At 70.2% G+C, this 55840-nt stretch carries 55 protein-coding genes, 1 tRNA gene and 4 pseudogenes; 25 read left to right on the top strand and 35 right to left on the bottom strand.

From position 1 onward, the window contains the following. The first annotated feature begins 47 nt into the window (after positions 1 to 47). Both ACTMSW_RS00300 and ACTMSW_RS00295 read left to right on the top strand, forming a co-directional pair. Positions 48 to 1895 carry a 2-oxoacid:acceptor oxidoreductase subunit alpha gene (locus tag ACTMSW_RS00300; RefSeq protein WP_441178333.1) on the top strand — a complete coding sequence of 616 codons (1848 nt, stop codon included), beginning with the start codon at positions 48 to 50 and terminating at the stop codon, positions 1893 to 1895. Then, a complete protein-coding gene (locus tag ACTMSW_RS00295) occupies positions 1888 to 2922 on the top strand; it encodes a 2-oxoacid:ferredoxin oxidoreductase subunit beta (RefSeq protein ID WP_441178332.1) in 1035 nt (344 codons plus the stop codon). The genes ACTMSW_RS00300 and ACTMSW_RS00295 overlap by 8 nt, the downstream gene beginning before the upstream one ends. A 76-nt stretch (positions 2923 to 2998) precedes the next feature. Here ACTMSW_RS00295 and ACTMSW_RS00290 read toward each other — a convergent pair whose 3' ends face one another. Then, entirely contained in the window at positions 2999 to 3646 is a 648-nt protein-coding gene (locus ACTMSW_RS00290; protein ID WP_441178331.1) for an FMN-dependent NADH-azoreductase, read from the bottom strand. 84 nt (positions 3647 to 3730) lie between these two features. Between ACTMSW_RS00290 and ACTMSW_RS00285 the strand changes: the two genes are divergently transcribed. Next, positions 3731 to 4225 carry a MarR family winged helix-turn-helix transcriptional regulator gene (locus ACTMSW_RS00285; protein ID WP_441178330.1) on the top strand — a complete coding sequence of 165 codons (495 nt, stop codon included), beginning with the start codon at positions 3731 to 3733 and terminating at the stop codon, positions 4223 to 4225. A 115-nt stretch (positions 4226 to 4340) separates the two neighbouring features. Here the strand turns inward: ACTMSW_RS00285 and ACTMSW_RS00280 are convergent, their stop codons facing one another. Next, positions 4341 to 5357 carry a potassium channel family protein gene (locus ACTMSW_RS00280; protein ID WP_441178329.1) on the bottom strand — a complete coding sequence of 339 codons (1017 nt, stop codon included), beginning with the start codon at positions 5355 to 5357 and terminating at the stop codon, positions 4341 to 4343. Positions 5358 to 5521: 164 nt separating this feature from the next. Here ACTMSW_RS00280 and ACTMSW_RS00275 point away from each other — a divergent pair, with 164 nt between their 5' ends. Both ACTMSW_RS00275 and ACTMSW_RS00270 read left to right on the top strand, forming a co-directional pair. Beyond that, the gene (locus ACTMSW_RS00275) at positions 5522 to 6055 is read left to right on the top strand and encodes a helix-turn-helix domain-containing protein (protein ID WP_441178328.1); all 534 of its coding nucleotides are present in this window, start codon (positions 5522 to 5524) and stop codon (positions 6053 to 6055) included. Positions 6056 to 6187: 132 nt separating this feature from the next. Next, entirely contained in the window at positions 6188 to 6787 is a 600-nt protein-coding gene (locus ACTMSW_RS00270; protein ID WP_441178327.1) for an ATP-dependent Clp protease proteolytic subunit, read from the top strand. A 317-nt stretch (positions 6788 to 7104) separates the two neighbouring features. On the opposite strand, the gene ACTMSW_RS00265 is transcribed toward ACTMSW_RS00270, so the two are convergent. Further along, positions 7105 to 7476, bottom strand: coding sequence for a winged helix-turn-helix transcriptional regulator (locus ACTMSW_RS00265; RefSeq protein WP_441178325.1), 372 nt, complete (start codon positions 7474 to 7476; stop codon positions 7105 to 7107). A gap of 149 nt (positions 7477 to 7625) precedes the next feature. Here ACTMSW_RS00265 and ACTMSW_RS00260 point away from each other — a divergent pair, with 149 nt between their 5' ends. After that, positions 7626 to 8474 (top strand): SDR family oxidoreductase, encoded by an 849-nt coding sequence (locus tag ACTMSW_RS00260; RefSeq protein ID WP_441178324.1) that lies wholly within the window; start codon positions 7626 to 7628, stop codon positions 8472 to 8474. A gap of 100 nt (positions 8475 to 8574) precedes the next feature. Next, positions 8575 to 9231, top strand: a complete 657-nt coding sequence (locus tag ACTMSW_RS00255) for a class I SAM-dependent DNA methyltransferase (protein WP_441178323.1) — start codon at positions 8575 to 8577, stop codon at positions 9229 to 9231. A gap of 25 nt (positions 9232 to 9256) precedes the next feature. Here the strand turns inward: ACTMSW_RS00255 and ACTMSW_RS00250 are convergent, their stop codons facing one another. The 8 genes and pseudogenes from ACTMSW_RS00250 to ACTMSW_RS00215 all read right to left on the bottom strand — a co-directional run bounded on the left by ACTMSW_RS00250 (position 9257) and on the right by ACTMSW_RS00215 (position 13719). After that, on the bottom strand, positions 9257 to 10228 hold the full coding sequence (locus tag ACTMSW_RS00250; protein WP_441178322.1) for a zinc-binding dehydrogenase: 972 nt from the start codon (positions 10226 to 10228) through the stop codon (positions 9257 to 9259). Between the two features lie 144 nt (positions 10229 to 10372). After that, positions 10373 to 10591, bottom strand: coding sequence for a hypothetical protein (locus tag ACTMSW_RS00245; RefSeq protein WP_441179058.1), 219 nt, complete (start codon positions 10589 to 10591; stop codon positions 10373 to 10375). Positions 10592 to 10685: 94 nt separating this feature from the next. After that, positions 10686 to 10907 (bottom strand): annotated as a pseudogene (locus ACTMSW_RS00240) (DUF6817 domain-containing protein); the annotation flags it as partial. A 94-nt stretch (positions 10908 to 11001) separates the two neighbouring features. After that, the gene (locus ACTMSW_RS00235) at positions 11002 to 11556 is read right to left on the bottom strand and encodes a GNAT family N-acetyltransferase (RefSeq protein ID WP_441178321.1); all 555 of its coding nucleotides are present in this window, start codon (positions 11554 to 11556) and stop codon (positions 11002 to 11004) included. Between the two features lie 169 nt (positions 11557 to 11725). Beyond that, a tRNA-Arg gene (locus ACTMSW_RS00230) sits at positions 11726 to 11798 on the bottom strand. 427 nt (positions 11799 to 12225) lie between these two features. Continuing rightward, the gene (locus ACTMSW_RS00225) at positions 12226 to 12402 is read right to left on the bottom strand and encodes a hypothetical protein (protein WP_441179057.1); all 177 of its coding nucleotides are present in this window, start codon (positions 12400 to 12402) and stop codon (positions 12226 to 12228) included. A gap of 58 nt (positions 12403 to 12460) precedes the next feature. Further along, positions 12461 to 12688, bottom strand: a pseudogene (locus tag ACTMSW_RS00220) (IS110 family transposase); the annotation flags it as partial. A gap of 518 nt (positions 12689 to 13206) precedes the next feature. Continuing rightward, the gene (locus tag ACTMSW_RS00215) at positions 13207 to 13719 is read right to left on the bottom strand and encodes a MarR family winged helix-turn-helix transcriptional regulator (RefSeq protein ID WP_441178320.1); all 513 of its coding nucleotides are present in this window, start codon (positions 13717 to 13719) and stop codon (positions 13207 to 13209) included. A 73-nt stretch (positions 13720 to 13792) separates the two neighbouring features. Between ACTMSW_RS00215 and ACTMSW_RS00210 the strand changes: the two genes are divergently transcribed. The 4 genes from ACTMSW_RS00210 (at position 13793) to ACTMSW_RS00195 (ending at position 16910) form a co-directional block, all read left to right on the top strand. Continuing rightward, a complete protein-coding gene (locus ACTMSW_RS00210; protein WP_441179030.1) occupies positions 13793 to 14431 on the top strand; it encodes an NAD(P)-dependent oxidoreductase in 639 nt (212 codons plus the stop codon). A 30-nt stretch (positions 14432 to 14461) separates the two neighbouring features. Continuing rightward, a complete protein-coding gene (locus tag ACTMSW_RS00205) occupies positions 14462 to 15139 on the top strand; it encodes a hypothetical protein (protein WP_441178319.1) in 678 nt (225 codons plus the stop codon). 23 nt (positions 15140 to 15162) lie between these two features. Next, a complete protein-coding gene (locus ACTMSW_RS00200) occupies positions 15163 to 15873 on the top strand; it encodes a hypothetical protein (protein WP_441178318.1) in 711 nt (236 codons plus the stop codon). 173 nt (positions 15874 to 16046) lie between these two features. Next, a complete protein-coding gene (locus tag ACTMSW_RS00195; protein ID WP_441178317.1) occupies positions 16047 to 16910 on the top strand; it encodes a site-specific integrase in 864 nt (287 codons plus the stop codon). Positions 16911 to 17204: 294 nt separating this feature from the next. Here ACTMSW_RS00195 and ACTMSW_RS00190 read toward each other — a convergent pair whose 3' ends face one another. Together ACTMSW_RS00190 and ACTMSW_RS00185 are read right to left on the bottom strand one after the other, a co-directional pair. Beyond that, complete coding sequence (locus ACTMSW_RS00190) at positions 17205 to 17507, bottom strand: GNAT family N-acetyltransferase (RefSeq protein ID WP_441178316.1); 303 nt, start codon at positions 17505 to 17507, stop codon at positions 17205 to 17207. A 27-nt stretch (positions 17508 to 17534) separates the two neighbouring features. Next, positions 17535 to 18368 (bottom strand): hypothetical protein, encoded by an 834-nt coding sequence (locus tag ACTMSW_RS00185; protein ID WP_441178315.1) that lies wholly within the window; start codon positions 18366 to 18368, stop codon positions 17535 to 17537. Between the two features lie 204 nt (positions 18369 to 18572). Here ACTMSW_RS00185 and ACTMSW_RS00180 point away from each other — a divergent pair. The 6 genes and pseudogenes from ACTMSW_RS00180 (at position 18573) to ACTMSW_RS00155 (ending at position 23787) form a co-directional block, all read left to right on the top strand. Next, positions 18573 to 19347: pseudogene (locus ACTMSW_RS00180) on the top strand (transposase family protein). 366 nt (positions 19348 to 19713) lie between these two features. Beyond that, positions 19714 to 20055 (top strand): hypothetical protein, encoded by a 342-nt coding sequence (locus ACTMSW_RS00175; RefSeq protein ID WP_441178314.1) that lies wholly within the window; start codon positions 19714 to 19716, stop codon positions 20053 to 20055. Beyond that, complete coding sequence (locus ACTMSW_RS00170; protein ID WP_441179029.1) at positions 20009 to 20269, top strand: excalibur calcium-binding domain-containing protein; 261 nt, start codon at positions 20009 to 20011, stop codon at positions 20267 to 20269. Before ACTMSW_RS00175 ends, ACTMSW_RS00170 begins: the two co-directional genes overlap by 47 nt. A 301-nt stretch (positions 20270 to 20570) precedes the next feature. Next, positions 20571 to 21005 carry a hypothetical protein gene (locus tag ACTMSW_RS00165; protein WP_441178313.1) on the top strand — a complete coding sequence of 145 codons (435 nt, stop codon included), beginning with the start codon at positions 20571 to 20573 and terminating at the stop codon, positions 21003 to 21005. Between the two features lie 1471 nt (positions 21006 to 22476). After that, positions 22477 to 23400 (top strand): hypothetical protein, encoded by a 924-nt coding sequence (locus ACTMSW_RS00160; RefSeq protein WP_441178312.1) that lies wholly within the window; start codon positions 22477 to 22479, stop codon positions 23398 to 23400. 249 nt (positions 23401 to 23649) lie between these two features. Beyond that, positions 23650 to 23787, top strand: a complete 138-nt coding sequence (locus tag ACTMSW_RS00155; protein WP_441178311.1) for an IS3 family transposase — start codon at positions 23650 to 23652, stop codon at positions 23785 to 23787. Between the two features lie 483 nt (positions 23788 to 24270). On the opposite strand, the pseudogene ACTMSW_RS00150 reads toward ACTMSW_RS00155, so the two are convergent. Beyond that, positions 24271 to 25448 (bottom strand): annotated as a pseudogene (locus ACTMSW_RS00150) (IS110 family transposase). A 543-nt stretch (positions 25449 to 25991) separates the two neighbouring features. Between ACTMSW_RS00150 and ACTMSW_RS00145 the strand changes: the two are divergent. Next, entirely contained in the window at positions 25992 to 26552 is a 561-nt protein-coding gene (locus ACTMSW_RS00145; protein WP_441178310.1) for a hypothetical protein, read from the top strand. Positions 26553 to 26593: 41 nt separating this feature from the next. Here ACTMSW_RS00145 and ACTMSW_RS00140 read toward each other — a convergent pair whose 3' ends face one another. The 7 genes from ACTMSW_RS00140 to ACTMSW_RS00110 are packed head-to-tail and all read right to left on the bottom strand — an operon-like array spanning position 26594 to position 32031. Further along, positions 26594 to 27439: a hypothetical protein gene (locus ACTMSW_RS00140; RefSeq protein WP_441178309.1), complete on the bottom strand. Its 846-nt coding sequence runs from the start codon at positions 27437 to 27439 to the stop codon at positions 26594 to 26596. Continuing rightward, positions 27436 to 28017 (bottom strand): RNA polymerase sigma factor, encoded by a 582-nt coding sequence (locus tag ACTMSW_RS00135; protein ID WP_441178308.1) that lies wholly within the window; start codon positions 28015 to 28017, stop codon positions 27436 to 27438. The genes ACTMSW_RS00140 and ACTMSW_RS00135 overlap by 4 nt, the downstream gene beginning before the upstream one ends. Positions 28018 to 28054: 37 nt before the next feature. Next, a complete protein-coding gene (locus ACTMSW_RS00130; protein ID WP_441178307.1) occupies positions 28055 to 28693 on the bottom strand; it encodes a hypothetical protein in 639 nt (212 codons plus the stop codon). After that, positions 28690 to 29964, bottom strand: a complete 1275-nt coding sequence (locus ACTMSW_RS00125; RefSeq protein ID WP_441178306.1) for a hypothetical protein — start codon at positions 29962 to 29964, stop codon at positions 28690 to 28692. Before ACTMSW_RS00125 ends, ACTMSW_RS00130 begins: the two co-directional genes overlap by 4 nt. Then, positions 29961 to 30716, bottom strand: coding sequence for an ABC transporter ATP-binding protein (locus ACTMSW_RS00120; RefSeq protein ID WP_441178304.1), 756 nt, complete (start codon positions 30714 to 30716; stop codon positions 29961 to 29963). The genes ACTMSW_RS00125 and ACTMSW_RS00120 overlap by 4 nt, the downstream gene beginning before the upstream one ends. Then, entirely contained in the window at positions 30713 to 31498 is a 786-nt protein-coding gene (locus ACTMSW_RS00115) for a zf-HC2 domain-containing protein (protein WP_441178303.1), read from the bottom strand. Before ACTMSW_RS00115 ends, ACTMSW_RS00120 begins: the two co-directional genes overlap by 4 nt. Further along, the gene (locus tag ACTMSW_RS00110; protein WP_441178302.1) at positions 31495 to 32031 is read right to left on the bottom strand and encodes an RNA polymerase sigma factor; all 537 of its coding nucleotides are present in this window, start codon (positions 32029 to 32031) and stop codon (positions 31495 to 31497) included. Before ACTMSW_RS00110 ends, ACTMSW_RS00115 begins: the two co-directional genes overlap by 4 nt. 285 nt (positions 32032 to 32316) lie before the next feature. Between ACTMSW_RS00110 and ACTMSW_RS00105 the strand changes: the two genes are divergently transcribed. After that, positions 32317 to 33630 carry a reverse transcriptase family protein gene (locus ACTMSW_RS00105; RefSeq protein WP_441178300.1) on the top strand — a complete coding sequence of 438 codons (1314 nt, stop codon included), beginning with the start codon at positions 32317 to 32319 and terminating at the stop codon, positions 33628 to 33630. Positions 33631 to 34406: 776 nt separating this feature from the next. Here ACTMSW_RS00105 and ACTMSW_RS00100 read toward each other — a convergent pair. The 10 genes from ACTMSW_RS00100 to ACTMSW_RS00055 all read right to left on the bottom strand — a co-directional run bounded on the left by ACTMSW_RS00100 (position 34407) and on the right by ACTMSW_RS00055 (position 49265). Beyond that, positions 34407 to 35975 (bottom strand): PucR family transcriptional regulator, encoded by a 1569-nt coding sequence (locus tag ACTMSW_RS00100; protein WP_441178299.1) that lies wholly within the window; start codon positions 35973 to 35975, stop codon positions 34407 to 34409. Positions 35976 to 36112: 137 nt separating this feature from the next. After that, the gene (gene menC, locus ACTMSW_RS00095; RefSeq protein WP_441178298.1) at positions 36113 to 37219 is read right to left on the bottom strand and encodes an o-succinylbenzoate synthase; all 1107 of its coding nucleotides are present in this window, start codon (positions 37217 to 37219) and stop codon (positions 36113 to 36115) included. Beyond that, a complete protein-coding gene (locus ACTMSW_RS00090; protein WP_441178297.1) occupies positions 37216 to 38106 on the bottom strand; it encodes a GNAT family N-acetyltransferase in 891 nt (296 codons plus the stop codon). Before ACTMSW_RS00090 ends, menC begins: the two co-directional genes overlap by 4 nt. Positions 38107 to 38111: 5 nt before the next feature. Continuing rightward, on the bottom strand, positions 38112 to 39206 hold the full coding sequence (locus tag ACTMSW_RS00085) for a M20/M25/M40 family metallo-hydrolase (RefSeq protein WP_441178296.1): 1095 nt from the start codon (positions 39204 to 39206) through the stop codon (positions 38112 to 38114). A gap of 1 nt (position 39207) precedes the next feature. Next, positions 39208 to 42507: a serine hydrolase gene (locus ACTMSW_RS00080; protein ID WP_441178295.1), complete on the bottom strand. Its 3300-nt coding sequence runs from the start codon at positions 42505 to 42507 to the stop codon at positions 39208 to 39210. After that, entirely contained in the window at positions 42504 to 43253 is a 750-nt protein-coding gene (locus tag ACTMSW_RS00075; RefSeq protein ID WP_441178294.1) for an ABC transporter ATP-binding protein, read from the bottom strand. The genes ACTMSW_RS00080 and ACTMSW_RS00075 overlap by 4 nt, the downstream gene beginning before the upstream one ends. After that, the gene (locus ACTMSW_RS00070) at positions 43250 to 45196 is read right to left on the bottom strand and encodes a dipeptide/oligopeptide/nickel ABC transporter permease/ATP-binding protein (RefSeq protein ID WP_441178292.1); all 1947 of its coding nucleotides are present in this window, start codon (positions 45194 to 45196) and stop codon (positions 43250 to 43252) included. The genes ACTMSW_RS00075 and ACTMSW_RS00070 overlap by 4 nt, the downstream gene beginning before the upstream one ends. A 1-nt stretch (position 45197) precedes the next feature. Beyond that, entirely contained in the window at positions 45198 to 46235 is a 1038-nt protein-coding gene (locus ACTMSW_RS00065) for an ABC transporter permease (protein WP_441178291.1), read from the bottom strand. Further along, positions 46232 to 47791 carry an ABC transporter substrate-binding protein gene (locus ACTMSW_RS00060; protein WP_441178290.1) on the bottom strand — a complete coding sequence of 520 codons (1560 nt, stop codon included), beginning with the start codon at positions 47789 to 47791 and terminating at the stop codon, positions 46232 to 46234. Before ACTMSW_RS00060 ends, ACTMSW_RS00065 begins: the two co-directional genes overlap by 4 nt. Before the next feature lie 70 nt (positions 47792 to 47861). Further along, positions 47862 to 49265, bottom strand: a complete 1404-nt coding sequence (locus tag ACTMSW_RS00055; RefSeq protein ID WP_441178288.1) for a serine hydrolase domain-containing protein — start codon at positions 49263 to 49265, stop codon at positions 47862 to 47864. Between the two features lie 149 nt (positions 49266 to 49414). Here ACTMSW_RS00055 and ACTMSW_RS00050 point away from each other — a divergent pair, with 149 nt between their 5' ends. Together ACTMSW_RS00050 and ACTMSW_RS00045 are read left to right on the top strand one after the other, a co-directional pair. Continuing rightward, complete coding sequence (locus tag ACTMSW_RS00050) at positions 49415 to 49621, top strand: hypothetical protein (RefSeq protein WP_441178287.1); 207 nt, start codon at positions 49415 to 49417, stop codon at positions 49619 to 49621. Between the two features lie 154 nt (positions 49622 to 49775). Then, the gene (locus ACTMSW_RS00045; protein ID WP_441178286.1) at positions 49776 to 50198 is read left to right on the top strand and encodes a hypothetical protein; all 423 of its coding nucleotides are present in this window, start codon (positions 49776 to 49778) and stop codon (positions 50196 to 50198) included. A 166-nt stretch (positions 50199 to 50364) separates the two neighbouring features. Here the strand turns inward: ACTMSW_RS00045 and ACTMSW_RS00040 are convergent, their stop codons facing one another. Further along, the gene (locus ACTMSW_RS00040) at positions 50365 to 50664 is read right to left on the bottom strand and encodes a hypothetical protein (protein WP_441178285.1); all 300 of its coding nucleotides are present in this window, start codon (positions 50662 to 50664) and stop codon (positions 50365 to 50367) included. 443 nt (positions 50665 to 51107) lie between these two features. Between ACTMSW_RS00040 and ACTMSW_RS00035 the strand changes: the two genes are divergently transcribed. The 4 genes from ACTMSW_RS00035 to ACTMSW_RS00020 all read left to right on the top strand — a co-directional run bounded on the left by ACTMSW_RS00035 (position 51108) and on the right by ACTMSW_RS00020 (position 53626). After that, positions 51108 to 52157, top strand: a complete 1050-nt coding sequence (locus tag ACTMSW_RS00035; protein ID WP_441178284.1) for a fatty acid desaturase family protein — start codon at positions 51108 to 51110, stop codon at positions 52155 to 52157. A gap of 210 nt (positions 52158 to 52367) precedes the next feature. Further along, positions 52368 to 52625 carry a hypothetical protein gene (locus ACTMSW_RS00030; protein ID WP_441178283.1) on the top strand — a complete coding sequence of 86 codons (258 nt, stop codon included), beginning with the start codon at positions 52368 to 52370 and terminating at the stop codon, positions 52623 to 52625. A gap of 72 nt (positions 52626 to 52697) precedes the next feature. After that, positions 52698 to 53129, top strand: coding sequence for a phage holin family protein (locus tag ACTMSW_RS00025; RefSeq protein ID WP_441178282.1), 432 nt, complete (start codon positions 52698 to 52700; stop codon positions 53127 to 53129). Next, positions 53126 to 53626 carry a DUF3618 domain-containing protein gene (locus tag ACTMSW_RS00020; RefSeq protein ID WP_441178281.1) on the top strand — a complete coding sequence of 167 codons (501 nt, stop codon included), beginning with the start codon at positions 53126 to 53128 and terminating at the stop codon, positions 53624 to 53626. Before ACTMSW_RS00025 ends, ACTMSW_RS00020 begins: the two co-directional genes overlap by 4 nt. Before the next feature lie 152 nt (positions 53627 to 53778). On the opposite strand, the gene ACTMSW_RS00015 is transcribed toward ACTMSW_RS00020, so the two are convergent. The 3 genes from ACTMSW_RS00015 to ACTMSW_RS00005 form a co-directional block, all read right to left on the bottom strand. Then, positions 53779 to 54639 (bottom strand): alpha/beta fold hydrolase, encoded by an 861-nt coding sequence (locus ACTMSW_RS00015; RefSeq protein ID WP_441178280.1) that lies wholly within the window; start codon positions 54637 to 54639, stop codon positions 53779 to 53781. Between the two features lie 139 nt (positions 54640 to 54778). Next, a complete protein-coding gene (locus ACTMSW_RS00010; RefSeq protein ID WP_441178279.1) occupies positions 54779 to 55036 on the bottom strand; it encodes a hypothetical protein in 258 nt (85 codons plus the stop codon). 112 nt (positions 55037 to 55148) lie between these two features. Further along, the gene (locus tag ACTMSW_RS00005) at positions 55149 to 55559 is read right to left on the bottom strand and encodes an STAS domain-containing protein (protein ID WP_441178278.1); all 411 of its coding nucleotides are present in this window, start codon (positions 55557 to 55559) and stop codon (positions 55149 to 55151) included. Positions 55560 to 55840: the final 281 nt, after the last annotated feature.

The raw sequence follows: 55840 nt of genomic DNA, 5'->3' as shown, positions 1-55840 counted from the left end.
GGATTCGGCCGCCCGTGCGATCGCGCCGGGCGAAGCGAGGTGCAGGCGTGACCAAGCAGATCCGTCAACTCGACCGGGTCGTCATCCGGTTCGCCGGTGACTCCGGCGACGGCATGCAACTGACCGGCGACCGTTTCACCTCCGAGACGGCCCAGCTGGGCAACGACATCTCCACGTTGCCGAACTTCCCGGCGGAGATCCGCGCCCCCGCCGGCACCCTTCCCGGGGTGTCGAGCTTCCAGGTGCACTTCGCCGACTACGACATCCTCACCCCGGGAGACGCACCGAACGTCCTGGTGGCGATGAACCCGGCGGCGTTGAAGGCCAACCTGGCCGACCTGCCGCGGGGCGCGGACATCATCGTCAACACCGACGAGTTCACCAAGCGGAACCTGGCCAAGGTGGGCTACCAGGTCAGCCCCCTCGACGACGACTCCCTCGCCGGGTACGCCGTGCACCCGGTCGCGCTGACCTCGATGACGGTCGGCGCCCTGGCCGCGCAGGAGGTGTCCAAGAAGGACGCCGAGCGGGCGAAGAACATGTTCGCGCTGGGCCTGCTCTCGTGGATGTACTCCCGGCCGTACGAGTCGACGCTGCGCTTCCTGGAGCGCAAGTTCGCCAAGCGCCCCGAGCTGGTGGCGGCGAACGTGGCGGCGTTCAAGGCCGGCTGGAACTTCGGCGAGACCACCGAGGACTTCGCGGTCCGGTACGAGGTCAAGCCGGCCAGGATGCCCGCGGGCACCTACCGCAACATCACCGGCAACGCCGCCCTGTCGCTGGGCCTGGTGGCCGCCGGTGTCCGTTCCGGGCTGCCGGTGTTCCTCGGGGCGTACCCGATCACGCCGGCGTCGGACATCCTGCACGAGCTGAGCAAGCACAAGCGGTTCAACGTGCTCACCATGCAGGCCGAGGACGAGATCGCGGCCGTCGGCGCGGCCCTGGGCGCCTCCTACGGCGGGGCGCTGGGCATCACCACGACCAGCGGTCCGGGCGTGGCCCTGAAGAGCGAGACGATCTCCCTCGCGGTGGCGTTGGAGCTGCCCCTGGTGATCGTGGACGTGCAGCGGGCCGGCCCCTCCACGGGCATGCCGACCAAAACCGAGCAGGCCGACCTGAACATGGCCCTGTTCGGCCGGCACGGCGAGGCACCGGTGGCGGTCATCGCGCCGAAGTCCCCGGCGGACTGCTTCGACGCGGCGCTGGAGGCGGCGCGGATCGCGGTGACCTACCGCACCCCGGTGATCCTGCTGTCGGACAACTACGTCGCCAACGGCTCCGAGCCGTGGCTGCTGCCCGACGTCGAGTCCCTGCCCGACCTGCGGGTGGAGTTCGCGTCCAAGCCCAACGACGAGGACGGCACCACCTTCCTGCCGTACCTGCGGGACCCGGAGACCCTGGCCCGGCCGTGGGCCGTCCCGGGCACCCCCGGGCTGGAGCACCGGATCGGTGGCCTGGAGAAGGCCGACCGGACCGGCGACATCTCGTACGACCCGGCGAACCACGACTTCATGGTCCGCACGCGGGCGGCCCGGATCGAGACCATCCCCGTCCCGGACATCGAGGTCGAGGACCCGGACGGCGACGCCCGGGTGCTCGTCCTGGGCTGGGGGTCCACCTACGGGCCGATCGGCGCGGCGTGCCGGGGCCTGCGCCAGCGCGGGCTCTCCGTCGCCCAGGCGCACCTGCGGCACCTCGCCCCGATGCCGGCGAACCTCGGGCAGGTGCTGGCCGCGTACGACCGGGTGGTCATCCCGGAGATGAACCTCGGCCAGCTCGCCCAGGTGGTCCGCGGGCGGTACCTGGTCGACGCGATCAGCTACAACCAGGTCCGCGGCCTGCCGTTCACGGCCGTCGAGCTGGAGACGATGCTGGAAGAGGTCCTGAAGAATGTCTGAGCCCGTCGCTCTCAAGCTCACCGCCAAGGACTTCAAGTCCGACCAGGAGGTCCGGTGGTGCCCCGGCTGCGGTGACTACGCGATCCTCGCCGCCGTCCAGCAGTTCATGCCGGAGCTGAACATCCCGCGCGAGCGGATCGTGTTCGTCTCCGGGATCGGCTGCTCCTCCCGCTTCCCGTACTACATGAACACCTACGGGATGCACTCCATCCACGGCCGCGCCCCGGCGATCGCGACCGGCCTGTCGAGCACCCGCCCGGACCTGTCCGTGTGGGTGGTCACCGGTGACGGCGACGCGCTGTCGATCGGCGGCAACCACCTCATCCACGCGCTGCGCCGCAACGTCAACCTCAAGATCCTGCTGTTCAACAACCGGATCTACGGCCTGACCAAGGGGCAGTACTCGCCCACCTCCGAGGTCGGCAAGATCACCAAGTCGACGCCGGTCGGCTCGGCGGACGCCCCGTTCAACCCGCTGTCGCTGGCACTGGGCGCGGAGGCCACCTTCGTCGCCCGCACCATCGACTCCGACCGTAAGCACCTCCAGTCGGTGCTGCGGGCGGCGGCCGAGCACCAGGGCTCCGCGTTCGTGGAGATCTACCAGAACTGCAACATCTTCAACGACGGTGCGTTCGACCAGCTCAAGGACCCCGGCATCCGGGATGACCACCTGATCCGCCTGGAGCACGGGCAGCCGATCACGTTCGGCTCCGACGGGCAGTTCTGCGTCGTCCACCCGCCGGGCGGCTTCGGCCTGGAGGTTCGGGAGACCGCCTCCACCCCGGCCGGTGACATCGTCGTGCACGACGCGACGGTCAACGACCCCGCGTACGCCTTCGCGTTGTCCCGCCTGCCCGGCCTCGACCTGCGCAACACCCCGATCGGCGTGTTCCGCTCGGTCGACCGCCCCTCGTACGACAGCGTCGTGCAGGAGCAGTTGGCCACCGCCCGGGCCACGGTCACCGAGACCCCCGAGCAGCAGCTCGCCGGCCTGCTCAACAGCGGCGACACCTGGACGATCGTCTGACCGTTCCGCCCGAGTCGCACGAAGGAGTGGTCGTTCCCCCGGGGGAACGACCACTCCTTCGCGTTTCCGGCGGCCGTCAGGCGGCGGCGGAGGCCGGCGTCCAGAGGCCGTCGATCGCCCGCTCGGCCGCGCTCAGGCTCTCCTCGGCGAGGGGAATCAGCCCCGCCATGGCGGGATTCACCGGGGCGAGAGTCAACTCGGCGGTGATGAAACGCGGTTCGAGACCGGTCATCGACAGGCCGTGCGGCAGCCAGGGCTCGGCGTGGTCCCAGCCCTCGCGTGGGGTGCCCGCGCCGTAGCCGCCGCCCCGGCTGGCCAGCACGATGAACTCCCGACCGCCCAGCAGGCCGGCCCCGGTCGCCGGGTCGTACGCCAGGCCGGGCGCGATCAGGTGGTCGACCCAGGTCTTCACGCTGCTGGGGGCACCGAAGTTGTAGAGCGGCAGGCCGAGCAGAACGGTGTCGGCCCGCTTCACCTCCTGGACCAGCCGCTCGGTCAGGGCCCAGGACTCGCGCTGGGCCGGAGTGTGGTGCTCCGCGGGCACCATCCGGGCAAGTCCGCCGACCTCGTCGAGGTGCGGCAGCGGCTCGGCACCCAGGTTCCGGTAGGTGACCGTTCCGCCGGGGTTGGCGGCGCGCCAGGCGGCGGCGGCCCGCGCGGTGAGCTGTCGGCTGACCGAGCGCTCTCCCTGGATGCTCGAATCGATGTGCAACAGATGTGCCACTTGATTAGCCCTCCATAGATAGTTTGTAAAGCACAAACCATTTATAGCAGGCCTGCCTTCGCGGGCGTCGGTAGACTCGGTCACATGCCTGCCGTGCCGGTCGACCAGTCGGAGCACCGTTCCGGGGCGCTCCTCGACCACCTGGCCCGGCGGATCCGGCTGCGGTCGGAGTCCGTGCTGGCGCCGCTCGGCCTGCGGCCCCGGCACCTCGTGGCGCTCACCGTGCTGCGGGCCGAGGGCGGCATCAGCCAGCAGTCGCTCGCCGGCACGCTGGAGATGGACGGCACGAACGTCGTCGGCCTGCTCAATGAGCTGGAGGCGGAGCGGCTGATCGAGCGACGACGTTCGCCCGAGGATCGCCGCCGGCACGTCGTCGAGCTCACCCCGGCCGGTGCGGAACGGCTCGCCGAGGCGGAATGCGCGCTGACCACCGCCGAGGACGAGGTGCTCGGCGCGCTGGAGCCCGCCGAACGCGAGACGCTCTACGAGCTGCTCCGGCGCGCGGCCACCGGGACGGGGACGCCCAGCTGCACCGAAGCGGCGGCCGAGGCCGAGGCCCGCGCCGACGGCCACTGCTGATCCCGGGGAGAGTCACGCGGACGACAGGCACGGGTCGGACGCCCGGCGCTTCGGAGCCCGGCGTGGGTCAGCGAAGCGCCACCCGGCGGGCGAGCCGCGACACCTGGACGATCGGTCAGGCGACCGAGGTCGTCGCCGACGGGCGGTCGTCGCGCACGTGCACGAGCATGTCGCCGGTCTCGATGACGGCGCCGGCCCGGTCGGCCAGGCTGACCACCTTGCCGCGGCGGACCAGGGCGATCACCAGGGTCTCCAGCTCGCGGGGCGACCTGCCCACCTCGCTGCGCTCCGCCGAGCGCATCGCCAGCGCCATGCCCTGCCCGGGGGTGAGCAGGTCCTCCACGACGTCGATCAGCGGCGGCGCCGACGTGGACAGGCCCAGCAGCCGGCCCGCGGTGGCCGACGAGACGATCACGTGGTGGGCGCCGCTCTGCTTGAGCAGCGGCGCGTTCTCCGCCTCCCGCGCCGCGGCGATGATCCGCACCTGGCCGGCGGTCAACTGGCGGACGGTCAGCGCCACCAGCACCGACGCGTCGTCGCTGTCGGTCGCGATGATGACCGCCTTGGCATTCCGGACGTGCGCCTGGTTGAGCACCGCCGAGCGGGTTGCCGACCCCTCGATCGCCACGAGCCCCGCCGAGGTGGCCCCGCGCAGGGCGGGACCGCTGCGCTCGACCACCACGATCCGGGACTTGTCGAGCCCGTTCTCCAGCAACGCGGAGACCGCGCTGCGGCCCTTGGTGCCGTAGCCGCAGATGATGACGTGATCCTTCACGGACTTCTCCCACCGGTTCAGGCGTCGGCCGGTCCGGTACTGCTCGGTCAGGACTTCGAGGGTGGTACCGACCAGGATGATCAGGAAGAGCACCCGGGCCGGGGTGATGTAGAGGACGTTGACCAGCCGCGCCGTCTCGCTGACCGGGGTGATGTCGCCGTACCCGGTGGTGGAGAGCGACACCACGACGTAGTAGAAGCAGTCGAGGAGGGTCAGCCCGTCCTCGTTGACGTCCCGGTAGCCGTCCCGGTCGAGATACACCACCGCCACGGTGGCGAGCACGAGACCGAGGGCGCCGGCGAGGCGCAGGCTCAGCGCACTCAGCGGACCCCGCCGCTGGGCCGGGAAATGGATCACCGTCGCACCTGCCCGGACTCCGCTGTCGGCTGCACGACCACAAGATAGCCCGTACGCGCCCAACCGCACGTCGGGGCCGCCGGACACCGGAGGCGGGCGGCGCAAGAAGGGGTCAGCGGGCATGATGGGGGTGTCCGTCCGGCGACCGGGGAAGCGAGGCCGGCATGTCGTTGCTGCGACGAGTGATCGGCGGGGTGCTGCGCCGGCTGCGGCAGCGGCAGGGCCGCACGCTGCGTGAGGTGGCCGCGGCCGCCGGGGTGTCGGTGCCGTACCTGTCCGAGGTCGAACGGGGCCGCAAGGAGGCCTCCTCGGAGGTGCTCGCGGCGATCTGCCGGGCGCTCGGCATCCGCCTCTCCGACCTGCTCGAAGAGGCCCGGGACGACCTGCGCCGCGTCGAGCCGCGCATCCCGACCGCGCCCCGCGCCGACCTGGCCCGCGCCGAGTCGGCCCGGGTGCCGGTCGCACGCCGCCCGGCGACCGTACCGACCCGTCATCGCACCGGGCCGCTGCTGCACCGGGGTCCGGGCGGCACCGGTCCGGTCGCCCGCGTCGGCGTGGCGGGCGGCCCGAGCCGCCCCGGCGTCTCCCGCCGCCGGCCGTCCACCTCCCTCCGACTCGGGTACGCCGGTCCGCGTACCTCTGGCGTGCTGGTGGGCGGGGCGGGCGTGGCGGGCGGACGGCGGCCGACCGCGGTCTGAGGCCGGCCGGTTCTGCCGTCGGCGGATCTGCCGCCGGCAGAATCATGGTGGCCGCGCGCCCCGACCGCCGCAGGCTAAAGGGGCCGGTACCGGGGCGCGTCCCGTGTCGCCCGCCGGCACGGGAGGCGAACGATGATCAGCGATGGCGTACGCATGCTGGACAGTGGCCAGCCGACCTTCGGCGACCACGTCTTCGAGCGGCTGCTGAAGGAACGGATCGTCTTCCTCGGCACCGAGGTGACCGACGCGTCGGCCAACCAGATCTGCGCGCAGATCCTGCTGCTCGCCGCCGAGGACCCCGACCGGGACATCTTCCTCTACATCAACTCACCCGGCGGTTCGGTGAGCGCGGGTATGGCCGTCTACGACACCATGCGGTACGTCCGCAACGACGTGGCCACCCTGACGCTCGGGTTCGCGGGCTCGATGGGGCAGTTCCTGCTGTGCGCGGGCGCGGCCGGCAAGCGGTACGCGCTGCCGCACTCGCGGATCATGATGCACCAGCCGTCCGGCGGGATGGGCGGCACGGCCGCCGACATCACCATCCAGGCGGAGAACATGCTGCACGTCAAGCACACCATGCAGGAGCTCATCGCCCAGCACAGTGGACGGACGTTGGAGGAGATCCAGCGGGACTGGGACCGGGACCGGTGGTTCACCGCGGAGCAGGCCCGCGAGTACGGCCTGATCGACCAGGTGATCACGCGAGCCGAGCAGTTGCCGCCGAGCTGACCCACCGGTGGCCGGTACGGGGCCGGCCGGATGACGCGCCACGGCGGCCGGCGATGGTCCCGCCGGCCGCCGTCGCGTCCCGTCCCCCCGACGGCCCGCGACCCCGGGCGGCCGACCGGCGGGACGGGTCGGGGCAGGTCGTCGAACTCTCCAGGACCCCCGGACGCTCGCCCGAACCGGACGCGCCCCCTCGATCGCGTCCGACCCCCGGCACACGACGGCCGGGAATTCCGCCGGCCGTCGATACTTCGGAGCCTATTCCCAACCGGTGGGAGTGCGCGCACGCTGCGGGCGCAGCGCGTTCCGGCCGAAATTCGTTACATCCTCCGGCTCGCACCGCCGGCGTCGTAGCGCGCACGTGCGGCCTCCACCTCGTCCAGGTGGTCGGTCGCCCAGGACCGCAGGCCGGAGAGCAGGTCGAGCAGGCTCCGGCCCAGGTCGGTGAGGGCGTAGTCGACCCGGGGCGGCACGGTGGCGTGCGCGGTGCGCGTGACGAGGCCGTCCCGTTCCAGACCCCGCAGGGTCTGGGTGAGCATCTTCTGGCTCACTCCGTCGATGCGCTGCGACAGCTCGCCGTAGCGCTTGGTGCCGTCTGCCAGGCTGAGCACGACCAGCACGCTCCACCGGTCACCGATGCGGTCCAGGACCTGCCGGCTTCCGCACTTTCGGTCGTAGAGGTCGGGTTCCACGTGTTTACTCTCCCTCAGGTGCCTTACGCACTTCAAGGTGCCTACTCTCCAACGGGAAGTGAGGGCACGGTGTTCCGGTTGGAGCTGTCGTCAGACCCACCCGGGGCCGCGTCGCCGCAGCCCCCACCGCACGCACCGGGAGTTGCGCCATGTCCATCGTCGTCACCGGAGCCACCGGCCACCTGGGCCGCCTCATCGTCGCCTCGCTGCTGGACCGGGGTGTACCCGCCGAGCAGATCGTGGCGCTCGGCCGGGACACGAGCCGCCTCGCCGACCTCGCCGCCCGGGGAGTCACCGTCCGCCAAGCCAACTACAACGACGCCGACTCGCTGCGCGCCGCCTTCTCCGGTGCGGAGAAGCTGATGTTCGTCTCCGGCAACGAGCTGGGTCAGCGGATCGCGCAGGCCCGCACCGTGGTCGCCGCCGCCAGGGAGGCCGGCGTCGGACTGGTCGTCTACACCAGCATCCCGAAGGCCGACACCTCCAGCCTCACCCTCGCCACCGAGCACCGGGCCACCGAGCAGGAGATCGCCGCGTCCGGCCTGCCGTACGTGTTCCTGCGCAACAGCTGGTACTTCGAGAACTACCTGCCGCAGATCCCCACGTACCTGGAGCACGGCGTCGTCGGCGCGGCCGGGGACGGCCGGATCAGCGCCGCCGCCCGCGCCGACTACGCCGAGGCCGCCGCCGCGGTCCTCGCCACCGAGGGCCACGCCGGGAAGGTGTACGAGCTGGGCGGCGCCCCGTTCACCATGGCCGAGCTGGCAGGCGAGCTGTCCCGGCAGACCGGGAAGGACGTCACCTACACCGACCTGCCGGTGGAGAAGTACGTCGAGGTGCTGGTCGGCGTGGGCATGCCGGAGCCGATGGCGGCCGTGCTCGCCGACGGGGACCGGGGCGCCGCCGCCGGAGAGCTGGAGGTGGCCGGCGACGACCTGGAGCGGCTGATCGGCCGGAAGCCGACCACCCTGGCCGAGGCGATCCGAACCGCCCTCTGACGTGAAAGGAAGGGCCCCCGCTTAACGCCTCGTGTTGTAGCGGGGGCCCTTCTTAACACGCGCTGCGGGGACGGCCGGTGCTTCGGTACCGTCCTGTCGCATGACCGACGTGGACTTCCTGCGCGACACCCGGGCCGCCTACGACGCCGTCGCCGAGCCGTACGCGGAGCGGTTCCGCGAGGAGTTGGCGGACAACGTGTGGGACGGCGCGGTCCTCGACGCGTACGCCCGGATCGTCCGGGGACCGGTGCTGGACGTGGGCTGCGGTCCGGGCCGGGTCACCGCGTACCTGCACCGGCGGGGACTGGACGTCTCCGGCGTCGACCTGTCCCCGGGCATGGTGGCCGCCGCCCGACGCGCGTACCCGGACCTGCGGTTCACCGGGGGCTCGATGACCGCCCTCGACGTGCCCGACGCCAGCCTCGGCGGGGTGGTGGCCTGGTATTCGGTGATCCACGTCCCGGACGACGTCCTGCCGGCGGTCCTCGCCGAGTTCCACCGGGTACTGGCCCCGGGCGGTCACCTTGCGCTCGCCTTCCAGGTCGGTGACGAACCGTTGCGTCCGGCGGCGATGCTCGGCGCCCCGGTCGCGCTGACCTTCCACCGGCGTCGCCCCGACGCGGTCGCCGATCTGCTCGCCCGGGCCGGCCTGCCGGTCCGGGTTCGGCTGGTCCGCGAGCCGGAGGTCCACCCGACGCACACCGAGCACACGCCGCAGGCGTACATCCTGGCCCGTAAGCCCACCGACGCGGGCTGAGTCGCCGGACGGTGGTCGGTCGGCGTCACGTCGTGAGCACCACCTTGCCGAGTGCGCGACGGCCTTCCAGGTCGGCGTGGGCGGTCGCTGCGTCGGCCAGGGGGTACGTCGTCACCAGCGGCCGCCACCAGCCACGCCCGGTCAGCTCGACCGAACGGCGGGCGAGACCGGGGATGCCGCCGGGCAGGGCGCGCATCCGCTGCCCCAGCCAGCCGGCCGTGATCCCCCGGGCGACCAGGTCGCCCGTACCGATCGCCGTCGCCTCCCCCGCGGACCAGCCGAACATCATGAACCGGCCACCGGGCCGCAGCAGCTCCAGCGCGGCCCGGCCGACGGTGCCGCCCACGCCATCCCACACCAGGGTCAGCCCACCGGCGTGCTCACGTACCCGGTCAGGCCAGTCCGGCAGCCCGTAGTCCACGACCAGGTCGGCGCCGAGGTCGCGTACCTTCGCGGTGCGGTCGGCGCCGCGCGCCGCCGCCACCACCGTGGCGCCGGCGTGCCGTGCGGCCTGGACCAGCAGCCAGCCCATGCCGCCCGCCGCCGACGGCACGAAGACCACGTCGTCCGGCGTCGGCCGCTCCAGCTCCACGACGCCGAGGGCGGTCCGGCCCGTGCCCACCGCGGCCACCGCCTCGGCGAAGCTCACACCCCCGGGTACGCGGATCAGCGTCCCGACGTCGGTCACCGCCTGCTCGGCGTACCCGCCGGGGACCATGCCGAGGTGTGCCACCACCCGCTCGCCGCGCCAGGACTCGTCGACGCCCGCGCCCAGCTCGTCGACGACACCGGCGACCTCGCGGCCCGGAACGGTCGGCAGCTCCGGCAGCGGGAGCGGGCCGCCCGCCTCACCCCGGCGCAGGGTCGTGTCGAGCAGGTGCACCCCGCTGGCTGCGACCGCGACGCGCACCTGGCCCGGGCCGGGTGCGAGGTCGGGCAGCTCGTCGAGGACCAGGTTGGTGGCGGGGCCGAATTCGTGGAGCCGGATCGCACGCATGCGACCATCCGACAACCTCAACCCTGGTCGAGGTCAACTGCGCGGTCACGTCCGCAGTGCGCGCACCGCCATCGACGACGGCTCGCACCCGTACGCGACCGGAGGTGCGTGCCGTCGAACGTGGCCCTGCCGACGGTTCGGGTGTCACGGCCCCAAGACCCGCTGCGCATCGAGGACGACCTGCTTCGAGGCCAGTGGGGCCCACGAGGCGAACAGTTCCCGGAAGTAGGTACCGTGCCGGTCCACCACGGCAGGATCGTGCTCGATGGCGTCCAGTTCGTTGACGATGCTCAGGTCCACGAGCGACCGGAGTTGAGCCGCGTCCGGCGTTCTCACCCGGCGTACGAAGCGGTCGAATACCATGGCCGGTCTCCGCCAGCTCCCGCCAGCTGTGTCCACGGGCGCAGGCCCCGTACAGATAGACGAGCTCCTCGGCGTCGGCCCCGACGAGATCCCTCAGCACGGCACGATCGGTCCGGTCAAGCAGGGCAAGGTCGAACCCGTCGGTGCCGTAGACGGCGTGGGTGAGGCCGGTGGCCTGCACGTCACTGCCGCAGCCGAGCACCGCGAGTCGTTCGCCGACTCGGCACAGGTGGGCGTACAGGTTGCCGCCGGGATGCGCGATCTGCTCAGCGCCCTGCCGGCGGAGCCAGACCCGCGCGCCGTCGTCGATGCCCATGGCCCGACTGTAGGTATCGGCTGTCGGATCCGCTGACCCCCGGTGTGGGCAATATGTCACAGCGTGGATACGTCCGGCGCCCGCCCGGCGGAGTTCAACCCTTCTCCTGGTGCAGCTCGTCGACGGCCGGTGGCTCGCTCGGAACGAAGGATCGAACTCCGTCGAGTTCAACGACCATGGTGTCAGCGTCGTCGAACGACTGGACCGTGTGGAAGCCTTCACTGGCGTACAGCCTTGCGGCGACGTTCGCCCGCTCCACGCTCAACGACACCGCCCGTAGGCCGCGATCCTGTGCGACGTGCAGAACGGCGCGCAGGAGCGCCCGGCCCACACCGCCGTTGCGCCAGGATCCCACCACGCCGATGGTCAGCTCCGGCACGTCGTCGCTCACGTACCCGTAGCCTGGATCGGCGGCGGTCAGGTATCGGCACCAGGCCGCGCCGACCGGCTGATCAGCGAGGTCCACCGCGACGGCGCCGAAGTCCCCCGGCCGCATCCAACCGGTGACGTAGTGCGCCAGCTCGGGGTTGGTCAGGATCTCCTCGCGGGACCAGTTGCGCTCGGGCAGCCAGTTGATGGCCTCCACGAGCATGTCGACCAGGAAGCCGGTGTCGGCCGAGGTGGCTGTCCGGATGCTGAACTCCGTCACCACCGAAGCCTTCCGCAGGACCGGGGCGGGACGGGATGCGGGCGAGTTCGCAAGATCCGCAACATGCACGGAATGGTCAGGGGCGTCGCCGGCCCGCCGGTGTCCGTCCGTCCTGATGACGGGCGATGTAGGCATTTCCAGCTCAGACCAATCTGGCTGATCATCGAGGTGCCCCCGGCAGGATTCGAACCTGCGACACACGGTTTAGGAAACCGATGCTCTATCCCCTGAGCTACGAGGGCGCGAGTGGTCAGTGTAACGACCTGCGGGTTGACCCGCGTTGGCAGGGAGTGACCCACGTTGACCTGCGTTGACCCGGCCAACCGCCCCGACCGATGACCACACGCCGACCACACCAGGCGCGGCAGCGACCATGATCGTTGACCCCGGTTAACCTCGAGTAGCACGGATTGGCCCCTGGTAGCTTCCGCTGGAGAGCACACGGCGTACACATCAGCAAGATCAATAAGGGCCTACCGGCGGACCTTCACCTCACACCCCACGCCTGCCCCCGTTGAGACCTCGCCACCCACGACGCGGTCGCGAGCAGGGCGCATTGAAGCGCGGCGCCCGGGATGACCGGAGCGATACGGGCAAAATCCGAATCGGACTTCCTGAAGCATCTGATCCGTAGTCAGGGGCTAGATTTGCACACTTCTACAAATAGCACTACTGGTTGGTCTGCGCCGTGCTGACTGCGGTGATGTCCTGGCGCGCGACGAGCAGAATGCGCAGTGCTTCCCGGTCACCGTCAGCACGCGGCGCTGGGAGCCGGTCGGCGTCCATCCGCAGCGCGGCGAGCACCGCCAGATGGGCGTCGATCCGGTAGCGACTTGCCCCTCCCACGGCGCTGCCTACGAGCAGGCTGCTCGCACTCGATCACCAGCAGTCCGGCGGCGACCAGTGCTCGCGCCAGGCCCACGCCATAGCTACGGCTGCCCTCGAGTGACACCGCCACCCGCGGCCCAGGCGCCGCCTCGGCGACCGCAGTCAGTAGCTGGGCAAAACCCGCGCTGTCATTGCCGATCCGCATCGCGGCAATCGGTGTTCCACGCGTGTCCGCGATCTCCACCTCGTGGCTGTCCCGGTGGGTGTCGATACCGATGACGGCATCTACCACCTCTGCCAACATAGGCATACGGCCTCGTGCTCCTTCCAGGGTTAGGGCCGAACGTCGGCACCGGCACCGGCCTGGGTGGAGTCACCGAGCGGCACATCTGTGACGGGTCACGCCATCGGCGGACAGGCTTCTGATCAGGCCAACAAGGTGGGCCAGGCCGGTGCCGGCGACCGGGGACAGGTCAGAAGAAGGGCACGCACACACGGCCAGATCCGTAGCGAGTCACCCGGTACGCCAGCACCGATCCTGGCGGCAGTCCACCCAGAACCGCCACAGTGACATTCATAGATCCGCAGGAGGGCGCGCTGGGTGGACCAGGTTGCCGTACCGCCTGTTTGGCAAGGTCCTGGGGTTCGTCCTGTCGAGGTTATGGCGACGAGTGGGCTTGGCGTTGAGCTGGGCTTCGCCTCACAATGTCCCGCGTCCAACTCACGAGAAGAACCGCGTCCAGCTTCCCTATCCAGCAGCCCCTCGACGAATCCGGAGATGCACTTCTCCACCGCTAGATTGAGATGCTGGGCGATGCCGGGTTAGTCGATACGGTGGCGAGATCGGGCGGCTGGTTGGTGCAGGCCCGGGTGGACGCCGGGCGGGTTGCCGGTGTGCTCGGCGAGTCGTTGCAGGGCAGCGACAAGTCGGGCGCGTTCGCTGGCGTTGAGCGGGGTGAGGATCTCGTTCTCGTGCTGGTCGGCGACCTGGCGAGCGCGGGGTAGCAGGTGGTGGGCGGCTTCGGTCAGGTGGATGGCATGGGCCCGGCGGTCGCTGGGATGCCTTTTGCGTTCGACCAGATCGCGCTGCTCGAGGTCGTCGAGCAGGCTGACCATGACCTTGCGGTGGATGCCCAGTGCGTCGGCGAGCTGTTGCTGGGTGTTGCCTTCGCTGCGCTGCAGGTGCATGAGCAGCCCGAAGTGGTTCGGCGCGATGCCCAGCGGCGCCAACCGCGCGGCGAACGTCTGCGCGACGTGGAAGCCGAGCTGTGACAGCAGGAAGTTGGCCCGGCCGGCCAGCGGCCGGTCCGTGCCTGGTGCGGGATCGTCGAACACCCCAATATTGTACGACCTCGTTATTGTCCGCTACGGTAACAGTTACCGACACTCCACACCTGGGGGGATGCTGATGAGGGTGACCGTTTTCGGGGCGACCGGGGGCATCGGCAGCCACGTCGTGCGCCAGGCGCTCGACCAGGGGTTCACTGTGACCGCGGTCGTCCGCGATCCGGTCCGCCTCGACGTGCGTCATTCGGCGCTGGAGGTCACGACGGTGTCGACGCTCGACGACGTCGATGCGTTGGTCCCCGTGGTGCGCGGCAGCGACGCTGTCCTGTCCGGTGTGGGCCCGCGCGGCCGCCACGACGGACCCGTCGCCTCCACCGCCACGCGCGCGATTCTGAGCGCGATGCACGCCGAAGGTGTCCGCCGCCTCGTCGCGGTCAGCGCCGCTCCGGTCGGCCCGACACCCGACGGGGACAGTTTCCTCAACCGCCGCATCGTTCTACCGGCCATCAGTGCCCTGCTCAAAGATCTGTACGCGGACCTGCGTGCCATGGAGCACGCGATGGCGAACAGCCCAGCGCAATGGACGGTCTTACGGCCACCGAAGCTCGTGAACAAACCGCTGACCGGCCGGTACCGCACCGCCATCGGCAGTAGCGTCCCGCGCGGCTACACGATCTCGCGGGCCGACGTGGCCCACGCCATGCTCGCCGCCGCAGGCGACCCCGCGACCATCCACCGAGCGATCGGCATCGCGTACTGACCCACCACCGACAATCCCGAAGGATGCACAATGCCCTATCCACCACCCCAGTTCGCCGCACCGGAACGGCACGGATTCATCTATCTGGGCTTCCAGGCCGAGCCCGCACAACGGTCACCCGTCTACAACCGCACCCCGCGCCGGCAACGAGCGGCGGCACAACTGGTGCAGGCCGTCCCCGCACTCGTGCGCCGTGAGGACGTCGTGTCCGTCCGCATCTTCCGGGCGGTGTTCATCCCACCACTACCCGGCGCACCGCGGCACGACCTCGCCATGCTGATCCGCACCATGCGCGTGGACCACCTGCAGACGGTGCGTACCTGTGACGAGGTCTCGGCCCTCGCGGGCGAGCACATTCTCGCCGGCGTCAACGTGGCCCGGATCGGCGACACCGAGGCCCGAACCGACGGCGCCTTCCTGTTCAACCACTTCACCGCCGCACCGGACACCGACGCCGAAGCCGTCTGGCGCTCCGTCACCGGCTGGTACACCACCAAGACCGGAGTCGACAACTCCACCGCCCTGCGGCCCATCGGACCCTCGTCGTTCGCGCTCGTCAACTACGCGCGCCTGCCTGCCGGACCGATCCGGTTCCTGGCCGGACAACTCACGCGGCCGAGCTTCCACCGCTTCGTGCGCGCCACCCTCGACGCCCATGGAATGCGCGCCCTGCCGGCCGTCCACCGGCTCGTCCACGCGTCGACGTAGTGCTCGATCGAAGGAAGACAGCCGTGAGCTTCTCTCGCCTTGCCGGCATCGCCGGCATGGGTTTCGTCGTCATCCTCATCGTGGCGAACCTGCTGCTGACCACGGCGGGCTTTCCCACCCCGTCCGAAATCGCGTCCCCCGACGAGATCACCACGGTCATCGCCACCGGAGCCGGGTCACTGCGCCTGGCCTCGGCACTGCTGCCGATGGCCTGGTTGCTGGCCACGATCTTCGCCGTCGGGGTGTGCGTCTGCCTCCGCCGCGACGAGCGGACCCGCACTGACCCGTGGTCCCTTGTCGGTCTCGCCGGAGTGCTCATGCAGTCGGTCGTGTTCACCAGCGTCGAGGCCACCCGCCTCGCACTGACCTCCGCAGCCCAGCACGACAGCGGCGTCGCAGGGCTATGGGGCCTGTACACCGCCCTGTTCGGATTCAACCAGGTCTTCCTGGCGACCGCACTGCTCGGGTTGTCCATGTTCGGCATCCGCACCGGCGCCATAGCCCGATGGCACGCCGGCACCGGCCTCCTCGCCGCAACGCTGCTCTTCGCCACCGCGACGACCAGCCCGTACGGCGTCGGCAGCGTCAACCCCCTAGCCCTACTCGGCCTCGCAGGCTGGCTCCTCTGGCTGATATGGATCGTGGCGTACAGCATCATCCTGATCCGACGTCCACCCGAGCCAGCCGTTACGCCCGGTAGACCCGACACGGCTGCCGCATCAACCAGCACGTAGCAACGCCCAAATTGGGCATCCGCAACTAGCCGCGATCCGAGCGGCGGCGTACTTCAGCAGTCTGGGCTCGCAGCCTACTTCGGGGTGTCGGCGAGGGTTTTGGTGAGTAGCTGCCGCGCGTTAGTGGCCCAGCGGATCGCGGTGCCTCCACTGAAGCCGAAGACCGCTGCCAGGTGCAGCGGGTCCCCGCCGGCTGTGTCCGGCCCACCGGCCCCAACACCCGCCAACGCATCCGCGCCTGCCTACGCAAAGCCATCAACGACGCCCTCGCCGACGAACTCATCGTCGGCACCAACCCCGCCGCGCTGGTCAAGGTCCCCGGCGAAGCCGCCCGCCCCATGATCTGGGAAGACGAACGCGTCCAACAGTGGAAGGCAACCGGCAAGGTCCCCGGACCGGTAATGGTCTGGATCGACGACCAGATCACGGCATTCCTCGACTACGCCGCCATCCACGCACCGGACCTGTTCCCCATGTGGCACTACATGGCCTACCGCGGACCCCGCCGCGGTGAAGCCTGCGGGCTACGCGACAGCGAAGTCCGACTGCACCGCCGAGAAACCACCATCAACAACCAGATCGCCACCCACGGCTACACCCCCGTCCAAAAAGCCCCCAAGAGCCAAGCCGGCAACCGCGACGTCGCCCTCGACGCCGACACCGTCAAGGTCCTCACCGCTTACAGAGCCCTCCGCGCCAAGTGGCGTCTGGCTGCCGGCGACGCGTGGCCCAACACCGGGCTGTTCTTCGTCCGTCCCGACGGCCATCCTTGGCATCCCAACGCCGTGACCCAACGTTTCCGGCGGCTCGTCCGCAAGGCCGGCTTGCCGCCAATCCGGCTGCACGACCTGCGACACAGTGCCGCTACCCTGGCCCTCGACGCCGGCGTCGACATTAAAGTCGTCTCCGAACAACTCGGCCACTCCACCACCACCCTCACCCGCGACACCTACCAAAGCGTCAGCAAACAACTCCACCGCGAAGCCGCCGACGCCGTCGCCAACAAGATCAAGAAGAGGCGTTTCACAGCGGCGTGAAATGCCCATCCGAGCAGTGACCAGCGGTCGGCGGTACAGCACTTACGCACGTCCAGCCACTCGGGACGAGGCACGGGTCCAGATCTGAGAATCAGCTGCCGCCGGCTACCTGCTCGGGAATGAGCATCACGCAGTAGGGCTGACTCGCCCTGATGAGGGGAACCGATCGGGGCGAGCGTTCATCTCACACCAAAATGGTCGCTATTCCGAAGTGTCTGATCCGCGGCCCCTCCGGTGGCCGCCCAGGGAGGCCTCACCCATCCCCGGTGCTGTTGCGCAATCCCCCGGTCAGCATCAGTAGCCCAGCCGCAAGCGCTGCAGGATCTCCAGGACGGGGGCGCCGTAGGGCGACATGTACCTGTCCGACGCCAGCGAGTTCAAGCCGCAGGTGCGGAAGAAGGCGATGTGCTCGCTGACATCGTCCGCGCGGCGCTCCTGAGGCATGAGTACCAGGAACGACAGGCCTGCAGCGTGGGCACCTTCGGCGACGCGGCGCATGAGGGCTCGACCGGCGCCCTTGCGTTGATGCTCGGGCGCCACCGCGATGGCGAAGATGAAGGAGCCTTTTCCATCCTGGTCGTCAGATTTAGCGGGCATCAGGGGGCTAGGTCTGGCTGCACTGACCTACCGCGCGGTCTCGGAGCGCGATAGGTCGGTGCAGTGTGCAACGGTGGCGTCGTCAGGGATCGGAGCATCGGGGCCTTCGGCGGTGGGGGCTTCGGCCTGCCGGACGCGGCGGATGACGTCGGCCGGCCCGTTGGCGTTGAGCAGTTCCAGTAGTCCGGGCCAGTCGGTAAGGCCGTATGGGCTGACGATGCGGCTGGCGCCATTACTGAGGAGCGCGACGCCGTTCAGGTCATGGAGGGGCCGGCTGCCTGTTACCGCTTCCTCCGCCGCGTGGGGATCATCTTTGGCGATCCAGTAGCCGCCCGGTTGGTTCCGGCGAGCGCGCAGTGCTTCGACGCAGGAGTCTCGGATGCGCTCGTACTCCGGCGTTCCCCTTGGAACGCCATCTAATGGCACGGAGCAGACGCGTCTGGTGGTGATTTCACGTTCGTCGGTGATGACCTGGGCGCCGCCGATGACCTGGTCGAGGACGAGGAAGGAGTCCGCGAGCAAGAGATAGTCCAGGGCGCCCCGGTGGGCACGGACAATCACCACGGTCGCCTGTGGGCTGCTGGGGTTCGTGATGTCGCAAGTGCCGCGGTGATCTGCGGCTATCTCGCCGATCGTGGTGGCGAGGATCGCCGCGAGACCTCGCCCGTCGTCACGCGACAGCTGGCCGAGCAGTGCGCCGCCGAGACGGTGCGTATACCAGGCGACACCATGAGAGCAGATCGACTCGGTTCCCGGGATGCCGGCGCCGTCTAGCAGCACAGCAGCGCCGGGAACAGCGCCGATGAAGTCCTCGTTCGACTGGCCGGCCCAACCGACGCTCGTCGCCATGCTGATGCGCATTCACTGGCTCCTAGGGTCAGGGACAGCAGGGATGACGCCTGACGCCCTCTGCGGATCGGCCTTGCAGGTGACGTGCCCGCCTGCTCACGGTGTCCGTCGTGACGGTGCTGGTCCGGTGGCTGTGCAACGGCCGGCGTCGGCGTGAGGTGGGGCTCCGGGTAAGACAGCAGTCGACCACAACCCATGTCCCAACAGGGAGCCTCGATGCTGTCTTACCCTGCGGCGATTCCGCTGTCCACCCGCACCCTGAACCACCTCGCGAACCTGATTCGTAGTCGTCGCGACGAACGTCGCTGCAGGTGGCGGCGACTCGATCCGGGCCGGCAGGCGTTACTGGCCCTGGCGCATCTGCGCAACGGCGACACCTATGCCAGGCTCGCCGCCGGGTTCGAGATCGGCACGAGCACCGCGTGGCGGTACGTACGCGAGGCCGTCGACCTACTCGCCGCGCATGCCGAAAACCTGACCGAGGCCACCCGCCGCGCCGCGCGGCTGGCCTACGCGATCCTCGACGGCACCCTGATCCCGATCGACCGGGTCGCCGACCAGAAGCCCTACTACTCCGGAAAGCACAAACGACACGGTGTGAACGTGCAGGCCATCGCCGACCCGGGGCGGACGTCTCGTTTGGGCCTCATCCGCTCAGCCCGGCGCGACCCACGACCTGACCGCCGCTCGGGCAGCAGGCATCGGCGCGTTGAGCAGCGTGAACGTGCTGACCTTCGCCGATAAGGGCTACCAAGGCGCGGGCGGCGCGGTCCACACCCCGTTCAAACGGCACCGCCACCGACCGCAGCTATCCCAACGTCAGAGAGCGGTGAACCGGTCCCACGCCGGGATCCGTGCCCTCGGCGAACGCGCCATCGCCACCCTCAAAACCTGGAAGAGCCTAACCAAGCTGCGGTGCTGCCCACGCCGCGCCACCGCGATTGTGCAGGCCATCCTCGTGCTGCACCACGTCGACCGCTACCCACAATGAAAAGGGCTCAAGGCGTGGTTGTCACCGTGGCCGGGCGGCACCGTAGACCCGTAATCGCCGTAGCTGAAGTCAGCGATGACACCGCCAATGACTCTGTGGACGCGCTCGACGCCCGACTCCACGGCCACCCAACACCGCAGACCCTCAGGGTCACAGTCAAGTTCTGCAGCGTTCAGGATGTCCGCCAACGCGTCCAGGTCGGCTGGGGTCGGCTGCCGCACCTCGATCACCCGGCCACCGTACCGAATCCCCCCAACTTTGCTCTTCGCCTGAAGCAGCTTCCGAGCGGGACTAGTCACCTTCCTGAGACCCCGGCATCCGGTCGGCCGATCACCGTCGCTGATCAGCCCCGGCACACTCGCATAGGTGAAGCCCCTGACTCCCGCGCAGACGCTCGCACTCACCACCGCCGCAGTCGTCGGCATGGCGATCTGCGGGGCAAACATCGGCGATGACGAGCCGGCCGCCGAGAGTCAGCCTCAACTGTCCGCGTCGGCTCAGGTACAGCGCATCACCACCACAAACGCCAGCCCCAACAGCCCCGTGCCGATGCCGCAGCCCACCGTCGTCGCCGTAGCGCCCACCAGTACGGCACCGGCCCGAGAACCGGCACCCAAGCCGTCGCGCACCAGCAGTCCATCCAAACGCCGTACTACAGAAACTGCGACGCAGTACGAGACGCCGGAGCCGACCCCATTACCCGGGTGAGCCCGGCTTCCGGCCTGAGCTGGACGGGGACGGGGACGGGGAGGCGTGCGAACCGGACGGCGGCAACGGCGACACCGGTTCCGCCCCAGACGGCGACGTGTACTACGCCAACTGCACAGAGGTTCGGGAGGCAGGCGCCGATCCGATCCACAAGGGCGACCCAGGCTACTCGCGGAAACTGGACCGGGACGGCGACGGCGTCGGCTGCGAGTAGCGCCATGGCGCGACCCAAGCCCCCACCTCAAAGATCGTCGAAGCTTCCTTCAGCTACACGCATGGGGTCATGCGCTCGGGCCGGGTTGTTGATTGATACTCCAAGGGGTCAGGCCCGGTAAGCGGCGCTTGGCTCCGTGCTTTCACCGGCACGACTTCGCATTGACGCCGCGGCCGTGCGAGCCCTTCGCTACCGAGACGAAGCGGCCGTCGAGGGTCACCACCGGTGACGAGGCGCTGCTCACCCCACCGACAGTACGGGGATCACCGGCACCGCGCCGAGCTGGTCCGGCGGTGGGTGGGTGGCCTCGTGCCGCAGCGGCAGCGACCAGCAGATTCGAGATTTGCCCGCCGGGACTTACAAGCTGGTGGTATCAGGGCGAGCCGGAACCTACGCCTTCAACAGCATGTGGGAGGTTCCTGCCCCCCAGTCGTTCACCTTAGCGGCCCCCTATTCAATCTCCAACGGCGTGCCGACTACCGGCGCCGGCAACCTCGAGACCGCAGCGTCGATCGACGAATACACCCTCGTCACGACCACAACCAAGACCTGGTACATGGACTGGGGAACATGCCAAAACAGCTTCTACTTCAACTGGGAGCTACGCACCGAGGCCGGCTCGAAGTTCACCAACGGCATGTGCAACGACCAACAGATTAAGGACTTGCCCGCCGGAACATACAAACTGGTCGTATCCGGGCAAGGAGGAACCTACGCTCTCAACAATATCTCCTGACGTGAGATTTTGATCCTGCTGCGTCCCGGGAGGGTGATGGCCGTATGCGACAACGCGGTCATCACCCTCCAACTTAAGCGCTCGACTTGACTGCGAGGTGCGGTATGCCCTCCCCTGCCGAGGCGATGCACGACGAAGTTCGCATAGCTTTGTGCGCAATGGCGGTGGCAAGGGCAAAGCGCCGGACGGTATCTCTGGCCAAGCCGAGGTGTCGCTGACCTCTCGGCTCCTATGTTCCTCGGCGACCAAGGCATGAGCTATTGGTAGCGGCGCCGGCTCGGGCCATCAGCAGGCCCTCCTCCGCCCGGTCGGACCAGGTGTCGCCAACGTTAGGCCAGGTCCTCCGTGACGCCGGCCCGACTGCGACTGCGGGGAGGGTTCAGGCAGTGGTCGTGACGGGCGGTGGTCTGCTCGACGATTTCGACGAGGTCGCGCCACATGTGCCACTAGCCGCCGAGCTCGGCGTGTGCTACGCGCCGATGGGGGCGCCTTCGGCGTAGACGTTGGCGCGATCGCGGCAGATGACCTGCATCGGTGGCGTGTTATCCGCGCCTGGCGACGGACGGCGCGTCGCGCGCGGTAGGACGTCGACCACCGAGCGGTCCTAGACATCGACTAGCACCGTGCACACCGATGCCCGTGAGCGGAGCAAGATCATCCACGCCTAAGGCGTTGCGCGTTCCGACTGGCGCCTTCGCCACAGCCGGTTGCCGAGCCGAGGCCCGTAGCGGCTGTGGACCCTCCGAGCCCGGCAACCACAACCAGCACAAGCCGCCCTCTGAGTAAACGCATGAGCCCAAATCCCGCAGGGCCCAGCCCCTGCCGTTCCACTCGGTCAACCACGACAGGCGCCAAATAAGGCAGAAGCGCCATAAGTTCAGCTGATCGCAGGAGGCCCCACAACGTGCATCCGGACCATCGAACGGGTCGGCCCCAATCACCGAAGGACGGCCAGATCCGAATGTTGAGTCGGCGTTGACAGCCCTCTACTACCGGCAGGTTGACAAGAGAGGTGCCGTTAGAACGACACGCCCGCCCGAAGGGCTATCCGCGCCCATGAACCGAGGAGTGTGTTTAATGCATAGTGGCATGACTTCCGTCGACACACCGTAAGGGTGGCGCGATGCCTGCGCGTTGCGGCTACCCTTCCGAGCTGACCGTTGCCCATCCGGCGCTGATCGAGGCTGTTGCCGGAAGCCAACCCACAGAAGCTGGGCGCGGGGAGCGCCTTCGGCGCAAGATGTCAACGCGGTTCCGTATGTCATACGGTCCGGTTATCTGCAGCGGTACCCGCCGCTGACATGCCGCGTTAGGAGACGATTACTGGCACTTGGCCCGGTGGGACGAAGCCAGCGTAAGAGTGAAGCTCATGGCGACGCCTCAACCGCGATCTATCGTTGTGCGCGAATCGCCGTTTAGATGCCCCAAACAGTGTCGGATTTAGAACCCACCCTCCGGAAGGAGATTCCTGGTGCCCCTCCATCACAACAATAGATTCACCCCACAGAGCCTACTCTCCGCATCTCCGAAGCGAGCCGCCCTAATGCTCCGCCTTCTGACGGATCAAGGGGAAATCGTGGTGTTGCAGGACTCGCACAATAGCGAATTCATGAGGCCGCCGGCGCTGCAACCCAGTCGGGAACGAAACGTTCTTTCTTTGTCTCGGAACGGAAAGCTCGTACTGGGCTCCCAGTACTACTCCGAGCGAGCGACCGTCTGGATCCATGACCTTGCATCTGGCCAAGAAAAGTCATTCGACCTCGACGGCGCGGGGCCGGTTGTGCATGCTGCGGCCACCATCAACGGCCGCCTGATATCAGTGCTGTCAGAACAGGCAGATCCAGACGATCCAGATGTTTCGGTAATATCTGTGCACTTGATTGAGGTAGAACAGGGGCACGAGTCAGTCCTCTTTACTTCACCGGGCGGAGCGAGCGCCGAGACAAGCCTCGGGCTCTCACCCAGTCAGCGCTTTATTGCTGCTACCTACGAAGCGTCACTCGAAGACGAACCGGAAGAGGGAGAATTGCGGCTCGTAATTCTCAGTAGCGAGGGCGAGCGGCTACAAAGCCTTCATGCATGCGCAGTGCCAGGCGGAAACACGGCCTGGGTCAGCGACACTGAAGTTTGCTTCGTAGGGGAGGTATTCAACCACGATGGTAAAGAAGTCTTAAGTGTTCTCGACGTCCTGTCGGGACAATCGAGAGAGCTAGCCGCCGTGGCAGATCGACCTCGTGCCCGAATCGGCGAATGGTTCATAGTCAATGAGCCAGAGCCATCGGGGGGAGGGCCTTCGCTTGCAATATCACAGTTGAGTCAAGACGAACGACAGCCGTTCCTTGAGATCCCTGCGCCGTGCATGATTGTTGCGATTGAGGTTGCCGACATGACGTAACCAATTCATGAATGCTGAAGGCCCCAGTCTTCTTCGGCCGCGAGACGGAGCGGTGAACCGGACTAAGATGTACCGGCTCATCGCTGCGGAGAAGACCAGCTACCCGTCCCTGCGCTCTGCCGGGTTCTCCGCATCGGCTACAGCGCCTTCTATCAGTGGCTGCGGGCACATCGCCCAGCGTGCCGCTGCGGGAACACCACGACCAGGCACGTCTCGAGATCACCAAGCGGGCTTGGTCGGAGCACCGTGGTGTCTACGGCCCCCGGCGACTCACCGCCCGAGCTGCACGAGCGGGGCCACCGGTGGAACCGCAAGGCGGTTGCCCGGCTGATGCGCCTGGCCGGGATCGAGGGCGCCCACCGCCGGCGGCGCGGCAAGCCCCCGTAGCGGCGCCCCCACCGCGACCCCACCGCATGTGATTCATCGGCAGTTCACCGCGACCGCACCCAATCGTTTGTGAGTCGCCGACGTTTCTGACTGCGCACCGCACTGGTCATCGACGCCTGCTCCCGCCGAGTCATCGGGTGGGCGATGGTCGGTCACCTGCGCACAGAGCCAATCCTCGACACGGTCGGCATGGCCACACAGCGCCGCCCACCCGGAGCGTCAGGTTAGAAGGACGCGTCGAGCCGACTGAAGTAGGGCCTGAGCACGACTTTTACGCCTGTTCTGCTGATCTTCGGCAAGCGAGCACAGCAACGCCCGTGTGCTACCCACTAATATGAATACCTAATAGGAACCCGCAGGTAGTGAGCCTCTGGATACAGATAGAGCATCGTCTTAGGAGTCTCCATGTGACTCGCGTTGATCTTGGTGGGCAGGGTGAAGTGGTCGGCGCGATGGGTTTGCGTCGGCGGGGAGCGGTCTGGTTCAGGCTGCGGCGCGGATCGTTGGTGCCGGGCGGATAAAGGTCTTGCGGTCACGGACAAGGGCCCAGAGAACGTCGACGCGTCGTCGGGCGAGGGCGAGAATGGCTTGCCGGTGGTTCTTACCTTCGGCGCGTTTCTTTTCGTAGTAGGCACGCGACGTGGGGCATTCTCGGGCGGCGGTGAAGGCGGCCATCCACAGAATGTGCCGCAGTCTCCGGTGAAAGCGACGAGGCGGGCGATGGTTGCCGGAGACCGTTCCGGAGTCGCGGGAGACAGGTGCCAGGCCGGCGTGGGCGGCGAGTTTCGCGGGGCTGTCGTACTCGGTCATGCCGGTGGTGTGCACCAGCAGTTCGGCGGTGAGCAGGGGTCCCATGCCGGGCAGACTTCCGATGATCGGCGCGAGTGGTTGCTGGTCGAGCTGGTCGGCAATGAGGTCGTCGACGGCAGCGATGCGTTGGTCGAGGGCGAGGATCTCGGTGGCCATCTGCCCGACCACCACGGCGGCGGCGCGTTGCCCGGGCAGATTCACGGTCTGCTGCCGGGCGGCGGCGACCATCGCTTCGGCGACCTGGATGGCGTTCTTGAGGTGGCCGCGGCGGAGCAGGGCGTGATGCGGTCGACGCCGGCGTGCCGGATCGCGGCCGGTGTCTGCCAGCAGGCGAGGACCATCATCGGGGCTTTGCGGTTCAGGTTCACGGCCCGTTCCAGGGCGGGGCTGATGCCGGTGAGGAGTTCCTGCAACCGGAACAGGGTGGCGACGCGTTCGCCGACGAGGTCGGCGCGGTAGCTGGTCAGGACGGTGAGTTCGGCGAGGAGCCGGTCGGAGGGTTCCAGGATCGGAATGTTCGGGCGCATGCGGATGGTCTGAGCGATGACCACCGCGTCGCGGGCGTCGGTCTTGTTCTCTCCGGCGAACGCGGCGGCCATGTGGAACGCGACGGTGCCGGAGACGTAGCGGACCTGGACCTGCCGGCGCCACAGCAGCGCCGACAGGCCGGTGGTGACGTCGACCGCCCAGCAGACCGGCCGACCGTGCGTCGACACCTCCGCCATGACCGTCAGCAGGGCGGTCGCGTCGTTGGCGACCCGGCGGGAGTAGACCACCCGGCCGTCGCCGTCGACGGCCGCGACGTGGTGGTGCGTCTTGCCGATGTCCACACCGATCCACAGCTTCGCCACCGTCGTGCTCTCCTTCGTCGGTCGGTTTGCTTGAATGTGCCTCGTCGGAGTTCGGATTTGCCGGCACCTTCTACGGATGCGAACGCGAGTCGCGGATCTCCATCAGCGGTCTACCGAATCTCGCAGACGACGAAGCGGCGGGTGGCATCTCCTACCGTCAGCCAAACGATCTCGACGAAACACACGAAGCCATACCCACCGCTCCCGGGCATCAGGGTCTACGGCCACCAGGGCCGCGCCCGTTCAACCAGCCCGCCCGCGAGGCGGGAAAGTGGGTGGGCACCTCGAGGCTCAGCCACGATCACGGCGGAACACACACAGCCATCCCCACTCTCCGCCCTGCGGGCGCGGCAACCTCGAGCCTGCCGCCGTCGCCGGCCGGCACCCCGGACACGATGTGCGAGACCTGCCCGGCATGAGCGCTTCCACTGAGCGCGGGGCAGGCGTACGGCAGGGTGGCCCATGACGGCTGGTCGCCGGCCGCCGTTCCGAGACCGGCCTGATTCCTACGCCAACCGTCAAGGCAGCGACTTGAATAGCGGTGTGCAGGTCAACAAGGACGGGCGGGACTGGCACGTCGGCGCCGCCGCCGACGTGGGCTGGATCGCCGGTCACACCACTGCCGGCGTCTCGATCACCACCGCCATCCCGCCGGTCTTCGACGCCTACGCCACCACGTACCAGACCGACGACGTCACCACCGCCGCCTACGAGCACGCCCTCATCGAGCACCTCACCACGCACACGCCCGACCAGCCCTGGTGGCTGGCCTACCTCGACACCGGCGCCCACGACGTCGTCTTCCCCCACGCCCCGAGGGTGTTCCTCTACTGGAACTGGCCCTACGTGCTGGTCCAGGCTGGCCCCGAGCAAGCCCTCACCTGGCGCACCGGTGGGCACATCCGCGACCCGTACGGCGCGCTACCCGACCTGTTCTTCCCCGCCGACCGGTCATGGCTGGTCTCCGCGCTGTGGGACGACACCTGGACCTGCCTCGGCGGCCCGGCACCACTGATCCACACCCTGGAGCGCGACCCCGTGGCCAACGCCCGCCAGGTCCAACCCGGCGAGGACGCGCTGCCACCGGGGCTGACCCGCGAGTGACGACCCCCGCCCCCCGGGCAGCAGTCACCCTACGATCATGGCTAACGCCCCCACTTCTCGGCAGGACGGCAGCCGCTGGTCGGTTTGCCGTAGATCCGCTTCCCGTCCGGGCCCGTATAGCAGTGCTCGAGTTGGTCTTCGGCCTGGAACAGCGGACGCCTGTCGATCTCCGTCCCGTGGGCGTCGTAGCTGACCAGTTCAGGGTCGTTGTCGGCCTTGAGTCGGGAGTCGCTGGTCATCAGGCCGAACGCGCCTTCGGAAAGTCGTGCTGTGGTGGTGTGGCCGTCACCGTGATCGAGCACGAGCCGGTGGACGCGGCTGCTGACCCGGCCGCTGACGCTGACGTCCCCGCCGTCGGCCTCGGTGGAGGTCAGCAGCAGCCGCTGCACCGGCCCGGGCAGCCATTCACCGTGCGGCCACGGCTCGGTGGCGCCTCCGCCGGACTCCCGGGCCGTTCCCGCCCCTTCCACGTCGCAGGTGGCGTAGCCGACGTCGTTCATGAACAACACCAGCGCGCGGTCACCTCGTTCCGTGGCCACCGCGAGGTCGGCCAGGGACACCGGGACGGGTCGCTTTTCCGGGTCTTGGCGGCTCTGCCGTTGCGGGGAGTTCCATTGCAGGCACCGCTCGGCCGCATCCTGCAGCGTCGGCGACAGCTCCCCGGCCCCCATGGCCAATACCTGCACGGCCGAGCGCTCCGGCCGGTCCCACACCACCGCCGCGGCACCAGATGCCACGGCCAGCAGTACCGCCACGGCCACGGCGATCCTCAGTCGGGGAGTACGCGCCGGAGGCGGGGTCGCGAAGCCGAGGATCCGGGCCCGCATCGCGAGCGCCGCCTCCGGCGGCAGGTCCCGCTCCGCGGGCAGGTCGAGAATGTTGTTCACCGTTTCTCCTCCAGAAGCTCCTCGGGCAGCAGGCGGGTCAGGCGGCTGCGCGCGCGACTCACCCTCGACCGCACCGCCACCTCGCTGATGCCCAATACGGCTGCCGCGTCCGGGTACGACACGCCGGACCACAGGCACAAGGCCACCGCTTCCCGCTCGGCCGGTGACAGCCGGCGGACCACCGCGAGGACCTCGGTCATCCGCCGCTCGTCATCGAGCCGCGCGGAAACCTCGTCCGCGAGGTCACCATCGACGTACCGCTCCGCCGGTAGACGCCGTAGCAGCGCCAACCACCGGCGCGCCGACCGCCACTCCGAGCGGACCGCATTCGTCGCGACGACCAGCAACCACGGCAGCGCCGAGCCCTCCACCAGACGGGCGTCATGCCGGCGGCGCCACGCGACCAGGAACGTCGCCTGGGTGACGTCCTCGGCCGTCGACCACGACCCGGTCAACCGGAACGCGTGGTTGTAGACCGGGCGGGAGTACCGGTCGAAGAGCCGACCGAAAGCCGTCTCGTCACCGGCGACGATCGAAGACCACAGTTCCTCGTCCGACGGCCGTACCTGATGCCTCACACCACACTATGGCCGCCCACGCCGACTCTGTTGCAGCTCACGGTCCACCTGTTGAACGAGCGCGGCGGCCAGCCGAGGCGCGGGCCCCGCCGTGGACGTATCCCGCCGTGCCGACGGCGAAGATCGCGGCAGCGGTCAACCAGGATGCCGCCGTGGTGGAGGGCTGGATTGGCCAAGCCCAAGCCGCAACGACGACACCGGTATGGCGTGGGGCGGCGGCGTAGACGGCGCACACGTAGACGAAGGCGGGCAGCCACGCCAGCCGCACGCCGAGCAGCACCGCCCCGCCGGCGACCAGTCCGATACAACCGAGAGCATTGCGAACCAGTTCTTGAGCGCCGTACGTGTCGGGCGCTCGCAACCCGGCCAGGCTGAGCGCCATGGCGGTAACGAGGGCGGCGACAAGAAGGTGACCGGCTCGCCAGGCCCGCCACGGCAGGGGTGTGCTGCGTTCGAGGTCCTCATCGGCGCTGGCGAGGGTGGGCCCGAGCAGTAGTGCGGCCAGCAGCGGTGCGAGTGCGACCACGGGGACGCGGGCGGCGGGTCCGTCGAAGTAGGGCCTGCTGGCGAGCCACGTTCCGGCGGCCCAGGCCAGCAGCGCGATGACGCCGACGCCGACTAGGAACGTGGACGCTCCCCGGGAGCGCAGGTGCAGCGTGAGCAGGTGGCTGGTCACGGCTGTTCGCCGAGGCGAATCAGTGCCAGGATGTCGCATCGGTGGGCGGCGTCGAGGTAAGCGGCGAACCAGGTGCGCTGCGCTGGCTCTGGCAGTGCGCGGAGCCTGGTGAGGGGCTCGTTGTCGGCGGTCGCTGCCTCGTCGAGCATCCAGTCGGTGGCCAGGGTGTCGGTCCGGTAGACCCGCTGGTCGATTTCGCGAACCCCGAGGGGGTCTTCGCATCTGGCGCGGGTCACCTGCCGGAAGTCCGCCCGCAGGCTCTTCCGGCTGGCCAGGCCGCCTAGCGCGGTGGACTGGTAGTCGAGGTTGAGCCAGACCGTGTCGTCGTCCCGTTCGATGGACTGGCCAGCCGGCTGGGCAGACTGGTCAGCGGCTCGTCGGGGCGCTCCGGGTATCCCGTCGAGACGGGCCAGGATGGGCTGCACAACCTCGGTGACGTCGTCGATCAGAAAGGCGTTGATCCGGGACAGGCACACCTGCGGGCCGCTGCTCGTGCACACCAACGTCACGGCGGCCGGGTCGGCCGGGAGGCGGTAGGTGCCCGGTCCGGTGATGATCGGCACGATGACGGCGACGGCGAGTGCGCCGGCCAGCAGGGCTGTGCGCCGCTGCCGCGCGGCGGCGGCCAGCAGCAGGACCGTCAGGGCCACCAGCCAGGCTGCCTGCAATGCGGTGACCCGTCCGGGGACGAGTGAGTACACTGCCCAGCCGCCGTAGATCGGCGAGAGCCACGCGGCGGGCGTGCCGTCCCAGTAGGTGATGATGGCCAGGCCGAGGTAGGTGGCGAGGCCGGCGATCGGGGCGGCCGCCCGCAGCGGCACGAGCCGCCCGACGAGGACGCCGACCGCGCCGGCGGCGGCCAGAGCGAGGACACCGACGGCCATCGTCCACCACCAGCCTCCGCCGGTGTAGGTCGCGACCCGGGCGACCAGCACCGCCGCTCCAGCGAACGCGACCAGCAGTCCGACGGCACCGGCCACGGTGACGGCGAGCCAGGCCACCACCAGTGGTTGCCAGCCCGGGCGGGGGGTGGAGCCGGTCAGCTCGTCGATGTCGCGCCGCCGTTCCCGGCCGGACTGCCACGCCCCGGCAGCGATCATGAGGGCGCACAGGATCAGCATCGACACCCGCAGGTAGTTGGCGAGACCCGCCCACCGGCCGGCCCAGTCGTCCGGGTGCACGGCCAGCATCCACACGCCGGCGCCGAACATCGCCACCGCGGCGAGAGGCGCCGTGCCGCGGCGTAGCTCCACCCTCAGCGCGCGCCTCACCGCGGTGCCGTCCGCGCGCCGCGCAGAACCGCCGTGTAGCCCCGTTCGATCGGGGAGTCGCCGCTCTCGCCGTCCCCGCCGGCCGCGATCAGCTCAGCGGGAAGGCCGGTGAAGACCAGCCGCCCCCCGTCGAGCAGGTTCACCCGGGCACACGCCGCCACAATGTCCTCGACCAGGTGCGTGCTGACCAGGACAACGGCATCCAGGCCCAGCTCCCGCAGCAGCGCCCGGAACTGCACCCGCTGCTCCGGGTCCAAGCCGGCGGTCGGCTCGTCCAACAGCAGCAGCCGAGGGTCGTTCACGATGGCTTGGGCGATGCCGGCGCGGCGCAGCATCCCGCCGGAGAGGTACTTCATCCGGTCGTCGGCGCGCTCCAGCAGGCCGACCCGCTCGATCGCCCGGTCCACCGCCAGCGGGATCCGCGCCGGTGGCATCTCCTTCAGCCAGGCGAAGTACTCGATGAACTCCCTGACGGTGAAGCGCGGGTAGAAGCCGAACGCCTGGGGCAGGTACCCCAGCTGGCGGCGCGCCTGCCGCAGCGCCGCGGGGTCGCCGATGTGGTGGCCCAGGAGCCGGACGTCACCCCGGTCGGGGCGCAGCACCGTGGCCAGGACCCGCATCAGGGTGGTCTTGCCGGCGCCGTTCGGGCCGAGCAACCCGTGCACGCCCACCCCCAGCTCGAGGTCCAGGTCGTCGAAGACGACTCGCTTGCCGTAGCTGACCCGCAGGCCGTCGACGCTCACCGTCGTCATGCCGGTTGCCTTCCCACCCGTTCCCGACGCACATACACCACCGCCGCGGCCACCGCGGTGACGCCCAGCCATCCCGGCCCGCTCGACATCAGAACCGCCACACCGCCGACCGGCGGTGCCAGCACCACCACCGCCCACGCCCCCGCCACCACGAGCGCGGCGTACGCGGGCTCGACCAACGAGCCGAGCGCCAACGTCAGCACGGTCAACGCGACGCAGGGCAGCAGCCACAACCCCGGCGTACCGATGCCCGTCACCGCGCCGGCCAGGACCGCGACGGGCGCCGCGACTGCGAGGACCGCCAGCGTGCGCCACAGAACGATCCGCAGGCCGCCCTGCGGTGTCCCCGCAATCAGCTCGTGCAACGGATCAGTTCGCGGCCCGTACGACAGGGCCGTACCGACAGCGGGCAGGGCCGGCGCGATCAGCAGGAGCAACCACGGCGGAACCACCGTCGGACTTACCGCCAACCCCGCGGTGAGCACCCCGGTGACGGCCACCGACAGCAACCACGCCGCACGCGCCGCGGGCCCCGCACCCACCAACACCCTGATTCGCCGCCACCCGGTCGCCCGCCGCACCCGCCCCTGCGTCGGCAACCGGCTGCCCAGCGATACCGCGACCGCCTCCACCACCAGAGCTGTGGACGCGTCCGGTGCGATACTCGTCCGGCAGGCCGCACAGCGGTCGAGGTGCGCCTCCACCGACCACGCGTCAACGTCAGCGAGGCGCCCCTCGACGTACGCCGTCAATGGCTCAGCGTCGATGTGGAACCCGGTCACGACAGGGCCTCCCTCAACTCGCGGCGCGCCCGCATCGCCCGGGTCTTCACCGTGCCCTCCGGCACACCCAGCAACACCGCGGCCTCCCGCACCGTCAGGCCGTCCAGCACCGTTGCCTGCAACACCGCCCGCAACTCCGGAGCCAGCCGGTGCAGCGCATGCTCCAACTCGGCGTCGTACGCACCGGCCAAAACCTCGTCCTCCGCCGACGGAGACCACGCCAACACGTCGTCACCCGGCACCCCCACACTCTGCGGACGGACCAACGCACGCCGCCGCGCGTCAATCAACCGACCGGTCGCCACCGACCACAGCCAGCCCACCGCCGCACCGTCCCCGCGGTAGCCGGCCGCGGCCCGCCACACCGTCAGGAACGTTTCCTGCACCACCTCCCGGACCAACTCCGGATCCCGGCACCGGCGGCGCAGACGCAGCACCAACCACGGCGCGTTACGCGCATACAGCACGTCGAACGCCCTGCGGTCACCCTCTCCGACGAGGCGCAACAACTCCTCGTCGTCCACGTCCATCACGCAAGGTTAGGACGCATCACTCGGCGAAACGGTTCTCTCCACCGCGCCACACGCAACGCGGACACCGATGACGGTCTCCGTTCTCTACGCTGCTCCCATGGCAGCGTGTCCCGAGCTGACCAGGCCGGTCCCCCACGCGGGGTCCGGTCACGGTCTCTCCGGGGCAACCCCGGGGACGCGATACTCACCTCGGCACCACACCACAGGTGCGTCGGCACGCTCCGCGAGCCTGTGCACCCGCACGACCGGGCATCGTCGGGACACGCTGCCACCACCGGCCCAGTCGTGACCACCATCCACGCCCTCGCCACCGCGCTCGCCGACGCGTTCCTCGCCGGCGACGGCTGGCGCCGCACCGACCTCGTCCACCAAGGTGGGCTCGTCCTCGGGGTACGGCGGCGGTGGCTGTGGCCGGTCGCCGACGCGGTGCTGGCCGCCTACCCGCACCCACCCACCGACCGGCCACGCGAGCTGGCCACGTTCCTGAGCACCCTCGACCAGCTGGGCGCGGCGATCGCCGCCGCCCGCCAGCAGCAGCGGCCGATCGTCATCCGTACGCGGCCCGTGGCACCGACCCGCACCGTCCGCCGCCCCTGGCACACCCCCGTCATCGACACCGTCGACGACCTGGCCGCGATGCTTGACCTGAGCGTCGAACACCTCGACTGGTACGCCGACCGACGCTCCCTGAACCGACGCGCCACCGCTCACCGGCTGCACCACTACCACTACCGGTGGACCGACCAGGGCCGCCTGATCGAGGCGCCCAAGTCGCGGCTCCGCGCCCTGCAACGCCGCCTCCTCACCGAGGTCCTCGGGCCCATCCCGGTCCACCCCGCCGCCCACGGCTTCGTACCCGGCCGCTCCGCGCACACCTTCGCCGCCATCCACGCCGCACAGCCGGTCGTCGTCCGGATCGACCTGCTCGCCTTCTTCACCCACATTCCCGCCACCCGCGTCCACGGCCTCTTCCGCACCGCCGGCTACCCCGAGCCCGTCGCCCACACTCTCACCGGACTCTGCACCACCCGCACCCCGCACCCCGTCCTGCGCCGCGCACCCACCGACCTACCGCACCGGGCGGCCCGGCTCACCGCGCTGCGTACCGGCCACCTGCCCCAAGGAGCGCCGACCTCACCCGCACTGGCCAACCTGTGCGCCTACCGACTCGACCGCCGCCTCACCGGCCTCGCCGGCGCCTTCGAGATCACCTACAGCCGGTACGCCGACGACCTCGCCTTCTCCGGCGACCTCACCACCCAACGCGTCGACCACCTGATCGCAGCCGTCACCGACATCGCCCGCGATGAGGACTTCCGAGTCCACACAGGTAAGACCCGCGTCCGTGGTCGGGCCGACCGGCAACTCCTCGCCGGACTCGTCGTCAACCACCACTCCGCAACACCACGCGACGAGTACGACCAGCTCCGCGCCATCCTCCACAACGCCGCCCGCACCGGCCTCGCCATGCAGAACCGGACCGGTCACCCCGACTTCGCCCAATACCTCATCGGACGAGTTACCTGGGTCGGTCATCACCACCCGGCACGCGCAGCCAAACTCGCCACGCTGCTGGCCCACGCACTCGCGGCACCGTAAACTGACGCGGCGCGGCAACTTCGCCGGATCTTGGTGAGGACGCGTCGAACCGACCGAAGCAGGGCCTGAGCAGGACTTCCGCCCACTCTGCTGATCTTCGGCAAGCGAGCACAGCAACGCCCGTGTGCTACCCACTAATATGAATACCTAATAGGAACCCGCAGGTAGTGAGCCTCTGGATACAGATAGAGCATCGTCTTAGGAAACCGATGCTCTATCCCCTGAGCTACGAGGGCGCGAGGGCCTAGTCTAGCGACCTGGGGTTCACCTGGGGTGGCAGGGAGTGGCCCACGTTCACCCACGTTTCCCGGACCGCCGTTCTCCCAGCCCAGGACCACAGCTCGAGCACACGAGCCCTGGTTCGCGACCGGCGGTCGGCCGCAGTGACAGGCGTTGGCACCGGTTCACCCCGGTTGACATCCGCTGGAGAGCACACACCGCGCGCATCATCGAAGATCACCGCTCTCCGTCCGCCTACCTACCGTACGCGCCTCCACCGGAGACCAGGGAGCGCTCACCCCCGGGTCGCTCGGACCCGCCGCGATTCTGACCATGACGGTTCCTCAAGCGTCCGCACATGCCGAAATTAGTGCGGCATCAACCTCATGGCATGTGGTCCATAACCTCATCCCCGCCCCGGCCGGAAAGAGGTAACCACCGCTCCGTCGAAGCGGGGGGAAATTAGATGTCCCGTCAGTACGGGGTAGGCCCAATGCAGCCGCCTGACAGCCTTCAAGTGGTGTGATGTCGCGGTAGGCGGAGACGTGCCTCACCCTTCACCTGAGCCGCAGCTGGAGCATCGCCGCGAAGCGCTCGTCCGGGTCGCCCAGGTCCATCTCTCCGACCTCGGCCAGACGTCGCAACCGGTAGCGGAATGTGTTCGGGTGTACGTACGACGCCTGGGCTGCGGCCACGACGTCGCCGTAGTGGTCCAGCCACGCGGTCAGGGTGGCAACCAGCTGACTGCCGTGTTTGCGGTCGTACTCGATGAGCCGGCGGATCCCGCCGGTCGGCCGGTCGCCACGCATGGCAGCCAGATCCCGCAGCTCCAGCAGCAGGGACTCGACGTAGACGTCGTCGATACCGGCCGTACGCCGTTCCCCGCGGGTCTGGGCCAGCACTCTCAGGGTGCGGTCGACGCTGGCGCGGGCGTGCAACAGCTCGCTGATGTCCCGGGCTACCGGGCCGACGCCGACCACCGGCCGGTGCCGGTCACCGACCCGGTCGAGGAACTCGGCTGCCAGGCGCTGCCCCCGGGCCTCGGCCTCGTCGACCCCGGCGACGGTCGGAAGCAGCCCGTACGCGATGCCGCCGACCAGCGCCGCCGTGCTGCGCGGCTGAACCGCATGCAGGTAGACCGCGAAGGCGTCGCTGAGGCGCTGGCGCTCCTGGAGGAAGGCGGGGTCGTCGGGCCGCTGCTCGCCGCTCTGCGAGAGCGTGGCGCCGAGCAGCAGCACCGGCTGTCCGGCCAGACCGAGCCGTTCCATCGCGGCCTGGGCGCCCGCGCCACCCTCCAGGGCGGAGCTGAGCAGGTCGATCCGTAGCCGGCGCTGGACGTCGGTGCCAGCCCGCAGCCGCAGCAAATGCAGCGCCACAAGTTTCGCGGCGTCGCGGAAGGCTTCGGCGCGTTCCTCGGTGAGCCCGTGCGGGGTCACCGCCCAGATGGAACCGAGCACCTCGTCGCCGGCCCGCACCGCGACGGCCAGGCGGGGCAGGGAGAAGCCGTGCCGGCCGTCGCCCATGGGGTCGATGCGCACGGGCTGGTCTGTCCGCAGCAGGTCGCGGAACACGCCGCGTTCGGTGAGGACCTGTTGGTAGCGTTCTGGCACATGGCGGCCGAGGATCGTTTCGACCCGCGGCGGGTCGGCTTCCTCCTGCCGCCCGGAGAACGCGAGCACGCGCGAGCTGAGGTCCTCGATGGTGATCGGAGCGTCGATGAGCGCGGCGATCGCGTTGGCTACCGCGAACAGGTCGCCGGAGGGCAGCCCGAGCAGCGACTCGGACTGGGCCACGCCGACCTCGCCCTCGGCGAGCAGAGAGCGCAGCATCGCGACCAGATGCGCCCACGGGGCTCCGCGGCGCAATCCGAGCAGGACGACCCCGGCCTCGTCGGCGGCGGCCCGCACCTCCGGCGACACCGGGACCGGCGAGCGCAGGATCAGCGCGACGGCGTCCTGCGCGCCGATCTCGGCGACGAGCGCGCTGATGGCGGCCGGATCGCTGACGCCGACGCCGAGAACAAGGGCGTGCGGAGGAAGGACCGGGCTGTCCTCCGGGTCGTGGATGACCACCGGGCCGACCGGCTCGGCGTGCTCGGGGTCGCCGTGCACGAGCTCGAGGAGCATGGAGCCGAGGTGGTCAAGCAGGCGGCCGAGGCTGGCTCGGAGGCGTGCCGAGGAGGGGGGGTTCGTGGCGATGGGCACTCCCTTGTCCCGGAGCGTCGTCCTGACGATAGGGGCCGCAGTCTACGCGTGGTCAACGCTCACATCGAGATCCACTCGACGCGGGTGGTGACCTCGGCCAGCCGGGTGGGATCGGGGGTCACGCCGAGGCCGGGGCCGGTCGGCACGGGCAGATGTCCCTGGTCGAGCACGAACGGCTCGGTGATGTCGGCTGCGTAGTAGCGCCCGGACGCGGACGTGTCCCCGGGGAGCGTGAAGCCGGGCAGAGCGGCCAACGCCACGTTGGCGGCCCGGCCGAGTCCGGTCTCCAGCATGCCGCCGCACCAGACCGGTACGTTTTGCGCGGCGCACACGTCGTGGATGCGCCGGGCCTCGAGGTATCCGCCGACCCGACCAGGTTTGATGTTGACGATCTGGCAGGCGCCGAGCCGGACGGCGGCCGCGGCGGAGGCCGCCGAGGTGATCGACTCGTCGAGGCAGATCGGGGTACGGATGAGCCGGGCCAGGTCGGCGTGACCGAGCACGTCCTCCTCGTCCAGCGGCTGCTCGATCAGCAGCAGGTCGAATGGGTCGAGCTGGGCCAGATGCCGGGCGTCGGACAGCGAGTAGGCGGTGTTCGCGTCAGCCTGCAACAGCACCTGGTCACCGAAGCGCTCCCGGACGGCGCGCACCGGCTCGATGTCCCAGCCAGGCTCGATCTTCAGCTTGATGCGCAGGTATCCCTCGGCCAGGTAACCGTCGACCGCGTCGAGCAGCGCCGGGATGCTGTCCATGATGCCGACCGAGACACCGCAGGCGACCCGGTCGCGCACGGCGCCGAGCTCCCGGCCGAACGAACGGCCCTCAGCGCGCAGCTCGGCATCGAGCACGGCGGTCTCCAGGGCCGCTTTGGCCATCCGGTGGCCCTTGATCTGGGCCAGGGCCGGGCCGACGGCCAGGGCGGTGGCCGGCGCGGCGGCGGCGAGGGCCGGGATCAGGTGGTCGCGGAGCACGCCGGCGGCCGCCTCGGTGTACTCGGCGGAGTACATCGGGGCGGACATCGCCACGCACTCGCCCCAACCCTCGGCGTCCTCGGTTACCGCCCGCACGAGCAGGATCTCGCGGTTGGTCACCGTGCCGAACGAGGTACGGAACGGGCCGAGCAGGGGCATGGTGAGCCACCGCAGTTCACAGCCGGTCAGTTTCATGGTTCCTTCCGCAGTACGTAGCCTCGGGTCCGGTCGAAGCCGGCGACAGTGGCGCCCTGGGTCAGCAAGGCTGTCATCGCGTTGCGCACCGCGTGCCGCCAGCGCACGGCCAGGGCCGGGTCCGAGGCACGCAGCGCGGTGATGTCACGCGGGACGGCCACCAGGTTGATCGTGCCGTCGAGGCGGCCGGGCTCGGGTGAGCCATCCGCCGCCGTGCCGACGGCCACGACCGCACCGGCGGCGGGGAACGGATCAGGCCGGTGATCCCCCAGCCGGCCGCACGCCTCGGCGACGGCCGGGTCGCGCAACGACCATCGGACGAGCAGCCGATCGGAGTCCTCGTCGCCGTTGAGGATGTCGAGCATGGGGCCGTAGAAGTTCGGCATGTACTCCATCGGGCGGGCGGCCAGCTTGACGATGTTGAAGTAGGCGTTGCGGGCCACCAGCGGGTCGAACGTCCACGCAACCCGGTCGACGCCGCGGCTCATCGCCCATGCCCGCTGATGCAGCTTGAGAGCGAAGCCGACCGCGCGCCCGGTCATCTCGGTCGAGACCCCGGCGATGTGGCTGTGCAGGGCGTCCTCCGACGGGGCGTGGAAGAAGCCGACGCACGCCCCGACCAGCCGGTCGCCCACGAAGGCGCCGCTGACGTAGTTACCCGCTTTACCGAAGGCGCGCAGCAGTTCGCGGCTCATCGGCGGGTTGGCGTCGCGGCCCCAGATCTCGGCCAGGAGCCGCACCGCGTGATCGAGGTCGCTGACGTCGTTCAGCTCGCGTACGCCGACCCCGGCTGCCGCGGCGGCGGCCTGCGCTTGGGCGACGGCTTCGTCCAGCTGGTTCACTGTCGCGCTGGTCCGCGGGCCGCCCCGGTTCTCGGACCTGCTCATCCTGGTCATCGGGCTCCTGTCAGTTCGGCCAGCAACGCGCCGAGCAGCGCGGTGCGGCCGGGGAGGAACTCCAGCAGGACGTGCTCGTCGTCGGCGTGGGCGCCGCCCCCGACTGCGCCGAGTCCGTCCAGGGTCGGCGTGCCCGTCCCGGCGGTCAGGTTGCCGTCGGAGGCACCGCCGACCGCGGTGGCGGTCAGCGGCGGCAGACCGAGTGAGTTCGCCAGCGTCTGCGCCCGTGCGAACAGCGCCGCCGAAGCGCGGGCCTCCAGCGGGGCGCGGTTCGGGCCGCCGGTGACCTCGAGGACGGCGCCGGGCAGAACGGCCGTCAGGGCCCGCATCGCGTCGTCGATGCGGCGCTGTTCGATCAGAGACCGTGTCCGGACGTCCACCGCGACCCGGGCGGTGGCCGGCACGGTGTTGGTCGTCGTGCCCGCGCGGGAGAGCGTCGGTGTCACGGTTGTACCTGCTTCCGGGTCTGTGAGCGCCCCGATACGCAACACCTGGTAGGCCAGTTCGATAGTTGCGTTGACGCCCTGTTCTGGTGCCAATCCGGCGTGGGCGGCGCGACCGGAGACGATCAGCTCGTAGAGCGAGACACCCTTGCGTTCGGTTTTCAACCCTCCCCCGTCGGTCGCCGCCTCAAGCACCAGGGCTGCGGCGGCCGCCCGCGCCTCGGTCTCGATGAGCGGACGGGAGCTGGGCGAGCCCAGTTCCTCGTCGCCGGTCACGAGCAGGGTGATGCCGTCGCGGTGTGGCAGCGCGGCGATCGCGTGGAAGGCCATCGCCAGCCCGGTCTTCATGTCCAGGCAGCCGGGTCCGCGCAGGACTCCCGCTTCGAGGCGGTACGGGATGGCGGCGAGCGTCCCGACCGGCCAGACGGTGTCGTGATGGCCTACGACGAGCGCCCGCACCGGCCCGGTGCCGAACCGCCAGCGCAGATGGGTACGGCCGTCGAGCACGATCCGTTCGGGGGGTGTGCCCAGGCGTGCGGCGCCGACCCGGGCCACCACCTCGGCGCTGCGGGCGACGGCGTCGAGGTCGCTCGACGGCGACTCGCACTCGATCAGGGCCCGGGTGTCGGCCAGCAGGGATGCCAGCATCTCAGTTCACCCGCGGGGTGGCTCGGGCACCGTAGTGGAGGTACCGTTCGCCGGAGTCGAGTTCGTAGAACGTGACCGGGTACCAGCTCTTGCTCTGGGCGGGCACGGTCAGGAACAGGGCGGGACCGACCGGCACCAGTGGCTGCACCCAGACCGGATCCGACTCGTACGCGGCCAGCGGCCCGCTGAGCGTCGTCCGCATCCGCGGCGGCTCGCCGTCGTCCCCGGCCAGCACCTCGATACGCACCGATTCCCGCTCGTAGGTACCGACGTAGGGGGTGACGTCCATGTCGACGGGTTCGTCCGGCGGGGTGATCGGGGCCGGCATGGCCACCCCGGCCAGTTCGGCGAAGATTTCGGTGAACAGGTCCTGGTACAGCTCGCGGGCGCTCTCCTTGTTGGTCAGCAGCGTGACCGCCAGCCCCTGCTCGGGCAGCAGGCGCAGGAAGGCGGCGTGGCCGATGGTGTTGCCGTCGTGCCCGATGAGCCGGTGGCCGTCCCAGCCGAGGCGGATCCAGCCCAGTCCCCATGAGTCGCCGAGCGAGAGTTTGTCGGGCAGCTCGACCTGATGCTCGGCCATGGCCGCAGTCGTCTCCTCGGCGATCAGTTGCTCGCCGCCGTCGGTGCGGCCGCCGGTCAGGTGCAGCCGTGCGAAGGTGAGCACGTCAGCGGCGTTCGCGCTGATCAGGCCCGCGGGCCCGACCGAGCGGGGCAGGTGCCAGACGGGCGCGGCGGCGATCTGTCCCTCGTGTTCGACGTGGCCGCCGGCGGCCGGGTGCAGCAGCACCTCCTCCGGCAGGGTGGCCGTCGCGGTCAGGCCGAGGGGGGTGAACAGCTGCTCTCGCATCACCTGGTCCCACGTGCGGCCGGTGATCTCCTCGAGGATGCGGCCGAGCACGCTGTAGCCGGCGTTGCAGTAGGACCAGGTGGCGCCGAGCGGGTGGTTCTGGGTCTGCTCGGTGAGCAGACCCAGGTAACGCTGCAGGCAGTCGTCGCCGCGCCCGGTGTCGGTGAAGACGTCGCCGTCGATGCCGCTGGTGTGGATGAGCAGGTGGCGGACGGTGACGCGGGCCGCAACGCCGGGGTCGGCGAGCTGAAAGCCGGGCAGCACGTCACTCACCGGGGTGTCCAGGTCGAGCTTGCCCTCGTCGACCAGCTGCATGATGGCCGTCGCGGTCCACACCTTGGTGATCGAGCCGATCTGGAACAGGGCATCGGGCGTCACCGGCCGGCCACTGCCGACGTCGAGCACCCCGGCGCAGACCTCGATCCGCTCGTCCGGGGCTTGCGGGTCGGCGGCCAGCCGCAGAATGCCGAGCTGGGCGCCGGGCACGCCGTGGCGCTCGGCCAGTTCGGTGAGGCGCCGCTGCCAGTGGGCGGCGTCCAGGGGCGTCCGGCCGCCGCGGCGGGTGTGCTGCTCCAGCCAGTCGACGACGCGGCGGTTGTAGTCGATGCGCTGGGACGGCCGCCCGGCCACGATGAACGCGTGCGAGGCGTCCGGGTAGAGCACCAGCCGGGTGGGTACACCCTGCTGGCGCAACGCGGTGTGCCACTGCTGGGCCTGACCGGCCGGGCAGGTGAGGTCGTCGGCGCCGTGCAGCAGCAGGGTGGGGGTGCGAACGTCGGCGACGCGGGAGAGCGGTGACATGTCGGCGTAGCGTTCGGGGTCCTGCCAGGGCGGGCCGCCCAGCTCGTAGGCGCTCATGAATTGCCCGTCGTCGCAGGTGCCGGCCATGCTGACCATGTCGGCCACCGTGCCGCCGGCGACCGCGGCCACGAACCGGTCGTCGCGCCCGGTCAGCCAGCAGGTCATGTAGCCGCCGTAGCTGTATCCGGTGACGGCCAGCCGCTTCGGGTCGGCGATGCCCTCGGCGACCAGGGCGTCGATCGGCTCCAGCAGGTCGGCGGCGTCGGCGACGCCCCAGGCGCCGTTGACAGCTTCGTAGAAGGCCTCGCCGTAGCCGTCGCTGCCGCGCGGGTTGACCAGCAGCACCGCCCAGCCGCGGCGGGCGAGTTCCTGGTGGTAGAGGTGAACCTCGTCGGCCGCGCCGTTCCAGGCGTTGTGCGGTCCCCCGTGGATGTCGAGCAGCAGTGGCCGTGGTCGCGGCGCGTCGCCGTCGCAGATCAGCCACGCCTGTACGCTGCGGCCGTCCGAGATCGTGAAGGAACGCTCTTCGCGCGGGACGAGAGCGACGTCCACACCGTGCCCGGTCAGCACGCGCTCGCCGTCGTCTCCCAGGTCCACGACAGCGATCTCGCCGAAGGAGTCCGCCGTGGACAGCACGAACACGGCGAGGTTTCGCCGGACACTGAGGCCGTCGACGACACGACCCCGGCCGGCGACCACCGGCCGCGGGTCTGTGCCATCGGACGCCACCGACCACAGATGCGTGCAGCCCTGCTCGCGGATGCAGAACAGCACGCGTCCGTCGTGTTCGTGCGGCAGACCGCCCGGATAGGCGAGGCCGCCCGGCATGACATTGCGGTCGAGTGTGTCCGCCAGATCGATCGGCTTTGAGCCGTCGAGCGGCACCCGCAGCAGCCGGGCGTGGCCGATCGGATCCGCCGGCCAGCCGACCACCAGCAGGGCGGTGCCGTCGGCGGTGAAAACGGCGGTGCGGGCGACGCCGCCGGCCGGTCCGACCACCCGCGGGGCGGCGTGGCGGTCGTCGACCGCGAGCAGGTGCACGGCGGAGCGGTATCGCAGGTCGCTGTCGTCACCGAGGGCGCGCACGAAGGCTATGTCGGTGCCGTCCGGCGACCAGGCGGGTACGCCGGCATCATGCGGGCCATCGGTCAGCACACGGCAGTCGAGGGTGGCGAGGTCGACGACGTGCACCTGCCGTCGGGCGGCGCCGATCAGGCCGGCACCGTCGGCCTGGTAGTCCAGTCGGTCGGCGACCAGCGGCGCGTGTGCCGGGGCCGGCGGCCGGACCAGGGCAGTGTAGGCCAGCCGGGCACCGTCGGGGCTCCACGCCGGCGGGCCCGCCGGCTTCGGCAGGTCCGCAAGCACCCGGACCTCGCCGCCGGCCATCGGCAGCACCGCGAGCCGGCCGTCCCGCAGAAACGCGAGCCGGGTGCCGTCCGGGCTCCACACCGGGGTGGTGTCGGCCGGTCCGGCGGTCAGGCGGCGGGCGCTCCCGCTGTCGGTGGGCACGATCCACAACTCGGTCACGGTACGGTCGCCCGCCGCGTCCTGGGTACGCAGCGCGTACACGACGTGCGTGCCGTCCGGTGCCAGGGCCGGCTCGGCGGGCACCGCCAGGGTGAGAAGATCGTCGATAAGCATCGGTCGGGTCATGGGACGCTCCTTGTGGTGAGGCGGTGGCCAGGTACGGCGTCGAGCAGCGCCTTGGTGTAGTCGTGGCGAGGGTCGGCCAGCACCTCGGCGGCCGGGCCCTGCTCCACCACGCGACCGCGGTGCATGATCGCCACGTGGTCGGCGAGGTACCGCACGACGGCCAGGTTGTGTGAGATGAACAGGATCGAAAGGCCGAGCTCGCGTTGCAGCTCACGGACCAGGTTGAGGACGGCGCCCTGGATCGACACGTCGAGCGCGGAGGTGATCTCGTCCGCGATGACCACCCGTGGGCGGCCGGCGAGGGCCCGGGCGAACGCCACGCGCTGGCGCTGCCCGCCGGAGAGCTGTCCCGGGTAGGCGGTAGCCCGGCCGGGGTCCAGGTGTACCAGCTCCAGTAGCCGCCCCACCTCGGCTCGGCGCTGCGCCCGGGACATTCCCGGCGGGATCGCCTCGGTGATCGTCTCGCCGATCGTCATCCGGGGATTCAGCGACGAGTACGGATCCTGGAACACCATCTGCAATGGGCGGTGCCCGCCGCGGGCCCGGACCGGCTCGCCGTCCAGCAGGATCCGCCCACCGGCCGGAGCTACCAGGCCGACCGCGGCGCGGGCCAGCGTCGACTTGCCGCAGCCGGACTCACCCACCAGACCCAGGATCCCGCCGGTGGGAACGCTCAGCGTCACGTCGTCGACTGCCGTCAACCGCCCGTAGCGGACGGACACATTGTGGAAGGTCAGTTCACTCATGACCTGTCTCCCGAGGTGGCCGGTCGGACACTGTCCGCCTGCGCCGGCTCCGGACGCGCGTGCCAGCAGGCCACCCGGTGGCCCGACGGGTGCCGTTGCAGCGGCGGATCCTCGGCCCGACACCGCGGCGAAGCCAGCGGGCACCGGGCGGCGTAGGCGCAGCCCTGCGGCACGTCGGCCGGGTCCACGGGTCGTCCCGGGATCACCGGCAACGGACGCTCCCGCGAGGAGTCCATCCGGGGTACGACGGCAGCGAGGGCCCGGGTGTACGGGTGCAGCGCACCGGTCATCAGCCGGTCGGTGGGCAGGTCTTCGACGATGCGGCCCGCGTACATGACCAGCACCCGGTCGCAGACCTCGCTGACGACGGCGACGTCGTGGCTGATCAGCAGCAGCGCGACGTCGTCCGAGCGGCGGATCGCGGTCAGCAGGTCGAGCACCTGTCGCTGGACCGTGACGTCAAGGGCCGTGGTGGGCTCGTCGGCGACGATGAGCGCGGGGGAACCCATGAGCCCCATACCGATCATGGCACGCTGCCGCATGCCGCCGGAGAACTCGTGGGGGTACTGCCGGGCCCGGCGCTCCGGGTCGGTGATGCGGACGGCCCGCAGTCGATCGACCGCGCGGGTGAACGCCGCGCGGCGGCCGAGGCCGTGGTGGTGCCGCGAGATCTCCGCGAGCTGGCGGCCGATCCGCTGGGTCGGGTTGAAGGAGCTGGCCGGGTCCTGGAAGACCATCGCGAGCGAGCTGCCGAGCAGGCGGCGCTGGACCGCGGAGTCGGGCTCGCGCAGGTCGGTGCCGAGCAGGTGCAGGCGGTCGGCGTCGACCCGGCCCGCCGCGTCGATCAGCCGGGACACGGCCAGGGCGGTGAGCGACTTGCCGGAGCCCGACTCGCCGACGACGGCGACCGCCTCGCCGCGGCCGATCGAGAACGTCACGCCGCGCACCGGCCGGATCACCCCTGCGGCGGCGGGGAAGCTGACGGTCAGATTCCGCACGTCCAGCACCACATCGGACGCCGGGCCGCGATCGGCGCTGTCAGCCATGGGTGGCGCCGTGCCGGCGGGGGCGGCCGGGGACGGGGTCGCTGCGGCGGGCAGACCGACCAGGGCGTCCATCCCGAAGCCCTTGGCCACCGACTCGCCGAGCAGGTTGAGGGCCAGGCCGGCGACGAGCACAGCCAGCGCCGGCGCGATCGCGGCGGCCGGGTTGAGATAGAGCACGCCAATGCCGTCGTAGAGCAACCGACCCCAGTCGTAGGCGGGCGGCTGCACGCCGAGCCCGAGGAACGACAGGCCGGCGAAGGCGAGCAGTGCTCCCCCGGCACCCATGGTGACGTTGACCACCAGCGGCTCGGCGATGTTGGGCAGCAGGTGGCGGATCAGGATACGGAAGCGGCCGACGCCGGCGATCTGCGCGGCGGCGACGAAGTCCCGCGAGGCGACGCCGGCCAGCAGCGTCTGCACGAGCCGGGCGAAGTTCGGCGCCCCGGCCAGCCCGATGGCCAGCACCGCGCCGGTCGCGCCGACGCCGAAGACGACCGCGAAGAACAGCGCGAGGAACAGGCTCGGGAAGGCGATCGCGATCTGCACCGCGCCGGTGACCAGCCGGCCCAGGCGCCGCCCGAGCAGCCACGGCGCGGCGCCTAGCAGCAGTCCGGCCAGCAGGGAGATAGCGGTGGCGGACAGCGCGAGGCCGACGGAGAGCCGGGTTGCCGCGAGCACCCGGAACGCGATGTCGCGGCCCAGGTTGTCGGTGCCGGCCCAGTGCCGCCCGGACGGTCCGGCCAGGATGTTCGCGGTGTCGACGGCGTCTGCGCGGGCGGCCCACGGCGCCGGCCCGATGACAGCCAGGACGAGGACCACCGAGACCAGCACGGCTGCGGTCCGGCCCACAGGCGTGCGCAGTACGCGGAGCCAGCGATGAGCGGTACGGCGGTTCACCTCAGTCCTCCCGGATCGTCGACCGCGGGTCGATCAGCGCGAGCGCGACGTCGACAGCGGTGTTGATCAGCAGCACGCCGAGGCCGTAGACCAGCACGATGGCCTGGACCAGCGGGTAGTCCTTGCTGAGGATGGAGCGCACGATCGTGGTGCCCAGGCCGGGCCAGGCGAACACGTTCTCGACCAGGACGGTGCCCGCGACCATCGAGCCGAGGATCAGGCCGCTCAGCGTCAGCGAGGCCGTGGCGGCGTTCGGCAGGGCGTGGCCCAGATACAGCGATCGGGCCGCCAGGCGCTTGGCCCGCGCCGTCCGCAGGTAGTCGGCGTCCAGCACGGCGACCATCTCCACCCGCAGGATGCGGGCGAGGATCGCGGCCGGGCCCACGGCCAGCGACAGCACCGGGAGCACGTAGCCGGCCGGGGTGGCGTTGCCGGCCACCGGCAGCCATTGCAGCGTGACGCCCAGCAGGTAGACCAGGCCGACGCCGAGCAGGAAGTCCGGGATGGTGCCGAGCACGATGGTCCCGGAGGTGAAGGCGGCCTCCGTACGCCGCCCGTGGCCGCGCCGGGTGAGCACCCCGATCACGACGCCCACCGGGACGGCGATCACCACAGCGGCCAGGAACGCCAGTGCGGCCAGGGCCAGCGTCGCGGGCAGGCGCTGGCCGACGACGTCGCTGACCGGCAGCCGGGTCAGGATCGAGGTCCCGAGATCGCCGCCGAACAGTCCCTTCACGTAGGTGAGGTACTGGGTGAGCAGCGGGTCGTCCAGGCCGAGCGCGGCCCGGCGCTCGGCCACCAGGGCGGCCGGGGCGGTCGGGCCGAGGGCCGCGCGGACCGGGTCGCCGGGGACCAGGTGGATCATCAGGAACGACGCGGTGACCAGGACCCAGAGCGAGACCAGCAGGCGGCCGGCGCGCCGCAGCGCGAACCGGGACCACGGGTGGCCGGCGACCCGCCGGAGCCGGGCCGCCCCGGTCACCGGCTCCTGCTCCGCAGCGGCCCCGATCTCCGGCGCGGGCACCGGCGCCGCCGTCATCGGTCGAGCATCCGGATGCTCGTCGGGATCAGCTGTCCGGGGGTCTCGAAGCGGGCCTTGGCGCCGTACGTGGCGACCTGCTGGTTGGCGAACGGCACCACGTCGGCCGCCTTCACCAGCGCGGTCTCCGCCTGCAGCCAGGCGGGACAGCCCGCGGCGCCGTCCATCGCGCTCGCTCGCTTGGCCGCGGCCTCGTACTCGCTGTTGCGGATGCCCGCGAAGTTGGTGCCGTCGGGAACGCCGGGGCCGGACAGGAAGGGCACGATCTGGTCCGGGGTGTTGACGTTCACCGGCGCCCAGGCGATGTCCCAGTCACCGGTGCCGAACAGGGTCTGATTGATGGCCTCGCCGCTCTGCGGCTTGGGGGTCACCGTGATCCCGGCGGCCTTCCACTGCTGCACCGCGAGTTCGGCGGCCGCCGTGGCGGCGCTGCCTCCGGATGTCGAGTAGGCGAAGGTCAGCGTCTTGCCGGCGATCTCCCTCAGCGCTTCCGTGGCCGCGGCCGGGTCGTGGGCCGGCAGAGCGGAGGCGAGCGTCCCGCCCGGGCAGGCCAGCGGCTCGATCGCGGCGAGCGTGGTGGGCGGCGTGGCCTGACCGGCGCCGAGCACGGTCCGCAGCTGGCTCAGGTCGAGCGCCTGGGTCAGGGCGAGCCGGACGGCGGGGTCGCGGGTGGCCCGGCCCTCGGCCTGGTTGTACCACTGCTCGCCGAGCACCGCGGCGGTACGGGCCGCGAACAGCCCGGCCTTGTCGAGGCGCTGCGCGTCCGGGCCGGTGACCTGGGCGGCGTTGAGTTCGCCGGACAGCAGCAGGTTGGCGGCGGTGGCCGGGTTCTCGACGATCCGGACGGTGATGGTGTCGGGCATGCCGGGCGTCGCGGTGGACGCGCCGTTGGGTCCCCAGGTGTAGCCCTCGCGGATCGCGTACGTGTAGTGGTCGCCGGGTACGGCCTCGGTCAGCTGGTACGGTCCCGTGCCCGCGGTGGCCTTGGCCAGGCTCGCGCGGTTGCTCATTCCGCCGGGGCACACGATCGGCAGGTTGGCCAGTCCGTTGAGCACGAATGGGGCCGGCGTCGCCAGCGTCAGGGTCACCTCGCCGGTGGCGTCGTCGGCCGCGGCGCGGGCCCCGGCCGGCAGGAACGAACTGAACGGGCTCTTGTTCTTCGGGTCACCGACGTAGGCCAGGTTGTCGGCGACCGCCTTGGCGGTGAGCGCCGTCCCGTCCGCGCACGTCACACCCTTGCGCAGGGTGAGCTTCACGGTGGTGCCGGCGGCCGACCACTTGTCGGCCAGCTGCGAGCGGATCTGGCCGCCGGCCGGGTCGATAGCCACCAGCGTGTCGTATGCGAGCTGGTTGACGGTGAACAGCGCATTGGCCGCCGAGGACTGCGGGTCGAGATTGCCCGGGTCCGCGCTCAGGGCCATGGTGAACGTACCGCCGTCCACGACCTGCCCTTGGGTCTGCGAGCCGGAGCCCGATCCGCCGCCGCATCCGGCCAGGGCCAGCGCCGCGCAGAGCGCCGCGCTGCCGGCGATCCTCGACGTGGTGGTCAGCTTCATGAGGGGTCCTCTTCCGGCCTGCCGGCTCCGGTTCGACGGGGTGGGTTCAAGGGATGGGGTGGTCGGTCGGTCAGACCGGCGCGACCGTGGATCCGGCCCGGCGCACGGCCCGGCCGACGTGCAGGAACCGGGCATGGCCGGCGCCGTCGTCGCCGACGAACGCGTACGGCACGTACATGCCATGCTCGGGTTCGACCGGGATGAGGAAGTCCTCGCGGTAGTGCACGAGCTCCTTGCGGACCGCGTGCCCGACCAGTTCGGCCAGCTCGCCCTTGGGCGTCTCCTCGATCCAGATCCGGCCGTCCGGGTCCTGGCTGAGCGTCAGGTCGCCCACCCGCGACGAGTACGTCCCGACGAAGCGCCCCGCGTCGACGCGCTCCGGCTGTGCGGGCGGGCGGGGCATCTCGGGCAGCGGGATGCGCCCGAGTTCGCTCAGCACGAGACCGAAGATTTCCTGGTACAGCGGCATCGCGTCGCCGCCGTTGGTCAGCAGCGTCACGGCCAGTCCGTCCTCGACGACCATGCGCAGGAACGCCGATTGCCCGATGGTGCTGCCGTCGTGCCCGGTGAGCGTCCCGGCCGGGGTGTCGAACCGTTCGAAGCCCAGCCCCCACGAGGTGCCCATCACCCCGATGTCGGGCAGGTCCACCTCGCGCTCCCGCATCCGGGCGGCGGTGCCCGCGGCGAGCACCTGCGTGCCATCGGCGGCGCGGCCGTCCTCGAGGTGCATCCGGGCGAAGGCCAGCAGGTCGCGGGGACGCATCGCGAGCATCGCCCCGGCCGGCGCGTTCGAGCGGGCGAGCGCCCAGACCGGCGCCGGCTGGTAACCCGCGCCCGGGTCGAGCTCCAGGTGGCCGACCGCGACCCGGTGCAGGATCGCCTCGTACGGGCTGGGTGCGACGTGGGTCAGGCCCAGCGGCGCGATGAGGTGCCGGCGCAGGCACTCGTCGTACGGCAGCTCGCGGACGACCTCGACGAGGCGGCCGAGCACGCAGTAGCCGGCGTTGTTGTACGAGAACTGCTCGCCGGGCGCGAACAGCTGCGGAAGGTCGTGCAGGGTCTCGACGAACTTGGCCACGCAGTCGTCGCCCTGTCCGGTGTCGGTGAAGATGTCACCCTCGAAACCGGCCGTGTGGTTGAGCAGCTGCCGGGTGGTGATGACCGCGGCGGCTGCTTCGTCACCGAGCCGGAACTCCGGAAGGTACTTGCGCACCGGCGCGTCAAGATCGACCTTTCCCTCGTCGACCAGTTGCAGGACCAGGGTGGCGGTCCAGAGCTTGGTGATCGAGCCGATCTGGAAGAGCGAATCAGGCGTCGCCTCGATCCCGGTCGTCGTGCTGAGCAGCCCCGCTGCCCCGTCGACGATCTGCCCGTCGTGCAGGATGCCCCACGCCGCGGCCGGCACCTGGTGCTCGCGAAGCAGGCCGGGAAGGCGGGCCGCCACGATTTTCTGAACGTCTGTGATCGTCGTCATAGCGGGATCGTAGGAGCGCGAACGTGAATCGGTGTTCGTCGCCCAGCACGAAAAAGTGCCGCCGGATTGGTCGATTCGCACAAGCGCGCCGCAGTGCCGAGGGGCGGCTGAAGCGTATCGGCCCGAGCCGGTGCTGCGGTTGGCCTGCGATGGTTGGCCGGGAGGCCGATCAGGGACTGCGGTGCTGGCTGCTGGAACTCATCGGCGACGCCCGCTCACCACGGGCCTTTGCCCTGCTGGTCGAGGAGCTGCATAGCAGGGACGAGTCGCTGCGCGATTGGGCAGAGCGGGGTCTGCGGCTGGACACGAAAGAGTCGCGGCCGGTGCTGGCGAGCCCTCGATCACGGCGCGACTGATCGAACGCTCGAACCGGTCCGGCCCGCCGGACCACCGCAGGCGCTGGCCACCCTGACCGCCCTGCCGTGCCGGCCCGGCGGATCCTGGTCGCGGGCACCTGCTCGGTGGCGTGTTGACCCCTCGGTCATCGACACCGTCGGCGCCCCGGCGGCGATGCTCGACCTGAACATCGAGCACCTCGCCTGGTACGCCGACCGACGCGCCACCGCCCACCGGCTATACCCCTATCACTACCGCTGGACCAACCACGGCCGCCTGATCGAGGCACCCAAAGGCTTCCGGCGGTTGCTGGCGGTCCGGCTGGGTGGGCAGTTCACCGATGGGGTGTTTCAGGCCGCCCTGGCCGGCAGCGTGTTGTGCAACCCGGACCGGCAGGCCACGCCGGCGGCGATCGCGTTCGCCGCGGCGGTGCCGGACAACAAAGGTGGCGGCACCTCGAAGAGCGGAGGGCGGCCATCGAGCACGCGGAGCCGCTCGGCAGCCCGACGAACGGCGATGGCCGTCACCCACGCCCGGTCACGTCCGGCGATCCGCTGCACGAGGTCATCCATGGGCGCCGGGCCAGGGAGGACATAGGCGGGGAACAGGGCGTCCGATGCTCCTGGTGGTGCCCCTGCCGCTGAGACAGCACCACCACCCTCGTCCTGGCCGGGTCGCCAGCGACACTCCGGTGCGTAACGGCGGTGTTGCCGACGCGCGCCGCCCGGTCACACGTAGTGACCGGGCGGCGCGGTGCGGTGGATCAGGCGTTGTGGGAGGAGCGGCTGCCGGCCTTGGCCAGGCCGCGGCTGACCATGTAGCCGATGGTCAGCATGGTGACGTAGAGCCAGGCGCGGTCGGCGCGGAAGAAGTCGCCGCCGGCGCCGTTGTCGCCGTTGCCGTTACCGTCGACCACGAGGGAGGCGATCAACACGCCGAGGACCATCACCACGTAGGCGATGAACTCGGTGGTTTTGAAGGCCGGCTTCGTCTCATCGCGGACGCGACGCCGCTCGGTGGCGTTGATGTCGCGCTGGTTGGTTGAGGCGGGGGACGAGGTCATGGACAGCTCCTGGTTATCGGGGTGCGCGCAGGGGGGGACCCTCGGGTCTGCTTCTGCTGGCGCGAATGCCTAGGGGATCGAGAAAGAGTCGGATCACGGGATTCCGGGTGACCCACCGGGAGGCGCCGCGAATTGTCGCCGTGGCGCGGCGGTCTGGCGCAACCGGTGAAGTACCCCCACCGCGATCGCCGCAAACACGGCACAAGGGTTCATCCGTTGCCCCTGCCCGCGGGGTTCCATCCCCCCGTCGAGCGGGCCTCGGTCGCACTGGCTCGCAATCGCCGCGATCGGCCTCGGGCGGCCCAGCGGTCGGGTCAGACTGAAGGCGACGAGGCAGGCGAGTCTGCCGGAAATGCGGGCGGGAACGGAGCGCACCGTGACATCGGGTTCGGCGAGTACAGCCAGCGGGCCGTGACCTGACGCGGGAGCAGCGGGAGCTATCGATGAGCGACATCAGCCTTGACGCCGACCGTCAACGGGGCAGTGACTACGCCGACCTGTCCCGGCAGGTCCGCGCGGCGGGTCTACTCGAGCGGCGGCGCGGTTACTACGCGGTGCGGATCGGCCTCGTTGCCGGTTCCTTAGGCGGACTGTGGATCCTGTTCGCCCGGTTGGGTGAGTCGTGGTGGCAACTCGGCGTCGCGGTGGCCCTCGCGGTGGTCTTCGCGCAGGCCGGATTCATCGGCCACGACGCGGGGCACCGGCAGATCGCCCGTTCCCGCCGGGCGAACGACCTGATCGGCATCATCCACGGCAACCTCGTGACCGGGCTCAGCTACGGCTGGTGGGTGGACAAGCACAACCGGCACCACGCCCACCCGAACACCGAGGGCAGGGACCCCGACATCACCGTGGCGCCCCTGTCGTTCACCGTCGGCCAGGCGCGCAGCCGGCGTGGCTTCGGCGCACTCGTGGCGCGCCACCAGGCGTACCTGTTCTTTCCGCTGCTCCTGCTGGAGGCCCTGCACCTGCACGCCAACAGCGTGCGGGCCGTCCTCGGCCCGCGCCGGATCGCGCATCGGCCCGTCGAAGCCGGACTGCTGGCCCTGCACATCGGCGGCTACCTCGCCGCCGTGTTCCTGGTCCTCAGCCCCGCGCAGGCGGTCGCCTTCATCCTCGTCAACCAGGGCGTGCTCGGCCTGTACCTCGGCTGCTCCTTCGCCCCGAACCACAAGGGCATGCCGATCCTCGGCCCCGACGACACCGTCGACTACCTCCGGCGGCAGGTCCTCACGTCCCGCAACGTCCGGGGTGGGCGGTCCGTCGACGTGGTGCTCGGCGGCCTGAACTACCAGATCGAACACCATCTGTTCCCGAGCATGCCGTGCCCCAACCTGCGCCGCGCCCGCCCGCTCATCCGGCGGTTCTGCGCCGAGCACGACATCGACTACCACGAAACCAGCCTGGGCCGCTCCTGGGCGGAGGCGCTACGCCACCTGCACGACGTCGGATCCCGCGAACCACGAACGGACTCCGCCACGCCGCCTCCGTAAACGAGGCGCCGAGCGCCTCCGCCCCCGTGCACCAGCCTCCGCAGGACCCCGCGATCGGCTACACGTGCTCGCGGAGAAACGGGGCTTCACTCAGGCGCGTAAGCCCGGATCGAACGCTTGATCCGTGATTTCCGCCGATTAGATGCGGACCTGCACTGCTTGAGTCCGACAATCAGGACTATGAAGACAGGTCGGATTCAGGGAGTCACCATGGCACGCAAGAGAAGCGCCGTCAGTCGGCAAGCGCTGGTCCTTGCCTTCTCGGCAGGGGCGGTGACCGGCGCGGTGAGCATGCTGACCCTGCGCCGCCGCGGCGGCGACGCGGGCACGTTCGGGGAGGACCTTCGCGGCCCCCTCGGGGAGCATGTCGTCGGGCCGCTGGGCGAGGCCGCTGCCCCGCCCCTTGGCGGGAAAATCAACGCCCCTTCGGGCTCGTCGTCAGGTATGCCGGCGGCCATGCACGGCTGACAGTCGGCCCGAGGCGTCGGCCTGGTCGTCCGACGCCGTGGCCGTCTCGGCCTTAGAGAGATGAGGGTATTCATGGCAGAGGGGTCCAGGGGCGGTTCGGGCGCGGCGTCTGCTGACACGCCGGTGGCCGAGCTGGTGCAGCGCGGCACAGAGCAGGTCACCCGCCTGGTGCGAGACGAGTTGACGTTGGTGCGGGCGGAGATGACCGCGAAGGGCAAACAGGCAGGCGTCGGCGCCGGACTGCTCGGGGGCGGCGCAGCGCTCGGTCTCTACGCCGGCGGCGGCGCCGTCGCCACGATTGTCCTGGCGCTGGCTGCGATCATGCCCGACGCGCTGGCCGCCCTGATCGTCACCGTGATCCTTGCCGTCGCCGCCGCCATCGCCGCCCAACGCGGCAAGAAACAGGTCAGCAAGGCCATGCCCGCCACGCCTACCGCAACCCGAGACAGCCTGCGCGCCGACGCCGAGACGGTACGCGGTGCGGCGAGCCGGAGGCAGCCATGACAGCGGCGGACAGCGGTGACCTCGACAGGACCCGGCAGGACATTCAACACACCCGCGCGCAGCTCGGCGACACCGTCGCCGCACTGGTTGCCAAGACCGACGTCAAGACCCGGCTACGCGCCAAGGCCACCGCCAGGGCCACCGGGCTGCGCACCAGGGCCGCCACTGCGGCTGGTGACCTCCGGCAGCGCCTGATCAGGGCTCAACAGTCGGCGAGGGCCACCACGGGCCAACTGGCCGGCACGGGTAGCCGGAAGGCCTCTGAGCGCGTCAAGCCTTTCACCCATAAGGTCCGAAAGACTGCCACCAGAGTCCGCGATGCGGCGAAAGCCAGGGCGCAGACGACCGGCGAGGTGGAGACGGCCCTGGTCACCAACGCTCGAACGGCGATCACGAAGATCGGTGGCACGGCTCGCGGCAAACCTCTACCGCTTCTCGCCGCCACAACCGCGGCTGGCCTCGCGGTCGTCGCCTACCGGCGCCGTCGGTCCCGATGACTGCATCCCAGCGGCGCACATGGCATCTCACCGACCCCAGCCCGGCTGGCCAGCCGGACACGCTCGACGGACACCTGTTCCTTGCCCACCACGGGGCCGGAAGTCGCGCCGCGCGCCACGGCTGATCCCTCTCGCACCACGCCGCCACCCGGTCACCACGCAAGCAGCCCGGGTGGCGTTTCGCGTCGGCGTCGGACCGCATCTGGTCCGGTGCTCGTACCGCGCGGCCGACAGAAGGCCGAGGCGCGGGCGGCGACGTCACCGCCGGCTGTCGTGACGGCGTTGTGTGCCGCGCGGGGAACCTCGCCGCAGGAGCCGTCGGGCACCAGCGCCGCGGCTTGACGCAGCCAGGCCCGCGGCACGATCGAGTCGTACTCTCCGCGGAGGAACAGGGCGGGTGCCCGCACCAGCGGCAACCGCTGCTCCATCCGGTGGCGTACGCAGTGCCGCAGCGTGCCCAGCACCCGTCGCGGTCCGGCATCCCGGATGTCGGCGACGAGGGTGGAGAGCTGGCGTGGATCCTCGGCGGTCAGGTCGCGCAGCAGGCGTCGGACCTGCCCGCCGACGGTCGCCGCCGCAGGGTCCGCGGTGGGGCCGACCAGGACGAGGGCCGCGGTCAGATCCGGTCGCCGAATCGCCAGCTCGACCGCGACCTGGCAGCCGAACGAGTTCGCGAGCAGACGGGCGCCGGCGAGACCTTCCGCATCCATCCAGGTGGCGAGCACCGTCGCGTGCTCCGTCGCGTCCAGGACCTGCGGAGGCTTCGGTGACAGCCCGAAGCCGGTCAGGTCCGGTACGTGGACCGGGCCGCCGGTCAACGCGACAGCGGTGGGCATCAGGTAGCGGTGCGACACCGCCAAGCCGTGCACCAGCACCCAGGGCGGACCACCCTCGTCCGCACCTGCCCGGACCCGGACGTGCAGCCACGACCGACCGGCCCGGGCCCGGTGGCTGACGAATCCCCGCGCCGGCTCTGGAGCAGCGTGCACCAACCGCCGCTCTGCCGAGCTCATCAGCGCTCTTCGCAAGAAGGCCATCGTCTTCCCCTCCGTCGAAACCTCATGACCGGGATCGCCGAACCGCCGGCGGGACACCCGGCTCAGCGAACCTCGTCAGCGAAGCGCCGGTGCAGGCTGGCCAGAGACTTGGCGATCAGCCGGGAGACGTGCATCTGGGCGAGGCCGACCTGTTCGGCGATCTGGGCCTGGTCAGGTTGCCGTAGAAGGGCATTATCAGGATCTTGCGTTCACGGTCGGGAAGGGCGGCCATCGCGGGGGTGAGGGGGACACGCAGGTCGACCAGTTCGTAGTCGTCCTCGTCGACCCCGAGGGTGTCACCGAGTTCGCTGGTGGAATCGGGGCCGAGCGGGGTGGACAACGAGGTGGTCCGGTACGCGCGGGCGCCCTCCATCCCTTCCAGGAACGTCCTCCTCGGTGACACCCTTAAGCGCGTCGACCCAGCGCGTTTGCGCGGTGGGCCGGGCGGAGAACGCGGCCGGAGTCGGGTGTCGCCGAAGGTGGGGTCAGTCGATTCCGCCGAGGACGGGCAGATCCTCCGGTCGTGCGGCGCCGTGCGGCATCCAGTAGCCGGACGGCGGCAGGTCGCCGCGCATCGTCACCAACTTCCCCACGTTCGTCATCTCCAGCAGCCGCCGGGTGTGGTGCCTGGGACGGCATACGACCAGGGCCGCGCCGGCCGGGAGGGCGACGTGCGCCCGGGTGAGGAAGTTGAGCAGCGTCGAAGAGGCGAAGGTGACGTCGGCGAGATCCACGACGACCTCGGACGGCGCCACGGCGGACAGCCGCTCGACCACGCCCGACAATGCCGGGTCGGCGTGCATGTCGATCTCACCCGCCAAGAACACCAGGGCGACAGGAGGTCGCGGGGCGGTCAGCACGGTGATGACAAAATGGTCACCGGACACCTGGGCCATCAGCCTCACCTCGGCATGAGTCACCTGATGCCGGGGGCTTGGGCAACGACCGCGAAAGGCCGCAGCTCGACACTACCGCCGCATGACCCGATGCGCGAACGCCCGGACGATCGGGGCAACCGAGGTCTCCATGCGTTGGCGTCGATTCGGGGCTAGAGGTGTCTCCCGGGCCGGGTTGGCGACGCTCTCGGGCGGTCACGGGTTGGTGCGGCGGGCGGCGAGGCGTGCCGAGTCGGGCCAGCGGACGTCGTGGGCCCAGCCGAGCTTCTCGAAGAGCCAGA

This window comes from Micromonospora sp. BQ11, assembly GCF_052068135.1.
Lineage (GTDB): Bacteria > Actinomycetota > Actinomycetes > Mycobacteriales > Micromonosporaceae > Micromonospora.
The sequence above is the reverse complement of the archived record's forward strand: the minus strand, read 5'-3'. Positions and strand labels throughout refer to the sequence as shown.

What these genes read in the sequence shown, in the direction of transcription:
- ACTMSW_RS00295 (WP_441178332.1), top strand. Translation starts at nt 1,888, where the DNA reads ATGTCTGAGCCCGTCGCTCTCAAGCTCACCGCCAAGGACTTCAAGTCC.
- ACTMSW_RS00285 (WP_441178330.1), top strand. Translation starts at nt 3,731, where the DNA reads ATGCCTGCCGTGCCGGTCGACCAGTCGGAGCACCGTTCCGGGGCGCTC.
- ACTMSW_RS00275 (WP_441178328.1), top strand. Translation starts at nt 5,522, where the DNA reads ATGTCGTTGCTGCGACGAGTGATCGGCGGGGTGCTGCGCCGGCTGCGG.
- ACTMSW_RS00270 (WP_441178327.1), top strand. Translation starts at nt 6,188, where the DNA reads ATGATCAGCGATGGCGTACGCATGCTGGACAGTGGCCAGCCGACCTTC.
- ACTMSW_RS00260 (WP_441178324.1), top strand. Translation starts at nt 7,626, where the DNA reads ATGTCCATCGTCGTCACCGGAGCCACCGGCCACCTGGGCCGCCTCATC.
- ACTMSW_RS00255 (WP_441178323.1), top strand. Translation starts at nt 8,575, where the DNA reads ATGACCGACGTGGACTTCCTGCGCGACACCCGGGCCGCCTACGACGCC.
- ACTMSW_RS00250 (WP_441178322.1), bottom strand. Translation starts at nt 10,228, where the DNA reads ATGCGTGCGATCCGGCTCCACGAATTCGGCCCCGCCACCAACCTGGTC.
- ACTMSW_RS00245 (WP_441179058.1), bottom strand. Translation starts at nt 10,591, where the DNA reads ATGGTATTCGACCGCTTCGTACGCCGGGTGAGAACGCCGGACGCGGCT.
- ACTMSW_RS00210 (WP_441179030.1), top strand. Translation starts at nt 13,793, where the DNA reads ATGAGGGTGACCGTTTTCGGGGCGACCGGGGGCATCGGCAGCCACGTC.
- ACTMSW_RS00205 (WP_441178319.1), top strand. Translation starts at nt 14,462, where the DNA reads ATGCCCTATCCACCACCCCAGTTCGCCGCACCGGAACGGCACGGATTC.
- ACTMSW_RS00190 (WP_441178316.1), bottom strand. Translation starts at nt 17,507, where the DNA reads ATGCCCGCTAAATCTGACGACCAGGATGGAAAAGGCTCCTTCATCTTC.
- ACTMSW_RS00185 (WP_441178315.1), bottom strand. Translation starts at nt 18,368, where the DNA reads ATGCGCATCAGCATGGCGACGAGCGTCGGTTGGGCCGGCCAGTCGAAC.
- ACTMSW_RS00120 (WP_441178304.1), bottom strand. Translation starts at nt 30,716, where the DNA reads ATGACGACGGTGAGCGTCGACGGCCTGCGGGTCAGCTACGGCAAGCGA.
- ACTMSW_RS00100 (WP_441178299.1), bottom strand. Translation starts at nt 35,975, where the DNA reads ATGCTCCTCGAGCTCGTGCACGGCGACCCCGAGCACGCCGAGCCGGTC.
- menC (WP_441178298.1), bottom strand. Translation starts at nt 37,219, where the DNA reads ATGAAACTGACCGGCTGTGAACTGCGGTGGCTCACCATGCCCCTGCTC.
- ACTMSW_RS00090 (WP_441178297.1), bottom strand. Translation starts at nt 38,106, where the DNA reads ATGAGCAGGTCCGAGAACCGGGGCGGCCCGCGGACCAGCGCGACAGTG.
- ACTMSW_RS00085 (WP_441178296.1), bottom strand. Translation starts at nt 39,206, where the DNA reads ATGCTGGCATCCCTGCTGGCCGACACCCGGGCCCTGATCGAGTGCGAG.
- ACTMSW_RS00080 (WP_441178295.1), bottom strand. Translation starts at nt 42,507, where the DNA reads ATGACCCGACCGATGCTTATCGACGATCTTCTCACCCTGGCGGTGCCC.
- ACTMSW_RS00075 (WP_441178294.1), bottom strand. Translation starts at nt 43,253, where the DNA reads ATGAGTGAACTGACCTTCCACAATGTGTCCGTCCGCTACGGGCGGTTG.
- ACTMSW_RS00065 (WP_441178291.1), bottom strand. Translation starts at nt 46,235, where the DNA reads ATGACGGCGGCGCCGGTGCCCGCGCCGGAGATCGGGGCCGCTGCGGAG.
- ACTMSW_RS00060 (WP_441178290.1), bottom strand. Translation starts at nt 47,791, where the DNA reads ATGAAGCTGACCACCACGTCGAGGATCGCCGGCAGCGCGGCGCTCTGC.
- ACTMSW_RS00055 (WP_441178288.1), bottom strand. Translation starts at nt 49,265, where the DNA reads ATGACGACGATCACAGACGTTCAGAAAATCGTGGCGGCCCGCCTTCCC.
- ACTMSW_RS00050 (WP_441178287.1), top strand. Translation starts at nt 49,415, where the DNA reads ATGGTTGGCCGGGAGGCCGATCAGGGACTGCGGTGCTGGCTGCTGGAA.
- ACTMSW_RS00045 (WP_441178286.1), top strand. Translation starts at nt 49,776, where the DNA reads ATGCTCGACCTGAACATCGAGCACCTCGCCTGGTACGCCGACCGACGC.
- ACTMSW_RS00040 (WP_441178285.1), bottom strand. Translation starts at nt 50,664, where the DNA reads ATGACCTCGTCCCCCGCCTCAACCAACCAGCGCGACATCAACGCCACC.
- ACTMSW_RS00035 (WP_441178284.1), top strand. Translation starts at nt 51,108, where the DNA reads ATGAGCGACATCAGCCTTGACGCCGACCGTCAACGGGGCAGTGACTAC.
- ACTMSW_RS00030 (WP_441178283.1), top strand. Translation starts at nt 52,368, where the DNA reads ATGGCACGCAAGAGAAGCGCCGTCAGTCGGCAAGCGCTGGTCCTTGCC.
- ACTMSW_RS00025 (WP_441178282.1), top strand. Translation starts at nt 52,698, where the DNA reads ATGGCAGAGGGGTCCAGGGGCGGTTCGGGCGCGGCGTCTGCTGACACG.
- ACTMSW_RS00020 (WP_441178281.1), top strand. Translation starts at nt 53,126, where the DNA reads ATGACAGCGGCGGACAGCGGTGACCTCGACAGGACCCGGCAGGACATT.
- ACTMSW_RS00015 (WP_441178280.1), bottom strand. Translation starts at nt 54,639, where the DNA reads ATGAGCTCGGCAGAGCGGCGGTTGGTGCACGCTGCTCCAGAGCCGGCG.
- ACTMSW_RS00010 (WP_441178279.1), bottom strand. Translation starts at nt 55,036, where the DNA reads ATGGAGGGCGCCCGCGCGTACCGGACCACCTCGTTGTCCACCCCGCTC.
- ACTMSW_RS00005 (WP_441178278.1), bottom strand. Translation starts at nt 55,559, where the DNA reads ATGGCCCAGGTGTCCGGTGACCATTTTGTCATCACCGTGCTGACCGCC.